We start from the raw sequence: 57,671 nt of genomic DNA, 5'->3' as shown, positions 1-57,671 counted from the left end.
GACCCACGTTTGTGCGAAAGGTAGAAGCTAGGCCGATTGGATACTTCGACCGTTCGGGCTTCACTCAGGGCATCAAGTATCTTCCGATGATTCAGGACGCGGCTTACCTGCTTCCTGAAAAGAAAATCAGGTCCATTTTTGATCGCAACGCGGATAGCGATTTCAGAGTAGGAACCATGCTGAAAGAGGACATCACGGTTGGGTTGCCGTGGAAGCGGCTCTTTAACAGCCATATCGGCATCTTCGGAAATACCGGAAGCGGTAAGTCTAATACTCTGGCAAAGCTATACAGTGTTCTTTTCGATCAAAAGATTCCTCTCATTAGAGGTAAGAGCCGCTTCATCATCTTGGATTTCAATGGTGAGTACGGAGGCGAGCAGCTCGCGGCGGCGGCTCACAAAGTCGTCTACCAATTGTCTACGATGACCGCTCCAGACCTGAACGATCCCGCTTCCCGATTTCCGCTCGCAAAGCATGAGTTCTGGCAGCTCGAGACTATGTCGCTGCTCTTCCAGGCCACGCCCAATACGCAAAGGCCTTTCCTCAATCGTGTTATTTCAGGTTGGGAGCGCCATGGAGGAATCCAAGGTTCACTTGCGACGTATGCGAAGCGAATGTTCCAGAAATCGTTCTGCGCCGGTGAGGTTAAGCCAGCGACGCTGGATTTGATGAGGACCGTTGCGCGGCGCATGGATAACCAGCAAGTCCAGGACATGCTGGCAGACATAACTTGGCACCGGACTGGCGGCCGCTTTATTTACAACGGGCATTTCATCGGCACCGATGGTGAGCGATATGCTGCGCATATCGCTCCAATCGTAGATACGCTGGACGCCGATGGTCTAGATGATTTTGACCAGCTTGTACTACGGGTCAATCTGCAGCTTCTATCAGATTTGAACGCTGGATATGTTCAGTTCGAGCATATCCAGCCACTTCTGAAGCGCGTCGAATCCTCACTCTCCCCCCTACGTAAAGTGCTGTTGGTTTCGGATTCGCCGCAGGATGAACGCCTGCTTACGGTCATTTCGATGCGTCGCTGCAACAACGAGACCAAAAAGGTACTGCCACTGTTGTTCGCCAAGCATTACTACAACAGCCATAAGGCCACAGTTGCTAATCCTCCTGACCGCACGATCCATCTCATCGTTGACGAGGCGCACAATATCCTGTCCGACCAATCTGCGAGAGAAAGCGAAACCTGGAAGGATTATCGGCTTGAACAGTTCGAAGAAATCATCAAGGAAGGGCGAAAATTCGGCATGTTCATTACCATCGCCAGCCAGCGTCCGGCTGACATTTCGCCCACAATCGTCTCGCAGCTCCACAATTTCTTCATTCACCGCTTGGTAAATGATCGTGATCTATACTTGATCGATAATACGATCTCAACGTTGGATTCTTTGTCTCGCAGCCTTATCCCGGGGCTATCCCAAGGTTGTTGTGTGGTTACTGGTACCGCGTTTGAGCTGCCAATGGTGATCCAAGTGGATCGGCTACTAGATGGTAAGCAGCCGGCCAGCGACGACGTTGATCTGGAGAGACTTTGGAGTGATGCTCAGGCAATCGGGGCCGAGGAATAGAGTCAGTCGCAGCACCAAGGGGCTGCACTATCTTCTGTTACAGGCTGACGCTCAACTAAGGATAGATGTTGGGCGACTGTCGCTAGCCGATAGTGCCCGTGGGCATCGTCCGCATGCTGCCAGCGGTTACTGACTGCCTATGCTTACTAGGCAGATTCACCTGTATGAAAGGTGGGGTTGAACCTCTGAGCGTTTAGTACCGCAGTTCAGTGGCGAGATTTGCGGCTATATGCTTGTATAAAAATGCAGTTCCGTATTGAGGCATTCTGCTGCGAATGCCTGCGTAGCAGAGCTGGTCATCACGCGGCACAGTTCAATATGCACATTGAGGAACCATGATGATCACCTTCCGCGCCTGCCTATCGGTGTCCTGCGTTGCGCTCGCCCTACATGCACCAACTTCATCAGCCGACATCCTTGCGACAGCTTCGGCTGGCACGTCGGTTTCTGGTGTAATCGATCAGCTGAAGAGCGCAGCAGAGAAAATCATGCATGACCTTGACAACACGGTGAACGTGAATGCTTTCCGTATCCGACAAGATATGCAAATCGTTATCAGCGACCTGAATTATGCGGCTCAGGAGCTTGAAGGAAAGGTCGTCAAAGACCTCAATGACTCACAGCGCCTTTTTTTCTCCCAGTCTGAGTCTTTGATCCACGTTGCTGCCAGCGCAGCTAACGCCTCCATCGAAAATCTGGAAGATGTTCAAATTCGTTTAAGTGACTCTATTCGTGATTTACCGTTTGCCCGAAGAACAGCGCGAGTCTTACAGGTTGATCCGACCTATGTCGAGTCAACCTTCGCAGGAAAGATCGACAATACCACGACTGATCTCAACATCTTGTCGATGGGCGATACACTGTCGTTGAGAGAAAAGTTGAAGCTAGAGGAAAAACAGATAAGCGACCCGCCTATTCTGGATGAGCGCCAGCAATCTATGCTGGAAGCGCTCGCGGCCTCTGAGCTTAAATCCCAATTTGACGAAATGAGTGTTAAGACTCTTAGCAATTCGATAGATCTCTCAGAAGAATTAAAAAACTTAGCCCAGAATGCACCCCTCGGGACTTACAGGGCTTATAAACCAGAGATCTTGAGCAAATCAAAAGAGCCGTCGCACGCGGTTAGAAACTTCCTCAGAAAGGAGGCCGTCGAGGCGCTTAAGCTTGATAAGCCAAATATGTTTGGTCAGTTCAAAGATGTCTCCATAATCATCAAAGGGTCTGACTTAAATTACGGGCCGGCGTCCTTGTCATTCGGTGATACTTCATGCATTTCAGTCGAGCAACTCGACTCTAAACTCACTTTTAAATGCCCTGGATTAGCCTTCATTTCCAACTCAGTGATTGAAGGCCGTAACGGGGAGCTGGTCGTTATGGACTATCAGCCGTGGTATACCCGCTTTTGGAATTGGATTACCAGCACCCCAGCCGCTACTCGAATGTTCAAAACCTATGTGACTGTGGTTCCACAGAAAGCGGGTGACTACAGCGTTACCGCGGTGGTTCAGACGCCAAAGCCTATCGAAGAGGCTGTTAGCGAAGCCGTTGCTGTAGGTAACTCACATTGTGCTGGTGAGAGGTCCTATGTCGTCCGTGTGAATCGTCGAGGGGACGCTTCTTGGATAATTGACTACAAGACTGTAAGCGTCGTTGAGAACAGCGGGAACCAGGGTAGGTCAGTAGATGGGCCGCTTGAGACAAGCCCAGGGGGGTTCATTATGAGTATTAAGCTTAAAAATGGTGGATCTTGCGGTCCTAACCGGCCATTTAGCGGGGACAAACTTTGGTATGACGCGCGAGCGTGGTTCAATGGAACTGTTAGCTGGAAGGAAAAAAAGGTCCTTCAGGAGTTGGTGCCAACGCAAATTCGCGCGGGGGAGATGTTCTGGGGAAAAGATATCGATCTCAAGCTCCCAGAAGGAACCCAGAGCTTCAAAGTGACTGTTAACCAGATCAATCAGATGACTCAGACAGTACTCGGTGCAGATACTAAGCCGTGGTTTAGAGTTCAAAGCGATGGGACAAAAACCTTTTTGGTCATCTCGCCCGCAAAGCTGACAGACGCTTTGCGATAGTCACTGCGGTCTGCCCCGGAATGAATGGGCACTTGCTCAGAATCTACATGCTGCCGCAAGGAGCGCTCAAGACTCAGGCCAGACGACGTTTCCCGAATGCTTCAACCGCGAACCCTAAACCGGGTGCTTGCAGGAGCGCCGCTTCGTCATGTAAGTCGAACACACCGCATTGCTGAAAACATGCTGAGCAATCCGCGGAGTATCGTCTGAGTACCTCATGATATAGCGCTTTGGCATGAGAGAGTTCGGGGCTGGCTTTTTGTTGTGGGATTTCGACAATGGAGCTTAAGGGCATCTAAGACTGATGAAGCCGAATTTTGGGATAGCAGTAGACATGGTGAAACCTCAAAAGCCGCGCTATCTCAAAGGATGGGGCCAAGTGTTGATCAAAAAGTGCGCAGTTCTAGCGGCCGCGAGGGCAATTTTCCAGCATTGAGATGGCTACAAGTGCCTGGCGCCACCGTCAACTATTTGCTGCTATTGGAGCTTCAAGGATGCAGCTAAGGAGCTTGCCAATGAAGATGCCGACTCGGTCTGAACAGGAGGTTTTTTCTGATCTTGCTGAGCTGTGTCAGAAGCCTGGTTATGTGCACGCTCTTGCCTACCTATGCTTTCGTGACAATGTGATCCTCTATAAAGGGCACGTGCAGCAATCTGACCTAGAGAAAATGTTCTCTCCGTCTAGGTTGATCCGTACAGAGATAACTACTCTGATGGGGCTGATGGTCAAGGGGGCGATTGACTGGTCGCTTCCGTCTCCTCGAACTCTGCAGGCCTACTCTGACAAGACCGAAAGTCTTTTGGAGGAGTTGCATCATTGTCTTTCTGGAGAGTTTTTCCATGATATTACTAAGGAAGCGTTAGAAAATGGCTCATTTGACCCATTCAATAGGGGCGCAGCATTAAGGGAGCCGATTTTTTACGGTGGTGAAGCGGCATACGGCTTTCAGTACCTAGACTTGGCAATTTTAAAGTATGCAGCGGATGCTCCGTGGCTTGAGGCGAACAAAGGCTTCAACATTGAACATGCTGTACTCGTAGCTAAGACTATTGAGTCTTTGCACGTCGATCACTTTGCCTCTCATAGGGTGCGTACAAGAAGTATGCACCCTGATGAGTGGACTATGCTGCCTATCTTTTCCTTTAGCGTGGACGAGGTGGTCGTAGGAACTGGGCTTTCCAGGGAGCTGGTAGTGCGAGTTCTTGAAGCATTCGAGCTTCCCGGTGGAGAGCAAAATAATGGATTTGAAGCATTGAATGATTTCAATGCTATAACCGCTACGCCTTTGTTGCGTATGCCGTGCGGCGATGTTTTTTCACTGCAAGGATACTCCTTGGCAGAAGCTATTTATGAAGCCCCTTTTTATTGGATGGCAAAAGATAAGAGATATCTTCCAACTCTTACAAAAAATCGAGGAGATTTTACCGAGTGTTTTGCAGGTGCACGTCTCGCTGCCGTATTTGGCAAGCAACATGTTCATATGAATGTTGATGTTGTTGAGAGCAAGGCTACAAGAACATCGGAGATAGATGTTCTTGTTGTATGGGGTGATCGCGTCATCATTGTGCAAGCTAAGTCGAAGCGTTTGACATTGGAGGCGAGGAAGGGGAACGATCAGGTAATCCGAGATGATTTTAAGAAGGCTGTTCAGGCTGCTTATAGTCAGGCCGTCGAGTGTGCCAAGAGTCTCCTTAACAAAGATTACAAGCAGATTGTCTCAAACGGTACCGCAGTGGAGTTGCCGGAGGTTATAAAGGAGGTATACCTATTTTGTGTTGTAAGTGACCACTATCCTGCGTTGAGTTTTCAGGCTCGTCAGTTCTTGCAACCTGAGGTAGTTGACCGGGTACAGGCGCCTTTGGTGATGGATGTCTTTGCTCTGGATGCGATGACTGAAATGCTCGAATCGCCTTTGCGGTTTCTCAGCTATGTAAATCGCCGGGCGAATTTTGCTGAGCAGGTTATGGCGTCGCAAGAGTTGACGATTCTTGGTTATCACTTGTCAAAGAATCTTTGGGTAGAGCAAGATATTAACCTGATGCATCTTGCTGATGATTTCTCGTCTGGTCTAGATATTGCAATGATGGTTCGACGCACTGGGCTAGAGGGAGCGGCTACACCAGATGGGGTTCTAGCACGTCTCTCTAAAACATTGATTGGGCGGATAATCAAAGACATTGAGTCGCATCCGCTTTCGGCAACTATAGAACTCGGTTTTCAACTGCTGGCTCTTAGTGAAAAGGCAGTTGTTAGTATAAGTCGAGCAGTTGATCGGTTGGCGGGGCGATCAAGGTCTGACGGCAAATTGCATGATGCCACGTTTGTGTTGGAAGATGGACCGGGGATTACATTTCACTGCACCAATGAGCCCGCGTCTATCGCAGGCCCTCGCCTAGAGTCTTACTGCTCCCTGCGTAAATACAAGCAGAAGGCTACTCAATGGTTTGGTCTTTGCCTAAGTCCTATTGGTCCAAGAGTAAGGTTTGGGGTGACGCTGACTTCTCCTTGGATACAGAACGACCAAATGGATGTAGCGGCCCAAGATCTGCGAGAGCCCATGCAGGTTGAGCAAGCACTATCTAGCTTGATGCAAGGGCGCTGTCGGGTGCAGAAGGTTGGTAGAAATGATCAATGCCCTTGCGGCAGCGGCCGAAAGTACAAGAAGTGTTGCTTGAGCTAGCTCAGACAATTCAGTACCTGAGTGAGGGGGAAGGGTGCGCGAAATGTGCCACCGCCTCTCGGTATACATTTCCTCGCCTAGGGGCAACCCAAGCTCACGAACCCGACTGTTGGCGTTTTGCTCATCGACTTAGAACCTCGAAAACCGCGCATGAAAAAGGCGCGCGAGTATACAGAGCTGAGCATTTTTTAGCCATGCCGAACGTGCCGTTCAGCGGGACGTTGCAGCGACGCCGGCAGTCTGTGGGGGTGGCTGCGGCAGATAGCGCTTGAGCCTGAGCGCCGGCGCTTCGATCAGATGCCAGCACAGCACGGCGGCGGCCAGGCTGGTGATGAAACTCAAGGCCATGAACGGCAGCAGCGGTAGCCGGCCATCGCTCCAGTGCATGATCAGCTGCTGGATCGGAAAGGCGAAGATGTACAGGCCGTAGGAGAAGTCGCCGGCCTTGCCGAACCCGGCCAGGCGCGGGATGCGTAGCTGGGCGAGGTAGAGCGTGAGGTAGGGGAGCGTCAGCACATGGACGAACTCCCACTGGTCGTTGCGCGCGAAGATCAGGTTGGCGACCACCATCAGCGTGGCGAGCTTCCAGCTCCACAGGATTCGCTGGCGATACAGGTAGAAGGCCACTCCGGCATAGAAGAACGCTCCCAGTCGGGTGGCCTTGTACAGCAGGTCGCTCTGCACCTCGTAGAGTGGGATCAGCCAGAAATGCGTGACGACCATCAGCAGCAGGCTGATCAGCGCCATGTTGCGACCGAATGCCTTGAGCAGGCCAAGCGTTACCACGGTGGCATACATCAGCACCTCGTAGGGCAGCGTCCACAGCGAGCCGTTGACCGTGTCCGGGAAGGGATTGCTGGCGAACACGCCGGGCAGGCGGAACTCGGTGATCAGCGCGGCGTTGCTCAGGTAGGCGAAGGTGCCGGGTGCCCTGAAGTACTCGCCCAGCGGCAGGCGCGTGGCCAGCGGCCCGATCACGAGCACGACGAACAGCACCGAAACGATCAGCGCCGGCATGATGCGCAGCGCCCGCTTGGCGGCGAAGTCCAGCACGCTGCGGCTGTTCAGCCAGGAGGCGGCGATCAGGAAGCCGCTCATGACGAAGAACACGTGCACGGCGATGTCCGCCGAGTCGTAGCTGCCACTGAACAGGCGCAACGGCTCCTGGTGCGCCTGCCCGGCGAGGCCGTAGCTGTGACCGAACACCACCATCGCGGCGGCGAAAAAACGCAGGAAATCGAAGTTGTTGTCTCGGTTCGCCGGGGTGGGCGTGGGCATCGGAACCTCCTTGTGTGTGTGGTCAGCGCAGTGGGAATGTCCGGCTCATCCCCAGCGTGCGGCTTTCGCCGTCACGGATCGCCTGTTCGATCAGCCGCAGTCGTTCCGGCACCTGCTGGCGCCGCGCGACATGACGCAGCAGGCCGAGGAAGATCAGACGGTTCAGGCGGTACAGCCACGGCGAGGCCGCCCACACATGGGTGTCGAACCAGGCCTGGTTGCGGGCGGTGTAGTAGGCGCGGAAGTCCGAATCGCCGAGCAGGAAGGCCTCGTAGATGTTGCGGGTGTGCGCCTTGATGTTCCACGACAGCTCCAGCTCGTCGATCAGCGCATCGGTGACCAGCCGCAGACGGCCGCCCATGGCGGTGATGCGGCGGGTGTACTCGGTGTCGTCGGCGTAGAGCACGAGTTCGCGCAACGGCAGACCGATCGCCTGGTACAGGCTGCGATGCGCGAGCATGCCGCCGTAGGGGGCGAACGGCAGGTCGATGGCGCGTGGCGGCGTTCCTTTGGGCCGGCCCCAGGGCAGGCGCCGCCAGAGCTTGTAGGGCAGCTGCGCGACATGGAAGCCGAAATAGCTGGAGCGCGGCTGAATGGCGAAGCGTCGCGGCACGCCGCGAGCGATATCCTCCTGCTGGCTGGGGCGGAAGCCCAGCACTGCGGCATTCTGCAAGCCCACCTCATCGCCCAGCCGCGCCAGTTCCTCGTGCAACAGGCGCACGGCGGACGCGGTGGGCGCGTTATCGTCATCCATCATCCACAGGTATTCGGCGCCTTCTTCGAGTGCGGCCTGCAGGCCTACCGCATAGCCGTTGGCCGAGCCGGTGTTCTGCTCCAGCGGGATGATGCGGACCTGGCCGGGCCAGCGGCTGGTGAGCTGTTCGAGCGGTGCGCGGGAGGCGTTGCTGACCACCACCACGCGGGTGATCTGCTCGAAGGCAAAGGCCTGTTCGATCAGGCGACGCAGGTAGATGAGGCGATCGCCATAGGTGACCGTGACGATGGTCGTCTGGCGCCTGATCGGCATGTCGCAGGCCATGTCGGCCACAGCCGGCGTCTGTTGGCGGCACGGTTGAATGCGAGCCTGGTTGTGCATGGTGTCGGTCCTCAGCTCTGTTCCGGTGTGGCGAGCGGCGTGTGGTACGCCTCCACCTCGGGCTCGGGTGTTTCTTCCTGCGGGCTGAAGAAGGCGTGGAAGATACGGATGAAGCCGGACGGGCTGTCCGGCACGGGAATGAGTTCGGTGTAGGAGTAGCCATCGGCCAGAATCAGCGGAGATCTGGCGGTTCCTTCTGTGCTCATGCTGAGGCTCCTGAGTGGCCGGGCGCTGCGACGCCCGTGGTCAGAATGAATAACGTCTGCTGTCCGTCGGGGCATACCAGAACGAGCCGGAGGCTGGCTCGACGACGCGATGGCCCGGATGGCCAGGCGACTGACTGGTGCCCTGGCTGCCACCGGTGGTGGCGCAGGGCAGCGCTGAATCGTTGGATGACTCGCTGTAGGCGATCGGGCTCGGGCTGCCCGCGCTGTCGCAGGACGACGAGGTGCTGCCCTGCACGTCCGGCAGGTCCGCATCGGCCCTCAGCGGCTCGGCGATCACCATGGCACTGGCCGGCTCGACCACCAGCACAAGTGCGAAACCGAGGGCGCGGGTCGCCCTCATCCATTGCTTTACCGTGTTCATCCTTGAAACCTCGTAAATGCGTACATGAATGGCTGGGTAGGTCGTTCAGGCTTGCTTGATCGGCACCACTGCGGCTGGGTAGAGCGGGGTGCTGGGCTGCGCTGCCGAGCCGAGGTCCTGGCCTTCGAAGCGGGCCTCGCGCACGCGGGCCTCGACGAAAGCGCGGATTTCCTGCTCGAAGCGCTCGCCGGAGAAACGTTCCGAGTTGCTGCGGCAGTTGGCAGGGGTGATGCGTGCGCGATTCGCTTCGAATTCCGCGATGGCGGCAATGATCGAGTCGGTCGTCTGCTCCGGGTAAAACACGCCGGTCGGCTCCGGCTGGTCGAGCCCGCGCACGGTTTCCAGCACCCCGCCGCGGCCATAGGCGATCACCGGCGTGCCGCAGGCCTGAGCCTCGATCGGGGCGATACCGAAGTCTTCCTCGGCGGCGAAGACAAAGCCCTTGGCGCGCTGCATGTGGTGCAGCAGTACCTCGAAGCTCTGATAGCCGAGCAAGGTCACGTTGGGCCCTGCTACTTCGCGAGCCTTGTCCATCTCCGGCCCGGTGCCGATGACGATCAGGCGCTTGTCCGGCATCGCCGCGAAGGCCTCGATGATCAGCGGAATCTTCTTGTACGGCACCATGCGCGAGGCGGTCAGATAGAAGTCCTCCTTGGCCTCGTGGAGCGTGAACTGGCGCGTGTCTACCGGTGGGTAGATCACCGTGGACTGGCGCCGGTAGCTCTTGTTGATGCGCCGGCCGATGAAGTGCGAGTTGGCGATGAACTCGTCGACGCCGCTGGCGGTGCGCTGGTCCCACATGCGCATGTAGTGCAGCAGCATGCGCGCGAGCTTGGCCTTGATGCCACGCTCCAGGCTGGCCTCGTGCAGGTACTGGTGCTGCAGGTCCCAGGCATAGCGGATCGGCGAATGCACATAGCTGATATGCAACTGGTTGGGGCCGGTCAGTACGCCCTTGGCCACCGCGTGGCTGCTGGAAATGATCAGGTCGTAGGAGGACATGTCCAGCTGCTCGATGGCCAGCGGCATCAGCGGCAGATACTTCTGGTAGTGCGTCCGCGCCTTCGGCAGCTGCTGGATAAAGGTCGTGGTAGCGCGCTTGCCGCCCAGATGGGCGCGGTCTTCATCGGAGAGGAAGTCGATGACGGCGAACAGGTCGGCCTCCGGCCAGACCGCGCACAAACCGGCCAGCACGCGCTCGGCGCCGGCGTAGGTCACCAGCCAATCGTGAACGATGGCAACTTTCATGGGATGACATCCTTGGTCGAAACGAATGAGCGGCCAGGCCGCGATACGGAAAGCGTTGGTCAGCGGCTGTGCAGGCGGCCCAGGGGCAGTACGCCGCGCTGTCCGGTGAGCCGATTGCCGGCGCGCGTCAGCGGGTGCTCGAGCAGGCGGCGGCAGAGCAGGGCGGATGTGATGGCCAGCGCCAGGCCAAATACCGCGCTGGCACTGGCCGCCAGCGGACCGTTCAGGCCCAGCGTCTGCGTCAGCAGCTGGCCCAGGCGCTGCATCGCCGGCAGCAGCAGGTAGAGCGAGCAACTGAGGCTGCCGAACCAGATGAGCAATGGCGCCCGCAGGCGCAGGCGACCGGTGAACAGCAGGAACAGGGCGACGGCCACGGCGTAGCCGAGCAACTGTCCCGGCCAGGCGGCCTGCTGTGCCGAGCCGTCCCGCGCCCAGCCGGCAACGAAAATCACCGGCAGCACCAGCAGGTAAACCCGCAGCGTGTAGCGCGCATATTCACGGGCGCGCCGGCGGGCGTAGCTGCTGGCCTCGTGCTGCACCTCGTAGCGCAACGAGGCGAAGAACATCAGCGACAACACCAGCGGCAGGGTTACCGGCAGCGTCCTGTCGATCAGCTGCTGGGTCAGGGCCAGCAGCAGTGCGGCCGCGAGCAGCACCAGGGCGCAGCCGGCCCGCAGGCTCACGCTGTGAAGCAGGCCGAGCGCATGCAGCAGCAGGCACAGCCCGTAGAACAGCAGAAGGGGCGGCAGGGCGCCGTAGGCGCTCACGGCCTCGAATGCCATGCCTGGGTAGCGGCTCGTCACGCCGGGCAGCCAGGCCGGCAAGCTTGGTAGCAGCACCGCAGTCAGGAGGACCGCCAGCAGATACACCGGCAGCAGGCGCAGCAGGCGCCGGATGGCGAAGCCGCGTCCGTCATTGCCACCTGCATGCAAGGCGGCCGGTACCAGAAAGCCGCAGCCGAACAGCAGCCACAGCGTGGCCACCAGCCAGAGGTCGATGGCCGGCGAGGAACCGGGCTCTGTCAGCAGCGGCAGCGCTACGACATGAACAATCAGAAGGATGGATGCGCCGCCTCGCAGCGCGTCGATGTGCACCAACCGTTCCATGGTCTGCCTCGTTTGACGGATGGAAATGTACGGGCCGGGCATAGGCTCGGCGCTGCTAGGGGCGGTCCGACGACCAGGCGATGAAGGTCGGCGGCTTGCTTCTGCCCATCAGCGTCTCGTCGATCAGCTGGGAAACCGTCTGCGCGGAGCGCTTCCAGGAGTAGCGCTCGACGTTGGCCAGCCCGAGGGTGCGCAGGTCTTCGCGCAGGCCGGCGTCCTGCAGCACGTGGCGCATGCAGCGGGCGATGTCCTCGATGTTCAGTGGCTCGAAATACAGGACGCTTTCGCCGAGCACTTCGGGAATCGACGCGGCCCGCGCCGCGATCACCGGGCAGCCACAGGCCTGCGCCTCCAGCGGCGGTATGCCGAAGCCTTCGTAGAGCGACGGAAAGACGAACGCGGTGGCGCCCTGGTATTCGCGCACCAGCTGCTCGTCGTCGAGGCGGCCAAGCACGCGTACGCGAGGATTGCCTTCCAGCCGGTAGTCGCTGCCGGAGAACACCGAGTGGGAGTCGCCGACGATGTGCAATTCCACCTCGTCGAAGCCTTCCAGGCTGAGGAAGGCGGCCACCATGCGAGCGAAGTTCTTGTGCGCATTGGGCGACGACACGGCCAGCAGGTAGGGCCTGCCAGCCGGCGGCTGGCTTTCCGCGGCGGGTGGGCGGAACTTCGCCGACACGGCGTTGGGCACCACACAGATGTTCTCTCTCGGGTAGCCGTAGTAGCGGGCGATTTCCTTGCGGGAAAAGTCGCTGACCGTGATCAGAGCCTTGATGCGCTTGAGCAGCAGCGGCGTCAGGCTCTTGTAGGCACCGCGGAAGGTGCGCGAGTAGCTTTCCGGATGGCGCACGTAGGTGATGTCATGGTGGGTGGCGATCTGGTTGCGGTAGATCAGCGGGGCGGTGTTGCACAGCGATACCAGCGGCGGCCGACCATTGCGCGCCAGCCACAACGGCAGGTCCAGTTGTTCCCACAGGTGCCCGCGGTTGCGTCCGATACGGCGTACCTGCAAGCGTTCGGCACTGCCATGCACGGGCGTGTCCTGAGGCGCGACAAAGGTGAGGTCCTTGCGCATGGCGCCTAACTCCAGGCAGACCTGTTCGGCGAAACGTTGCACGCCGCGGGTTTCCTGGGTCAGGAAGCGAGCGTTGATGACAATCATGGGTCTCTCCTTGCAAAGGGCGATCGCGCGGGCCGGCAGCGCTCGCGCGATGACTGTGACGCAGCGGGTGCGTTGCGTTGTGATTGGCAGCGGGCCAGTGGACCTGGCCCGGTTCTATCGGCCGGTGGCCGAGCGCAGGGCCGGCGCGGCGGCCGGTTGCGCGCAAAGCGGTAGGGCGCTAGTCCTGCACGGCGCGCAGGCTGACGATCTTGGGAAAGCCATCGAGCTTGAGCGTTGTGCGGCAACGACCGCCCCTGCCCGTGCATTCCCAGCGGGCGTTGCTGGTGACACGGCCGTGCTGTGGTTGCGCCGTATCGATCAACGCCACCCGGCCGGGTTGCGGGTCGAGCGCTTCGAGCTCCAGGTTGCGCGGCTTGCCGGCGCTCCAGGCCACCAGCAGTTCGTCTTCACCACGGGCGAAACGCAGCGCCACCACGTCACCGTCGCTGTTCTCGTCGCGGCCGATGAAGCGGTAGTTGGCGACGATATCGCTGACGGCGGTGAGCACGCGGTAGGCCGGCTTCGGCGTGAAGTCCTGGCGGACCAGGCCGAAGTTGTGCTCGCGCTCGGTTCTGTCGGTACCGTCGTTGCGGAAGTCGTACCACCACATGCCGCGGATGCTCGGCAACGTCCTGGCGAGGAAGAACGCCCGTGCCAGGTAGGCCGCCTGCAGGTTCTCGTCGATGCCGCAGGCACCCTGATGCGACGGCCAGGCCATCTCGGTGAGGTAGAGCGGCACGGGCCGTCCCGCGGCGCGGGTCAGCTCCTTGTCCACCTCGGCCATCCAGTCGATCCAGGCTTCCGGGGTGTTGCGTCGCCAGCCGCGGCAATGCACGTAGGGATGCAATGACAGGCCGTCCACCGATTGCATCAGCCCGTTCTCCAGCAGACGCAGGGCGAATCCCGACTCGATGCCCTGGGTGGTCACCGCGCCGGCCAGCACCTTGGCGGCGGGGTCGCGCTGGCGAACGATACCGGCCGCATCGGCGATCAGGCGGGCGTAGTCCTGGGTGAACCTGGGGTCGCGCGGGTCCTCCACGTCCCATTCGTTCCAGATCTCGTAATAGGCCACCTGACCCTTGAAAGCCTCGCTGAGGTGATTGACGTAGCGGTTGAACGCCGCCCGGACCGGCTCGGTGCGGGGTTTTTCGCCGCCGCCGTGGTGCTGGTTGCCATAGCCGAGGATGAACTGGGTGCTCAGGCCGTGACGGGCGGTTTCCTTGAGGTAGCGGTGCCAGGACGGCTCGATCTTCAGCTGGTTCGGCTGGCGCTCGACATAGGCCCAGTGGGCATCGGTGCGCACGGAGGTGATGCCGGCATCGCGCATCATGGCGTAGGCGCGGCCGCTGGGATCACCGCGGTGCAGCTCGTGGGCGCAGACACCGACGACGAAGGGTTCCTCGGTGGTCTGTGCGGCGCTCTGTAGGGATGCACCGAGCAGCCCCCCGAGCAGCAAAGCGTGGAGCAGGGTAGAGCGAATCGTCATGTGGATCATCCGTGATGGTTGATGCTCAGGTCAGGTGTCGCAGTTCCGGCAGCCGTTGCGGGGCGAGGCCGCGTGCTGACGCCCGGGCTGGCGTCAGCACGTGGGAAATGGCCAGGCCTAGGAACAGCGTGGCGGTGGTCACCTCCAGTACGTCCGTGGCCCAGGCCACCAGGCACAGGCAGAAGACGATCGGCAGCAGTGCGTCGCGCAGCCTTGGCCCGCGCTCGTGCAGGCGCAGCATCAGAGGAAAGCAGAGCAGGTAGAGCAACACGCCGAACACGCCGAGCATCCCCCACAGGTACAGCGCGGTGTTATCGGCGATGACCAGCAGCTCCAGGCCTGGCACCGGATAGGCGTGACCGGCGCTGCCCACAGCACCGAAGCCCGCGCCCCACCAGCCCCAGCCCTCGCGGAGCATGACGCCGATGAAGTTCGGCCAGCTGTTAATCAGCCGGTCGGCGAACGAGGCGAGCAGCGTGCCGTTGTTGGCCGCATTCGGGTCCAGGCTCAGCACCAGGCTGATTGCCGGCAGCATCAGGCCGACCAGCACGGCGATGAGGAACGCCGCGGCGCTGGCGAAGCGATAGGCCGTGAAGATCAGCATCAGCAGCGTCAGTACATAGGCCGCCGCGGTGGACTTGTTGGTGGTCAGCACGATGCCGATCAGGGCCGCGACGTAAAGCAGCAGCCGCAGCAGCCGCGAGCGGATGAATGCGGCGATGAACAGGCTGTAGACCGCGATCATCACCGACAACGCGGTGGACATGCGGGCGAAGCCGCCGATGCGGTCGATGTCGTCGAATGCCCAGGAGCGGTTGGCGCTCAGTTCCACCTCGCCGACCATGTAGCTGTAGCCCTTCCACGGCACGCTGGTCGTCAGGTCGAGGGCGATGCCGACGAACGAGGCGATCAGGCAGAAGCCGATGACTCGTCGCAACAGCCCGAGCCGCAGCTCCAGATGCCGGCCGCAGATCAGGCCGAACAGCAGCGGAATGTAGATGAACAGGCTGAAACCGATGTTATGCAGCTCCGCCCCGTGCATCAGCGCCAGCTGGCTGGATGTCACCAGCCCCAGCATCACCAGCCAGAACAGCGGCCAGCCGCGGTAGCGCAGCAGCTCCAGGCTCAGCGCTGCCAGGCAGGCGACCTTCGGCAGGTACAGCAGCCAGGAGATCCCGGCCATGTCGAAGTAGTAGCGCAGGGCACCGGAGAAGGTTTCAGTCAGCAGCAGCGAGGCGACGACCAGCGTCAACAATGTCGGCTTGTCGAAGGCCAACGGGTTCGAGTCGCGTCGCCGTGGGGTGATCAGCAGGCTCTGGTTCATGGTGAATTCTCGTTCCCTGAAGTGTCTCGTGCAGGATGGACTGGTACTGGTCCAGCATGCGTTCCATATCCAGCAGCGACAGCACGCTGGCTCGTGCCTGGCCGGCGAGGCGCTGGCGCAACCCGCCGTCGATGTAGAGCCAGAGCATGGCGATGCCGAGCGAATCAGGATCGTCGGGCGAGCAGAGCAGGCCGTTGTACTCGTCGCGGATGATCTCCGGCAGGCCGCCCATGTTGCTGGCGATCACCGGCAGGTTGTTGGCGCAGCCTTCGACGGCCACCAGGCCGAACGGCTCGGCCCACAGCGACGGCACCACCAGTACATCAATGCTCTGCATGAACTCGTCGCTGTCGCAGTAGCCGAGGAAGCTGACCTTGCTCGGGTCGGCCATGGCCTTGAGCTTGCTCTCGTAGTCCAGCTTGCCGCGCCCGGCGATATCCAGCCGTGCATCGATCTCCAATCGCTGGAACTGCTCGATCAGCCAGCCCACGCCCTTGTTCTCCGAAAGCGTGCCGATATAGCCGAAGCGCAGCGGATGGCTGTTGCGCAGCTTGGGCTTGCTGTTCTGCCCGGTAGTGACGGGCGTGCGGTTGTGCACCACGTGCTGGCGCGCGCGGCTGAAGTAGCCCTGGGCGGTGATGCGCTCGAGCACGAAGCGGCTGACTCCGATCACCGTCGCCACCTGCGCCGAGGCGCGGGCATGGCCGAGGCGGAATACCGAGCACAGGCCGCATTGGCGCTGGCAGCTCTTGCCGTGGTTGAACATGGTGTCCTTGGGGCAGAGCAGGTAGAGGTCGTGCAGTACCTGGACGATCGGCAGGCCCGCGGCGGTGATTTCGTCCCAGGCGGAAATCGACCAGCCGGTGAGGTTGTTGCTGACGACGATATCGGGCTGCTCGCGCTGGATCACTTCGCGTACGTGCTGGCGCATGTCGGCGTTGTAGCGGTCGCGGTAGTGCCAGCCGAGGCGGGCGAGGCGACCGGGGCGTTGCTGGGTGTAGTGCCAGTAGTGATTTGCCAGGCCGGCACGGTAGACCCGCACGCTGTCCTGAATCTGCATGTTCAGGCCGCCATCCGGGCCGGTCGCCAGCACCGCTACCTCGCAACCGCGGCGCAGCAGCCCTTCGGCCAGATGGCGAAGGACGACTTCCGCACCTCCGCCGATGTGTGGCGCATAGAACGCATTGAGAAATAGGATCTTCATCGTTGGCTCGCTGTTTGAACCTGTCAGGTCTTCGGGCGATGCGCCTTGCCTGGATCAGGAGTGGCACTGGAGATAGCGGGTCGGCACCCGTACCTTCTGTTCCCGCTGCAGCAGGTTGAGGAGGATGACGGAGCGCTCCTCGCCATCGCTGCTGACGAAGATGGCTTCGATCTCGCTGAAGCTGCCGCCACTGACCTGCACCCTTTCGCCGGGCTTGAAGCTGGCCACAGGGGCGCGCTCGTCCTGGGCCAGGCGCTGGCGCAGCTGCTCGATCAGCTCGTCACGCACGGGTGTCGGCTGGCCGCCGAAGGACACCACGCGGTTCACGCCGCGGGTGGAGCGAATCGGGTACCAGTTGTCGTGGGTGCTATCGAGGCGAATGAACAGGTAGCCGGGAAACAGCGGCTCGCCAGCCTTGGCGCCCTGTCCGCTGCGCGTCGCCGCCGACGCCTTGAGCGGGCGATAGCACTCGAAGTGCTGGCGCAGCAGGTGCTCCTCGGCGCGGGCCTCCTGGCGCGGCTTGGTCTGGATCAGATACCAGCGTGCGGTCTTGTTCGTTGTCATGAGGATGTCCTTTCCTGATTGACCTGCTCGGTTCCGGATGGCCGGTACCCATCATGCCGTCGCCAGTGCTGCGCGCTTTTCGTGGCCCTCGACCACGCTGAAGCGCAGCAGCAGATCCTTGAGTTGTTCGCGACTGTTGAACATCAGCACGTCGATGATCGACAGCGAGGGCACGAACGGGTGCTTGAACTGCGGATAGGTGAGGTCATCCATGCGCAGGAAGCGAAGCAGCAGCCCGTCGGCCCGGAAGCGAGCAGGGCAGTACAGTTCGATGCCGCCTATCGGGTTCAGGTATAGCTCACCGTCCATGCGATGCACGATCTGGATGACGCGGTCCTGCATGTCCATCTTCGCCGGCAGGCCCAGGCTGGAGCCGCGGTAGATCGGTGTGCGAATGTCCATGTAGGCGCAGATCCTGCGCAGGGCGTTCTCGGTGAACAGCGCCAGGTTGCGCTCCGGATACGCGAGGATGCTGCGGATCAGCGGCAACACGGTGTCGCGCTGCGGAGCCTTGGCATAGCAGCGCTCGAGCATTTTCATCAGCGCCTCGGCTTCGCGGTCGAAGTCGTCGCAGAGCCAGCGCTCCCTGATTTGCTCGGTCTGGTGACCTTTGCGCAGCGGAAAGGTGATCAGCTTGGGCTGGCCGTTGACCAGCACGCGGTTGCGGTTCATCCACGAGCCCTTCACATACTGCAGGTCATCGCCCAGGACGAACACATCGCTGAGGGCGATCAGCTGGAAATAGCCCAGGTACGGAAAGAGATAGGGCTGCATCATCGAGACGGTTCTGAGCACGGCGCACCTCCTTGTCTGGCGTTCAGGCTTGCTGGGTATAGGTGTAGTAACCGTAGGCGCCGCTGTCATAGGGCGACGTGGACGCCTTGCGTTTCACGGCATTGAGGATCACGCCCTTGAGCAGCACGCCGTTCTGCGCGAGGCGGCGCTTGGAGGCGTCGATCTGCGAGCTGGTGCTGAGGCCGAAGCGGGCCACGAGCAGATTGGTGCCGGCCTGCTGCGCGACCAGCACCGCGTCGGTGACGGCCAGTACCGGGGGCGTATCGATGACGATGAAGTCGTACAGCCGCTCGGCCTCCCTCAGCAGGCGCGAGAAGTTTTCATGCATCAGCAGCTCGGACGGGTTCGGCGCGGAGAAACCGGCGGAGATGAAGTGCAGGTTCTTCACCTCGGTGCGGTTGGTGATCTCCGCCAGGCTCAGGCCACTGGCCAGGGCGTCCGACAGACCATTGCGCGGCGCCATGCCGAACAGCGTGTGCAGGTAGCCGCGGCGCATGTCCGCGTCGATCAGCAGCACGCGCTGGCCGGTCTGCGCGATCACCGCGGCGAGGTTGCTGGAGACGAACGACTTGCCCACCGCAGGCGTCGGGCTGGTGATCATCAGCACCTTGTTGCGTGCTTCGAGCATGGCGAACTTGAGGCTGGTGCGCAGGCTGCGCAGTGATTCGACGGCCAGGTCGGTCGGCTCGGTCAGGCTGAGCAGGCGAGTCTTGCCGTCGCGTGCCTTGCGGCGGCGGTTCAGTTGTTCCTGCGACGGGCTGTATGGCAGGCCGGCATAGACCGGTACACCGAGCTTCTCGATCACGTCCGGGCTTTCAACGCCGCGATAGAAGGCCTGGCGCAGCAGGATCACGGCGGCCGAGACCAGCAGCCCGACGAAGATGGCCAGCGCCACCACCAGCGGCCGAACCGGCTTGGATGGCTTCTCGGTCATCGAATAGGCGTTGTCGATGATGCGAACGTTGCCGATGGTGCCGGCGCGCAGCACATCCTGCTCCTGGGCCTGATTCATCAGCAGGGTGTAGGTCTGGGTGGTGACTTCCATGTCACGCTTGAGGCGCAGCAGCTCCTGCTGCGTCATGGGCAGGGCATCGACCTTCTTCAGCAGCTGTGCCTTCTGCGCCTGCAGCTCGTTCATCTGCGACATCAGGGTGCGGTAGGTCGGGTGCTCGCGGGTATAGAGACGGTCGTAGTCGACCCGCTTGAGCGTCAGCTCCGACAGCTGGGTTTCCAGCTGGACGATCTGGTCCAGCACGCCCTTGGTCTCGATGCTGATGTCTACCGACTTGGAGCTGGTCTGGTAGTCGTGCAGCGCGGCTTCGGCCTTCTCCAGCTCCTTGCGCACCTGCGGCAGTTGCGAACGGAGGAAATCCAGGCGCTGGGCCGCCTCGGCGGAGCTGCGTTGGATGTTCTGGCTGACGTACAGACGGCTGATTTCGTCCAGCACGCGGCTGGCCAGCTGCGGGTCGGGATCTTCCAGCGACATGTAGATGATCCCCGAGTCCTTGCCGGCCTCGCCGACCTTCAGGCGATCCTGGTAGTCCAGCGCGGTGGTCTGCGGGCGATTTCTGACCAGCCTGAACTCGGTGCCCGGACGAGCCTCCAGTTCGGCGATCTGCACCTTGAAGCCCTGGGTTTCCACGGCCTGGTTGACCTGGCCCCGGAGGATCAGCTGCTCCTCGTCGTCATACAGGCTGTAGTTACCGGCCGTGCCGGCTACCAGGGTGAGGTCCATGCCCAGATAGGCCTCGGGTACGTCGAGCTGGAAGACGTCGAGCTTCTCGCCGCCCCAGGCAAAGGCGGTCAGCCCGAACAGGGGCTTGGCCAGCGCGCCGTCGGTTGCCGGGTCATGCTGTCGGGCCATGTAGCCGCCGATCAGCGGAAACTGGCGTGGCTTGGCGACGATGTAGAGCTTGAGTTCCTCGACAGCCTTGCCGAGCACTGCGCGGGATTTCAGCAGGGAAATTTCGGTGACCGCCTGGGAAACCGAGTCCGGGCGGGGGGATATTTCCGGTATGCCGGTAATGGCGGCCTTCTTCGGCTCGATCTGGATCATCGCGGTGGCCTGGTAGATCGGCGTGGCGATGAGGGCGTAGAGCACGCCGAGCACGGTGAACAACCCGGTGATGGCGATGATCAACGCCTTGTGGTCGTAGGCCGTGCGCATGATGCCGGCCAGGTCGATGCGATTGTCCGCATCGTATTCCAGTGAAGAGCGGGTCAGGGCAGTCATTGGGAGTCCTTCCTCATGGTGCGTGTATGCAAGATGGCGGTTGGGCTGATCAGCTCCTGGCCAGCCGTGGAGTCAGCCTGCGCAGCAGGTTGAGCGAGATGTTCTGGGCGATGGTCGAGAGTGCCTGGAGCTTGCTGAATGGCGAGACCAGCGAGAGGCACTCGCCGAACACCTGGACCAGGAAATACTCGTAGAGCGCGTTGTTGCCGATGCGGTGGTAGTAGCGCGCCAGGCAGTAGTGCGCGTGCATGGCCATATGAATGCGCTGCTTGCTCGAGCGCATGGAGAAGATTCCGCCTTCGTGCACGCGGTACGCGGCCGGGCTGATCTCGGCCATGAACTTGCCCTTGCCGTAGGCGCCGAGCAGCGACCACCAGCAGATATCCAGCACTTCCACGCCCAGCAGCTCAGGCGGCAGTTCCTGGATCAGGTTGCGGAAGCACACCGTGAGCGTGGAGATCGGGCGGCCCTGCATCAGTTCGAGGGCGGTGGCGTCCTTGCGCAGCTTTCCGGTGAGCTGCGGGCTCTGGATGATGCCCTTGCTGTTGAACATGAAAGCGTCGTGGTAGGTGATGACGTAGTCACGATGCCGTTCGAGGAAATCCACCTGCTGTTGCAGCTTGCTGGGGTCGGTCCAGTAGTCGTCGCCCTCGCAATAGGCGATGTACTTGCCGGCCGCACGGGCGAACAGCCGCGTGCTGAACGGCACACCGAGGCTGAACTGGTTCTGCGTCTGGTAGATCGGTTTGATGATGCTGGGATAGCGCGCCGCGTAATCGGCGACGATCGCGGCGGTGGTGTCGGTCGAGGCGTCGTCGTGGACGATCACCTCGAAGGGGAAATCCGTTTCCTGCTGGAGAAAGCTCTCCAGCGTCTTCCGAATGAAGGACGCATGATTGTAGGTGAGGCAGACGATGCTCAGCAGCGGTTCGGTCTTGCCGCCCCAGCGCTCAATCAAGGCTTGCTCGCTCTTCAATTCCATTTTTGGATGCTCGCTTGGTGATGAGTAGATAAAGCTTGTTGACCAGTGACTTCGAGCTGGCGGCCACCAGCAGCAGGCAGACCGCCCCGCTCGTGGCCAGCGCCAGCAGGATGTCGAAGCGGTTGTCGCTGACGATTGCCTCGAACAGGGGCGCGCCGATGAGCAACCCGAGAACGGTCATGGCGGTGATGCGCAGCATCTCGCCCATCCAGACGCCGTTGAGCCTGGGGGCGAAGCGTCGATGCACCACGGGCGGCCAGATCAGGAACGTCGCCAGCCGCAGGAAGAACCACGCCAGTGCCGCGCCGTAGGCGCCGTGCACCAGCGCTGCGTAGATAACGATCGGCATGCTGATCGCCGTCGAAATGACGCTGTACCAGATGTGCAGACGTAGCTGGCCGTAGGCGTACTGCAGGTAGAACTGGAACGCGCCCACCGCCATCAGCGCACTGCCTGGCACGTACCAGAACAGCAGGCGCTCGCTCCACTGGGCGGCGGCCTGGTCGCCGGTCCAGGCGAATATCAGTGCCTGTCCGTGCCAGGCGATCACTGCAGCCAGGGGAAACAGCACGCTGCAGACGAAGCGGCTGGCGTTCAGGTAGAGCCGCTCCATGTCGGCGATTCGCCCTTCGGCCACCAGCATGGTCATGCGCGGCAGAATGGTCTGCACCAGCGGGTTGGTCAGCGTCATGATTCCGGTGGTAATCAGCGCCACCAGCGAGAAATAGCCGTACTCCTTGAGCAGGAGCACCTTGGAAAGCAGCACCTTGTCCAGCTGGGTCAGGGCGATCCACAGCAACGAGGTGAAGCACATGCCGCCGGCGAACGGCAGCACCGGCCGCACGACCTTCCAGTCGATCCCGGCCAGCAGCCCGGGGCCGGAGAGCTGTACATAGGCCTTGCTGGCGAAGGCGAAGGTTTCCACCAGCGCGACCGCGGTCTGGAACAGGAAGAAGTCCAGTGGCTCCTTCGACACGTAGGCGACCAGGAACAGCCCGCCGAAGTAGCGCAGCGTGGCGATCAGCATGTTCGCCGCATTCAGCCAGCCATGCAGTTCCATGCCCTGCAGGCCGCTCTTGTACAGCGTCGCGTAAAGACGCAGGCCGATCATCAGCCCCATCAGGCTGATGCAGTTCATGATGGTCCCGGTGCTCAGCTCGCGTGCCTGCAACCAGGTCTCGGCGATCCAGCCGCTGGCCAGGTAGATGGTCAGACAGGCGAGCAGGGCGATCGGCAGCAACAGCAGCTCGAACGAGCGCAGCAGGCGACCGGCAGGGCCGCGGCCTGCGGCGAGGTCGCCCTGCCCACGGTAGTGTGCGACTTGCCGCACCAGCGCCGGAGACATCCCTGCATCGAGCAATTGCAGCCAGGCCTGCAGCACGGCGAAAAAGCCGATCAGCCCGTACGCCTCCGCGCCCAGGTGGCCCAGGTAGAACGGCAGAATCAGGATGCCGATCAGCAGGGCATAGGCCTGACCGAGGTAATTCAGGCTGGTGTTGCGGATCACCGATAACCGCTTGGGATCAGACATGAGCTGTGGTCGCCCTCGAACTTCAGGAGATGTGCTTGTACTCGGCAGTAGCCATCTGGTCTGCGCCGAGCAGTCCGAAGGCATCGGCGAAGGGCTGGAACAGGGTCCGGCTAGATTCGGTGCTGTGGATCGATTCCTGGATCAGCGTCTGCACGACCTTCTCCTGCACCTTGCGCGGCAGGCCGGGATAGATCGGCAGGCACAGCACCTTGCGGCTCAGCGCCCGTGATCGGGTCTGCGGAACCTGCGGCTGCAGGTGCTCCAGCGTGTCCAGGGACGGATAGAAGTAGCGCCGTGGATTGATGCCATTCGCATTGAGCTGGCCGCGGCAGCGCAGCAGCTGGGACTCGTCGGCCAGCGCAACGGGGAAATAGCTGTAGTTGCACCTCGAATCCGGCTGCGGCCGCTGCAGCTCGAAATGCTCGCCCAGGCGCCGTTCGTAGCGCTGGCCGATCTCCGCTCGGCATTCGAGGATCATCTCGATGTCATCGAGCACGCACATGCCCATGGCGGCGGAAAACTCGTTGAGCTTGGCGTTGATGCCGATGCCGTCGATCTGATCGGTATCGACGATGCCGAAGTTGCAGAGCAGGCGAACCCGCGCGGCCAGTTCGTCATCGTTGGTGACGATGGCACCGCCTTCGATAGTGTGGAACAGCTTCGTGGCGTGAAAACTCAGGGTGCTGATATCGCCCCAATTGTAGACCGACCGGCCCTTGTGCAAGACGCCGAAGGCATGGGCGCCGTCATAGACGACCTTCAGGTTGTGCTTGCGCGCGATCTGTTCGATGCGCTCCACATCGCAGGGGTTGCCGAATACATGGGTCGCGACGATGGCCGAGGTGTCCCGCTGGATGTGTCGTTCGATCTGCTCCGGGTCGAGGTTCCAGGTGTTCGTATCGATATCGGCGAAGATCGGCCGGATGCCTTCCCATTGCAGCGAACTGGTGGTGGCGACGAAGCTGAACGGGGTAGTGATGGCACTGCCGGTGATGCCCAGTGCGCGATAGGCGATCTGCAGGGCAATGGTGCCGTTGTTGGTGAGAATGATGTTGCGAACGCCGAGGTAGTCCTTGAGGCGTTGTTCCAGGGCCGTCACCAGGGGGCCGTTGTTGGTGAGCCAGCCGGTGTTGTAGATGCGGTCGACATATGCCTTGAACTTGTTCTTGCTGCCCAGGTAGGACTTGGTCACGTTGATCATGGGGATTTCCTTATCGAATGGCTCGCCAGCCGGAACGGCCCGGCAAGCGAGCGGATGGGCCGAAGGTGCGCTCGCTCAGACGGGCTGTTGCTCACCCACTTCGCTGGCGCGTCTTGCTCTGCGCTGGTTGTTTCGAAGGATCAGGCGGGTCAGCAGACTCCCGGCATGCGGGTCGCCGTAATGGAAGATGGCGGTGGCGCGCAGCTTCGCCGGGTCACAGGGTTCGTTGGCGTGCAGCGAGCGATAGCCCCAGAACAGGTAGAGGTTGCCGGGGACCAATTGCAGCCGCTGCGGCCTGAGCAATCCGATGCCGATCGCACAGGTGATCAGCTTTCGGCTCAGGCGGTTTTGCAACAGCGCCTTTTCCAGCACGTTGAACAGCACGAAGTGGCGGATGGGGCGAAGGTTGGGAAACATCAGCAGATCGCCTCGTTCGTTGCCGTCCTGGGGGATTTCCACGGGCAGCAGGGCGGTGACCAGCGAGGCGTCGAAGTGGTAACAGTTCGACTCCTTGCGCCCCGTCTGCCCTTGCACGCAGCGCATCACCATGTAAATGCGATTGCTGTGTGCGGCTCGCCCGGCGCAGGCCCGGTAGACATCGGCCAGCAACTTCTGGAATTCCGGCGCGGCCCCCAGCACGGATAGCAACGAGTCTGCTACTTCCTCGCCGCCGTGGTAGGCGAAGTACTCGCCTTTATGTCGTCGAGCCTGTTCCTGTACTTGCTCGCGTAGTTGATGCAACTGAATGCTATTCAGGAAGTCGTGCAGGCAGGCAAAGCCTTGTTTGTTTATTTGCGAAGCGATGTAAGCCTGATCCTGATCTTTCAAATTATAAAAGATGGATGACACGGTCGTTCTCCCTGCGCAAAGGCTAGGTGAGGCAATGCTGATTTGAATGGAGCGGCGCCTGGGCGTCGTTCAGCTTGGGCTGTAGCGGGACTGCAACTAATACGGACGGCAGGTAAACGAGGGCACGCTTAATGCGGAGGCTTTAAATTAAAGAGACAAAGCTACCGCCATCAGCCTATATAAGCTGTTGAAAAGTTTTCTTGTCATATATATATGCCTGGCCTGCGGGCTTGAACTGTCTGTCACCCAGATTTCATGGGGTCTGGAGCCATTCGGGCAAAGCTACCGCACCCGGAACAGTTTTCCAGAAGCCATTTGAAAACGAGTGACAACAAGAGCCCTCGCGCTTCTACTAAAAAAGAAACGCTTAGTTCAGGCAGGGGATTAAATCTTTCATCACAAAACTTGACCTGTCCTGTTGGTCTTAAACTGCTCTGTGACGTATTGCTCCCTGGTGCGAATAGATATCCGTCATAATGTGAAACAAGTCAAGCGGGCAAGCCAAAAATTTGTTATGGCGGCTGCGTGGGTGGCGCTCAGCGAGTCTAACTTATTGATCGGAAAAGGTTTGCGTCCCGCAAGAGCGAAAAGAAGCGCTATCAGCTAACGTTATATAAAAAAGCGATAATTAGATGCACGCTGAATAGTCAACCCGGGGTGGCTGATGCAGTTGTATAAAGATACAGGGTGTTATTCCGAGTGCATCAAGCAACTATTTGCCTGAAGGTTTAATTCCGTGCATCGATTCGGAGAAGGAGGTCCGTGGCGAAGAAAGGAGCGGATAGAATCGAGCTTGATAGGCAAAACGAAAAAGGGGCCACTCTTTCGAGTGGCCCCTTTTTCTGAGGTGGTTGCGGGAGCCGGATTTGAACCGACGACCTTCGGGTTATGAGCCCGACGAGCTACCAGACTGCTCCATCCCGCGTCTGTGGGGGCGCATTCTACAGCCCGGAGAGGCGATGTCAATCACCTGGGCTGAAAAAAGCTTTTTCCTTCAAATGCTTAGCCGTGCCATGGCTTGCGGTGTGCAATCTGGAACAGCGCCATAACAAAAAAGGCCACTCATTTGAGTGGCCTTTCGAATTGGTTGCGGGAGCCGGATTTGAACCGACGACCTTCGGGTTATGAGCCCGACGAGCTACCAGACTGCTCCATCCCGCGAGGCGCATTCTACAGCTTTGAACGCTGCTGTCACGGGTTTATTTCAAATCGTCGGGAAACCAGGCTGGCCTGCCAGGAGCGAAGGGGCAATGGGGCAGGGGAGTCAGGCGAAGCAGCGGGCCGGAGGGGGCGGGGCGTCTGCTGTGGCTGGTGCCGCCGGGCGATCCGCAACATGCCCCAGAACATGGCGAGCGCGACCGAGATCCAGCCCAGTACCATCATCGCAACTATGAGCGCAGGTTCCATCCGGTGCTTCCTCTGTGTAATCGATCATCGTCCTTGAGGTTGTGACCCCGGTGGCGAAAAGCGGTTCCGGAGCGCCATCGGTCGCCAGCCATCGCACTCAAGGCGAGGGCTGCTGCCAAACGTTCAGGCGGACGAATGCGGAGGTACCGGTTATGCGTGTTCCAACGACGTTGCTGCTCGCGCTACTCGCTTCCACGGCGGGCGCACAGAGCCTGGAGCTGCCTTTCGCTGGGGTGCCCGTGGCGCAGAACACTGGCGCGCCGGATCGCGGTGCAGCCGGTAACGGTTCGATGGGCATCGGCAGCGGCGTAGAGCATCTCGACGAAGCCGAGCGCACCGATCAGGGCGGTTCCAGGCAGCCATCTGGCGAGCAGCTGGATGATTCGGCCGAGCCCGGTCATGGTGGCAATGAAACCGATATGGAACATCGCCGTCGGCCGAAGCTGGAGAGGCGCAGCGATTAGCGGCTCTCAACCATCAGGAGGTTTCCATGAAATCGATAATTGCCTCAGTGGCAGCACTGGTTCTGCTCAGCTCAGTTGGTGCGTTCGCGGAGTCGTCGGATAAGCAGCACGGCGACGCTCGAGCTTCCGGAGCCGCGGAGGACGCGGTGGATACCATGCCTGCGTCCCCGGAAGAACGCGGCGGCTCCGATGGCGAAAAGGATTCCAGCGGCCAGCGCGACAGCGATCTGGGCACCATGGGCACCGGCAATACCGGAACGACGGGTGGCATGGGTGCGACTACCGGGACCGACACCATTGGCGGAACCATAGAGGAATAGGTCGGCCAGCTAGCGCTGATTCATAAAGGCGCGACGCATCCGTACAATGCCGGCCTTTTCATCATGTAGTGACCGGTATGCAGATTGCTTTGGCACCCATGGAGGGGCTGGTCGACGAAATCCTCCGGGACGTCCTTACCCGAATGGGCGGCGTCGACTGGTGCGTGACCGAATTCATCCGCGTGTCTGATCGCCTATTGCCGCAGAGCAGCTTCGGCAAGCTCGCCCCGGAGTTGAAGAACGGTGCGCTCACTCGCGCGGGCACACCGGTGCGCGTTCAGTTGCTGGGTTCCGACCCGATCTGCTTGGCGGACAATGCCGCCTTTGCCTGCACGCTCGGGGCACCGGCCATTGACCTCAACTTCGGCTGCCCGGCCAAGACCGTCAACAAATCCCGTGGCGGTGCGGTGCTGCTGAAGGAGCCGGACCTGCTGCATGCGATTCTCTGTGAAGTACGCAGTGCCGTGCCGGCGCATATCCCGGTAACCGCCAAGATGCGCCTCGGCTTCGACAGCCCGGACGGCGCACTCGATTGCGCCCGCGCGCTGGTGGCCGGCGGGGCAGAGCAGTTGGTGGTGCACGCACGAACGAAGGTCGAAGGCTACAAGCCGCCTGCGCATTGGGAGTGGGTCGCGCGGGTGCAGGAGGTAGTGCCGGTGCCCGTCTATGCCAATGGCGATATCTGGTCGCTGGAGGACTGGCGCCGCTGCCGTGAGGTCAGCGGGGCAGAGGACATCATGCTGGGGCGCGGGCTGGTTTCACGTCCGGACCTGGCCCGGCAGATCGCTGCGGCTAAAGCCGGCCAGCAGATCGCGCCGATGAGCTGGGAGGAATTCCGCCCCGTGCTGCTGGATTTCTGGCAGCAAGCGCGAGGAAAGATCGCGCCGCGTTATGCGCCGGGTCGGCTCAAGCAGTGGCTGGCCCTCCTGACTCGCAATTATCCGGAGGCGGTGGCGCTGTTCGCCGAGCTGCGCCGGGAAAACGATTGCGCGCGGATCGATGCGATGCTCGGCGTCGATACGCGCGAATTGCGTGCCGCCGCATTGGCCTGAGCCGAATCAACGCCCACCGGCTACATCCAGTAGCGCTCCGCTGGTATAGCTGGCCTGTTCGCTGGCGAGCCAGAGGATGGCTTCGGCGATTTCCTCGGCTTGCCCGCCGCGCCCCATCGGCACACTTGCCTTGACCCGCTCGACACGATCCGGCTCACCCCCGGCGGCGTGGATATCGGTATGGATCACGCCCGGGCGCACTGCATTGACCCTGATGCCTTCGCTGGCGACCTCTTTGGCCAGGCCCAGGGTCATGCTGTCGATGGCGCCCTTGGCGGCCGCGTAGTCGATGTATTCGCCTGGTGCGCCGAGGCGGGCGGCCACCGAAGACAGGTTGACGATGGCGCCGCCCCTGCCGCCATGGCGCGTCGACATCCGCTTGATCGCCTCGCGTGCGCACAGGAAGCTGCCGATCACGTTGGCGCCCAGTACGCGGGTCCAGCGCGCCGCATCCATCTGTTCCAGGCGCATCTGCTGCTCGAGCATGCCGGCGTCGTTGACCAGCACGTCCAGCCGGCCGAACTCCCGGTCGATGGCTTCGAACATGTGCAGCACCTGGGTCTCGTCAGCGACGTCGGCCTGTACGGCGATCGCCGTCACGCCCAGGCCGCGGGCCTGCTCGAGCACCGCGTTCGCGGCATCCGCGCGCTGGTGATAGTTCAGGCACAAGGCATAGCCCCGGTGCGCCGCCAGTCGTGCAGTGGCGGCGCCGATGCCGCGGCTGGCGCCTGTGATCAGCATGACTCTGGACATGTGCTACCTCTCGTCGCCTGGCTCGTTTGCAGCCTCTTGAAATCCGTTATGCGGTTCCTATCTAGGGCTCAGCGGGATGCCGAAGTCGGGTCCCGCCCGTTTCAACTCGCTGATTTCAGGAGGTTTATCATGAGTTCATTCCCCATGGCCCCTCTGTTCCGGCAATCCGTGGGCTTCGATCGCTTCAACGACCTGTTCGAGTCGGCCCTGCGTAACGACACCGGCAGCTCGTACCCGCCCTACAACATCGAGAAGCACGGCGACGATCAGTATCGCATCGTGGTGGCTGCCGCCGGTTTCCAGGAATCCGACCTCGATCTGCAGGTAGAGCGTAGCGTACTCACCATCACTGGCGGCCGCCGCGAGAACGAGGCGGAGAACGTCACCTATCTGCACCAGGGCATCGCCCAGCGGGCGTTCAAGCTGTCGTTCCGTCTGGCCGATCACATCGAAGTGAAGGGCGCAGCGCTTAATAGCGGCCTGCTCCACATCGATCTGGTTCGGGTCGTGCCGGAAGAGGCCAAGCCCAAGCGCATTCCGATCAATGCCGACCAACGACCCGCGCTGGAGGGTTGATCCGCTGACAGGAGAAGGGCGCCGAATGGCGCCCTTTTTCATTCTAGCCAGTCAGTCGCGTTCGGCATCCAGCAGCGCCATGAAGGCCCTGGCCGCATTGGACAGGGTGCGTTCCCTGTGCAGGATGTAGCCGAGCTGTCGTGTCAGCTGGACACCCGGCAAGGGCAGGCTGACCACCTGTTCGTCCAGCATGCGACGTGGCAGCACGCTCCAGGCAATGCCGATGGAGACCATCATCTTGATCGTCTCCATGTAATTGGTGCTCATGGTGATGTTGGGTGTCAGTCCCTCGCGCTCGAACAGGCGCTGGGCGATGTGGTGGGTAAATGTGTTGCCGCCCGGGAATACCGCCGGGTGGCCGGCGACGTCCGCCAGGGTGATATCCGCCTTGCTGGCCAACGGATGCTCAGGCGCGACGACGAAATCCAGTGGATCGTCCCAGACCTTCACCGCCAGCACCGGTTCGGCGGTCTGTGGCGCCAGGGTGATCACCGCCAGCTCGGCACGGCCGTGCAGTACCTCGTCATAGGCCACTTCCGAATCGAGAAAACGGATATCCAGGCTGACCTGCGGGTGCGCGCGGGTAAATGCGCGCAACAGAGGCGGCAGCCGATGCAGGCCGATGTGATGGCTGGTCGCCAGGCTCAGCCGTCCGCCAATATCGCCGTTGAGGTTGGTCAAGGCACGGCGGGTGTCGTCCAGTACATTCAGGATCTGGTAGGCGCGGGGGAGCAGGGCGCGGCCAGCTTCGGTGAGACTGACGTCGCGGCCCAGCCGATCGAACAGGCGCACATCCAGCTGTGCTTCCAGCGCGGCGATGCGCTTGCTCACCGCCGGCTGGGTCAGATGGAGGCGTTCGGCGGCCAGGGAAAAGCTGCGGGTTTCCGCGACTGCGATAAAGGCGTTGAGGTTGGCGAGATCCATGGAAGACTTCCGGATGGTTGTGAATTCCAGTCAGGAATGCATCGGATGAAAAATATGAATTTGAGTAATTCAATGCAAGCCCCTAGCATCGACCCCATAAGCGCAAGGGCTATTCGCCCCGCATAGAAAGCAGATGAGGAAAAGTCCGATGGCCGGCAAGACGCTCTACGACAAGCTCTGGGAAATGCACGAGGTGAAACGTCGCGATGATGGTTCGTCGCTGATCTACATCGACCGTCACATCCTCCACGAAGTGACGTCGCCGCAGGCCTTCGAAGGGCTGCGCCTGGCCAATCGCAAGCCGTGGCGCATCGACGCCAACATCGCCACCCCGGACCACAACGTGCCGACGACCAAGGGCGAGCGCCAGGGTGGTCTGGAGGCCATTGCCGACGAGGTTTCGCGCATTCAGGTGCAGACGCTGGACGAGAACTGCGACGATTTCGGCATCCTCGAATTCAAGATGAACGACGTGCGTCAGGGCATCGTCCACGTGATCGGCCCGGAGCAGGGCGCGACATTGCCGGGCATGACCGTGGTTTGCGGTGACTCGCACACTTCCACCCACGGCGCCTTCGGAGCACTGGCCCACGGTATCGGCACCTCCGAGGTCGAGCATGTGCTCGCCACCCAGTGCCTGGTGGCCAAGAAGATGAAGAACATGCAGGTGCGCGTCGAAGGCAAACTGCCGTTCGGCGTCACCGCCAAGGACATCGTGCTCGCCGTGATCGGCAAGATCGGTACCGCCGGTGGCAATGGCCATGCACTGGAATTTGCCGGCAGCGCGATTCGCGACCTGTCCATGGAGGGCCGCATGACCATCTGCAACATGGCCATCGAGGCGGGCGCCCGCGTGGGCATGGTCGCCGTGGACGAGAAGACCATCGCCTACGTCGAAGGGCGGCCTTACGCCCCGAAGGGTGCCGATTGGGACAAGGCCGTGAAGCTGTGGCAGGACCTGGTTTCCGACGACGACGCGGTGTTCGATACCATCATTGAACTCAAGGCCGAGGACATCAAGCCGCAGGTCAGCTGGGGCACCTCGCCGGAAATGGTACTGGCTGTCGATCAGAACGTGCCGGACCCGGCCGTAGAGGCCGACCCGGTGAAGAAGGATTCCATCACCCGCGCGCTGAAGTACATGGGCCTGCAGGCCAATCAGGCCATTACCGACATTCGTCTGGATCGCGTGTTCATCGGTTCGTGCACCAACTCGCGGATCGAGGATCTGCGCGCCGCAGCCGAAGTCGCCAAGGGGCGGAAGGTCGCCGCGAACGTCAAGCAGGCGCTGGTGGTGCCGGGTTCCGGCCTGGTCAAGCAGCAGGCCGAGGCCGAAGGGCTGGACAAGATATTCATCGAGGCCGGCTTCGAATGGCGCGAGCCGGGCTGCTCCATGTGCCTGGCGATGAACCCGGACAAGCTTGGCAGCGGCGAGCATTGCGCCTCGACCTCCAACCGCAACTTCGAAGGCCGCCAGGGCGCGGGCGGGCGTACCCACCTGGTCAGTCCCGCGATGGCTGCTGCCGCAGCGGTTACCGGCCACTTCATCGACGTACGCGAATTGATCCAGGCCTGAGGAGACAAGACATGAAAGCCTTTACCCAACACACCGGCCTGGTCTGCCCACTCGATCGCGCCAATGTCGACACCGACCAGATCATTCCGAAGCAATTCTTGAAGTCGATCAAGCGCACCGGCTTCGGTCCCAACCTGTTCGACGAGTGGCGCTATTTGGATGTCGGTCAGCCGAACCAGGATTGCTCGCAGCGTCCGCTGAACAAGGACTTCGTGCTGAACTTCCCGCGTTATCAGGGCGCCAGCGTATTGCTGGCCCGCGAGAACTTCGGCTGTGGCTCCTCCCGTGAGCATGCGCCGTGGGCGCTGGACGAATATGGCTTCCGCGCCATCATCGCGCCGAGCTTCGCCGACATCTTCTACAACAACAGCTTCAAGAACGGCCTGTTGCCGATCGTGCTGGAAGAAGAGGAGGTGGACGAGCTGTTCCAGCAGGCCGAGGCGACCGAAGGCTACCAGCTGACCGTCGATCTGGCTGCGCAGACCGTTACCCGTCCGGACGGCAAGCAATACGGCTTCGAGGTCGATGCCTTCCGCAAGCACTGCCTGCTCAATGGTCTGGACGATATCGGCCTGACCCTGCAGGACGCCGAGGCCATCAAGGCCTTCGAAGTTCGCCACCAGCAGAGCCAGCCTTGGTTGTTCGGCGCGATCAAGTAGTCTGTACGACAAGCAGGGTGAGGTTCGGTCTCATCCTGCGAAAAGATCCTCGCAATGGCGCCCTGACTGCTCGGCGCCATCTGGCAACGCAAAAAAGCCGAGGCTGGTGCCGAACGAAAAACCAGGTGGGCTCAGCCCATCGGTACGCCCTGCCTCGATGTGACCTCTTATAAGGAATAGGAAATGTCCAAACAGATTCTGGTTCTCCCCGGCGATGGCATCGGCCCGGAAATCATGGCCGAGGCGGTCAAGGTGCTGCAGCTGGCCAGTGACAAGTTCGATCTGGGCTTCGAGCTGAGCTATGACGAGCTGGGTGGTGCGGCCGTAGACAAGTACGGTGTGCCGCTGGCCGACGAGACGCTGGAGCGCGCCCGCGCCGCTGACGCCATTCTGCTGGGCGCGGTCGGCGGGCCCAAGTGGGACACCATCGATCCGGCCATCCGTCCGGAGCGTGGTCTGCTGAAGATTCGTTCCCAGTTGGGCCTGTTCGGCAACCTGCGTCCGGCGCTGCTCTATCCGCAGTTGGCCGATGCCTCGTCGCTCAAGCCCGAAATCGTCGCCGGTCTGGATATCCTGATCGTGCGCGAGCTGACCGGTGGCATCTACTTCGGCCAGCCGCGCGAGAGCAAGGTGCTGGAGAACGGCGAGCGCATGGCGTACGACACGCTGCCGTACAGCGAGAGCGAGATCCGCCGCATCGCCAAGGTCGGTTTCGACATGGCCATGGTGCGCAACAAGAAGCTCTGCTCGGTGGACAAGGCGAACGTGCTGGCTTCCAGTCAGCTGTGGCGCGCGGTTGTCGAGGAAGTCGCCAAGGACTACCCGGAAGTCGAACTCAGCCATATGTATGTCGATAACGCGGCCATGCAGCTGGTGCGCGCGCCGAAGCAGTTCGACGTAATCGTCACCGACAACATGTTCGGCGACATCCTGTCGGACGAGGCCTCCATGCTCACCGGCTCGATCGGCATGCTGCCGTCCGCCTCGCTGGACGCTGGCAACAAAGGCATGTACGAGCCGTGCCATGGCTCGGCACCGGACATCGCCGGCAAAGGTATCGCCAACCCGTTGGCGACCATTCTTTCCGTTTCGATGATGCTGCGTTACAGCTTCAACCAGGTGGCGGCGGCCGATGCCATCGAACAGGCGGTAAGCGATGTGCTCGATCAGGGCCTGCGTACTGGCGACATCTGGTCCGAAGGTTGTAACAAAGTCGGTACTCAGGCGATGGGTGATGCAGTAGTCGCGGCCCTCGCGAAGTTGTAATCTTTCGGCCCGCCTTAATCTGCGCGGGCCACTTTTTCTATAGGTGTAGTTGCGATGAAACGTGTAGGTCTGATCGGTTGGCGCGGTATGGTCGGTTCCGTGCTCATGCAGCGGATGCTGGAAGAGCGGGACTTCGACCTGATCGAGCCTGTGTTCTTCACCACCTCCAACGTTGGCGGCCAGGGCCCCGATATTGGCAAGGAAACCGCTGCGCTGAAGGACGCCTACAGCATCGACGAGCTGAAAGGTCTCGATGTGATCCTGACCTGCCAGGGCGGCGACTACACCAACGAAGTCTTCCCCAAGCTGCGCGAAGCCGGCTGGCAGGGCTACTGGATCGACGCCGCCTCGGCGCTGCGCATGCAGGACGACGCGGTGATCGTGCTTGACCCGGTGAACCGCCGCGTGATCGACCAGCAGCTGGATGCCGGGACCAAGAACTATATCGGCGGCAACTGCACTGTCAGCCTGGCGCTGATGGGGCTGGGTGGCCTGTTCGAGGCCGGCCTGGTGGAGTGGATGAGTGCCATGACTTATCAGGCGGCGTCCGGTGCCGGCGCGCAGAACATGCGCGAGCTGATCAAGCAGATGGGTGCCATCAATGCGGCGGTGGCCGACGACCTGCTCAATCCCGCCAGCGCCATTCTCGACATCGACCGCAAGGTGGCCGAAACCCAGCGTAGCGAGGCCTTCCCGGTCGACAATTTCGGCGTGCCGCTGGCCGGCAGCCTGATCCCCTACATCGACAAGGAGCTGCCGAACGGGCAGAGCCGCGAGGAGTGGAAGGCACAGGCCGAAACCAACAAGATCCTTGGTCGCTTCAAGAACCCGATTCCGGTCGATGGTATCTGCGTACGTGTCGGGGCCATGCGTTGCCACAGTCAGGCGCTGACCATCAAGCTGAACAAGGATGTGCCGATCTCCGACATCGAGGGGCTGATCAGCCAGCACAACCCCTGGGTCAAGCTGGTGCCCAATCATCGCGACGCCAGCATGCAGGAGCTGAGCCCGGCGGCAGTGACCGGCACGCTGAGCGTTCCGGTCGGGCGCCTGCGCAAGCTGAACATGGGCTCGCATTATCTGGGCGCGTTCACCGTCGGCGATCAGCTTCTGTGGGGTGCCGCCGAGCCTTTGCGCCGCATGTTGCGTATCCTGCTGGAACGTTGATGAGCATTGCTTGAAGTGCCGAAACGCCGCGATTCGTCGCGGCGTTTTCGTCTGCGCAGCGCGCCGCTCGGCGGCGCTGCTTGCAGCGATCAGCCATTTCGCTACAGTGCCCGTCCTGATGCATGGAGAAGATGATGCCCTCGCTTGTCGGAGTTGCGGTTGTAGGAGCGGTCAGCCTGGTAGGTGAGGCCCTGGTCGAAGTGCTCGAAGAGCGTGGATTTCCACTTTCCGAGCTGCACTTGCTGGATAGCGGCGAGGGTATCGGCCACAGCGTGCCGTTCAAGGGACGTAACCTGCGCACCGGCGATGCGGATCGGTTCGATTTCACTCGCGTGCAATTGGTGTTTCTCGTCGGTGCGAGCGATATGGCCGCTCGATGCCGAGTCAGCGCGAAGGCCGCTGGATGCAGAGTCATCGATCTGTCCGCTACGGTCGCGGTCGAGCAGCAGCCTTGTCTGGTGCCGGAGGTCAATGGTGGCCGAGTCGAGGCGATCTCCGATTGCCGCTGCTTCAGCAGCCCGCTGCCGGAGTCGGTCGCGCTCGCGATTGCGTTGGCACCTATCCAGCAGCAGTTGGATCTGCAGCGCGTTACGGTTACGGCTTGCCTGCCGGTCTCCAGTCGCGGTAGTGCGGGTGTCAAGGAGCTTGCGCGGCAGACCAGCGAGCTGCTGAACGCGAGGCCGCTCGAACCTCGGGTATTTGGTCGGCAAATGGCTTTCAATATGCTCGCCCAGGTCGAGGAGCTTGACGGCGCCGGGCATGCCGATCAGGAGCGACGTGTGGCAGCAGAGCTTCGGCAGCTGCTGGGTCTTCCGAAATTGCAGGTTGCCGCAACCTTCATCCAGGTGCCGGTTTTCTTTGGCGAGAGTCTGGTGGTTTCTCTGCTGGGTGGCGCCGAAGCCGACATGCAATCGTTGACGGCAGCACTGGACGCGGCGCCCGGCATCGAACTGGTCGAGGCTGGTGACTATCCGACCGCGGTCGAGGATGCCGTGGGGCAGGACGTCATTCATGTCGGCCGGGTCCGCCAAGGCACCAGCGACCCGCGTGAAGTCAATTTGTGGATTGTGTCTGATAACGTGCGAAAAGGCGCGGCACTGAATGCTGTGCAGTCCGGTGAGTTGTTGATAAAAGACTATCTGTAAAAGATACTTACTGGAAATTCAAAGAATATTTCTAGCCGATGCGCTGAACGGCTTATCGCTGAAGGGGAGCCACCGTAAGGTGGCGCGGGCAGTGAAATAAGACCCTCTCGTAGTTCGAGAAAAAGATAAACAAGGGATTAAATAATGGTTCGGGTTCGCAATCTGGTGCTGGCAATCGCGGCTGCTACCGCGCTGACTACAGAAATGGCCCATGCGCTTGGGTTGGGAGAGGTCACGCTTCAGTCGTCTTTGAATCAACCGCTGATCGCCGAAATCGAGCTGCTCGATGCCAAAAACCTGGCACCGGGAGAGGTGATTCCGGTTCTCGCCTCGCTTGAGGAATTCAATCGTGCCGGTATTGATCGCCAGTACTTTCTGACCGACCTGAAGTTCACGCCCGTACTGCGTCCAAACGGAAAAAGTGTCATCCAGGTCTCGTCGAGCAAGCCGGTACGCGAGCCATATCTCAATTTTCTCGTAGAGGTCCTCTGGCCTAACGGTCGCCTGCTGCGCGAGTACACGCTGCTGCTGGACCCTCCGCTTTATTCGCCTGAAACTGCTGCCGCTGCTGCGCCGCAGTTGCCTATTTCTGCCCCTGCTCGCGCCGTCGAGCCCGTTCGCACCGCACCGCCTCGTCCGGCAGCCGCACCTGCGGCGCCTGCTACTGGCGTTTCCGTGGCAGCGCCAGCGCAGTCCGGTAGCGAATACAAGGTATCGGCTCGCGATACGCTGTGGGATATCGCGGAGCGTAATCGTCGTAACGGCACGGTCCATCAGACCATGCTGGCGATCCAGGATCTGAACCCTGATGCCTTCATCGGCGGCAATATCAATCGAATGAAGAGCGGGCAAGTGCTTCGTCTGCCTGATGCAGAGCAGATATCCCGCCGTTCGCAAGCTGAAGCGATCACCCAGGTCGCCGAGCAGAACGCTGCCTGGCGTCAGAGCCGAGGAGGCGCTGTAGCAGGTGCTCGTCAACTGGATGCGACCCGTCGCACCGAGGCCGGTGCTGCGCCCTCCCGTAGCGACTCCGGAGACAACCTCCGTCTTGTGGCTGCTGATGCCGGGAAGTCGACGGCGGGATCCGAAACCGGCTCTGCCGATGGTGGTAAGGCGCTTCGTGACAAGCTTGCGGTAACTCAGGAAAGCCTCGATTCCAGCCGGCGTGAGAATGACGAGCTGAAAGATCGGTTGAATGATCTGCAAGGGCAGCTGGAAAAACTGCAGCGGCTCATGCAGCTTAAAGATGATCAGCTGGCCAAACTGCAGGCGCAGCTCGGTGTGGAAGGGCAGGTTCCGGCCGCGTCCGGTGCCGAGAATGCCGGTCAGGCTGAGCCGTCTGCTGGCGCGCCGTCTGAAGGCGGTGCCGCTAACGAAAGCGCTGCACCTGATGAGCCGTCGGCTGGCTCGGGCACAGGTCAGCAAGACTCTGCGCCAGTCGCCGCGCCTGCCCCCGCTGAGCGTCCTGCGGCGGCGCAGCCGGCTGCCAAGCCCGCCGCGCCGGCCAGACCGGTCGCCCCCGCGGTAGAGCCTGAGCCTCGCGGGCTGATCGACGACCTGCTTTCGAACACCCTGCTGCTCGGCGTGGTCGGCGGTAGCGCACTGTTACTGCTGCTGTTGGGGCTCATGGCCTTGTCACGTCGTAACGCGATGAAGGAAGCCGAACTGCAGGAAAGCCTGTTGGCTGAAGAGGCTGTCGAAGACCTGCGCGTCGGAACGCCTGCTTTCGTCGATATCGGACAGGAGCATCCAGAGCCCGCCCCCTTTTCCGGCTCCGCCAGCACTGCGTCGGACGAGCTGACGTCTACCACTGGGGATGCCTTGGCCGAGGCTGACATCTATATCGCATATGGCCGCTTCAATCAGGCTGCCGAACTCTTGCAGAACGCGCTCAATGACGAGCCGCACCGACGCGACCTGCGCCTGAAGCTCATGGAGGTCTACGCAGAGCTTGGCAATCGCGATGGTTTCGCTCGTGAAGAAAGCGAACTGCGCGAAATCGGCGGGGCTGCCGGCGAAGTCGAGCAGCTCAAGCAGAAGTACCCGGCCATGGCCGCTGCGCTGGCAGGTTCGGCAGTTGCGGTTGCGGCTGCGGCTGCGGCTGCTCATAAGAATGTGGATAGCCTCAGTCTTGATGACCTGCAGCTTGACGAGCCTGTTGCGCCGGCTGCAGGGCAGGATCTGGATGATGCCTTCGACCTCAGCCTGGATGATCTGGATATCGATCTGAATAACGAGCGTCCTACGGCGGTACCGGCTGACGACTCGCTGAACTTCGATGACCTGATGCTGGATGAGACTCCTGTCGAGCGGAACGAGTCGCCAGCTACAAGTGACTTCTCTTTCGAACTCGATCAGGGCGAAAGCCTGCAGGAAACTTCGCAGGAGAATATCTCCGACTTCTCCTTCGATCTCGAGGCTGAGAAAAGCACGCCGGCCGATAGCGGGTTTTCGCTGACGCTCGACGACGAGCCGACCGAAGCACCCACGGCTTTCGATGCTGACGATCTCGATTTCGAACTGGCCGAGCCGGTCAACACGAACACGCCTGAGCAGTTGCCAGAAGATTTCGATATTTCCCTGGACGAGCCTGAGGTGGAAGCTCAACCCCAGAGTTTTGCCGAGCAGTTGAATGTGGTCGAAGCTGAGCTGGATGATCTGTCCAATGATCTGAGCGAACCAACTCCGGTGCCGGCTGCGACGAGCGCTGCAGACGGTGCGGACGATGACTTCGACTTCTTCTCCGATACCGATGAGACCACCACCAAGCTGGATCTTGCCCGCGCTTACATCGACATGGGGGATGCCGAAGGTGCTCGCGATATTCTGGACGAAGTGATTTCCGAGGGTAGCGACGTGCAACAGCAAGAGGCGCGCGAGATGCTCGCCAAACTAGCCTGATCATGAACCAAGCAGTACCCGAAACGGCAGCCGAAATGGCTGCCGTCGGCGTTTCCAGAATAGCTCTCGGTGTCGAATACAAAGGATCCCGTTATCGCGGGTTCCAACGCCAGCGCGCCGGTGTGCCTTCCATTCAGGAGTCGCTCGAGAATGCCTTGACCAGAGTCGCCGGTGGGCATCCCGTTACGCTCAGTTGCGCCGGCAGAACCGATGCGCTGGTGCATGCCAGCGGCCAGGTGGTGCATTTCGACACCCCGGTAGAACGGAGCATGCACGCCTGGGTAATGGGGGCGAACATGAACCTGCCGCCCGATATCAGCGTGACCTGGGCCAAGAAGATGCCCCCGCATTTTGATGCGCGTTTCAGTGCAATGGCCCGTCGTTACCGCTATGTGATCTATAACGATCAGATTCGGCCGGCGCATATGGCGGAAGAGGTCACCTGGAACCATCGCCCGCTGGATATCGAGCGGATGCGTGCCGCCGCGGCAGCGTTGGTTGGCACGCACGATTTCAGTGCGTTTCGTGCGCGGCAATGTCAGGCCAAGTCGCCGATCAAGACCATTCATCATCTCGAGTTGCTCCAGTTCGGACGGCTCATCGTGATCGACGTACGCGCGAACGCATTCCTTCATCACATGGTGCGTAATTTTGCCGGTGTGCTGATGACCATCGGGGCAGGCGAAAGGCCGGTGGAGTGGGCTGCGCAAGTGCTGGAGTCGCGAGTGCGACGCACAGGCGGCGTAACTGCTCATCCCTACGGCCTTTATCTGGTCGAGGTCGATTATCCGGCAGAGTTCGAACTACCTGAGCGCTACCTCGGTCCGCATTTTCTTTCCGGCTTGCCAGATGTGCGGCGCTGATGGGAGAGGCTCCGCAGCATTCGCTTGCAGCCGGCAGGTCTTTTGTTACCATCCGGTTTCCCTGTAGATAGGTAAGCTCCTTTGCCAGTCGTTCGCAGCAAGATTTGCGGCATAACCCGGATTGAAGATGCGCTGATCGCGGCCAAAGCCGGCGCCGATGCCATCGGGCTGGTTTTCTATGGCAAAAGCCCGCGTGCGGTCAGCCTGCAGCGGGCGCGCGAGATCGTTGCCGCGTTGCCCCCATTCGTCACGACGGTAGGTCTGTTCGTGAACGCCAGTCGCTGTGAAATCAACGAGATTCTCGACGCCGTTCCGCTGGATATGCTGCAGTTCCATGGCGATGAATCGCCGGCACAGTGCGAAGGGTTTCACCGGCCGTGGTACAAGGCGTTGAGAGTAGGCGGCGGAGAGGATATAGCCGCGCAGGTGGCGCTCTATGCCAACGCCAGTGGCATTCTCCTCGATACCTTTGTCGTCGGTGTTCCTGGGGGCACGGGAGAGTGCTTCGATTGGTCGTTGATTCCGCCAAACTTGTCCAAGCCGCTGATTCTGGCAGGAGGGTTGACGGCGGATAACGTCGAACAGGCCATTGCCCAGGTTCGACCGTACGCGGTGGATGTCAGCGGTGGGGTGGAGGCGAGCAAGGGCATCAAGGATGCCGTCAAGGTTGAAACCTTTGTCAGGCGTGTGCGCTCGGTCATGTGACGCCTGACCAGCCGGGGCCGTCCAGTAACGAGTCGCCGGTGGACCGGCACCGTTTCGCTGATTCATCTCCCCCACGGGCGGTAATCAGGTTTTTGCGGCTGCGCCTCCAGGCGCGTCCGATGAGCGATCAGGAGAGCAGCAAGCCTCCGATCGCAAAACGATCAATCTGCCTGCAGCGCGTGTGCGCTCGGGACTGAAGCTTTGGAGAACAAGAGCATGAGCAACTGGCTGGTAGACAAACTGATCCCTTCGATCATGCGCTCGGAGACGCAGAAGAGTTCGGTACCCGAAGGCCTCTGGCACAAATGCCCCTCCTGCGAGGCGGTACTGTACCGCCCCGAGCTGGAGAAGACCCTCGATGTATGCCCCAAGTGCCAGCATCACATGCGCATCGATGCGCGTACCCGACTCGACATCTTCCTCGATGCCGACGGCCGCGAAGAGATCGCTGCGGAGCTTGAGCCGGTCGACCGTCTGAAGTTCCGCGACAGCAAGAAGTATAAGGATCGTCTGTCTGCAGCGCAGAAGCAGACGGGGGAGAAGGACGCTCTGATCGCCATGAGCGGCAAGGTCCTCAACGTTCCGGTAGTGGCTTGCGCATTCGAGTTTTCCTTTATGGGCGGCTCCATGGGTGCAATCGTGGGCGAGCGCTTCGTGCGTGCCGCTAACGTCGCTCTGGAAAAGCGCTGCCCGCTGGTGTGCTTCTCCGCCTCGGGCGGCGCACGCATGCAGGAGGCGCTGATCTCGCTGATGCAGATGGCCAAGACCTCCGCGGTCCTGGCACGCATGCGCGAGGAAGGCTTGCCGTTCATTTCCGTGCTGACCGATCCGGTCTACGGCGGCGTTTCCGCCAGCCTGGCGATGCTTGGTGACGTGATCGTAGCGGAGCCTAAGGCCCTGATCGGCTTCGCGGGTCCGCGAGTAATCGAGCAGACTGTGCGCGAGAAACTGCCGGAAGGCTTCCAGCGCAGCGAGTTTCTGCTTGAACACGGTGCGATCGATCTGATCATTCCCCGTGCCGAGTTGCGTAGCCGCCTCGCTCGCCTCTTGGCCCAGATGCAGAAACTGCCGACGCCGGTAGAGACATCTCAGGTAACGGCCAAGGCATGACCAGCCGGAGCCTGGCCGACTGGCTCGCCTACCTGGAACAGTTGCACCCGACCGCCATCGACATGGGCCTCGATAGGGTGCGCGCGGTGGCGGCCAGGATGGCCATGACACGGCCGGCCCCTCTGGTGGTCACGGTCACTGGCACTAACGGCAAGGGCTCCACCTGTGCCTTCATCGCCTCGTTGCTGAATGCTCAGGGGCTGAAAGTTGGCAGCTACAGCTCCCCCCACCTGTTGCGCTACAACGAGCGTGTCCTGCTGAGTGGTCGTGAAGCGAGCGACGCAGAGCTTTGCGAAGCGTTTGCCGTGGTCGAAGCGGCTCGTGGCGAGATTTCCCTTACCTATTTCGAAATGGGCACGCTGGCGGCGTTCTGGCTGTTCGAGCGTGCCGGGCTGGATGCCGTAGTGTTGGAGGTGGGGCTCGGCGGGCGGCTGGATGCCGTCAATATCGTCGATGCCGATCTGGCCGTGATCACCAACATCGGCCTGGATCATGCCGACTGGCTGGGCAATAGCCGCGAGAGCGTCGCGTACGAGAAGGCCGGTATCCTCCGCGAGGGCAAGCCCGCGCTCTGTGGTGACCTGGATCCACCACAGCCATTGCTGGACCACGCCAATTCACTGAGTGCCCCCCTGCTGCTGCGCGGGCGAGATTTCGATCTGGCGATGGGGGCAGGGGATTGGCATTGGCGGGGTGTCGACGCCGCTGGAGCGCCGCTGGAACTACACGGCTTGCCGCTGCTCACCTTGCCAATGGAGAACGCGGCGTTAGCGTTGCAGGCCTACGCAATGCTCGGTCTGCCGTGGGACCCGGCAAGGCTGGCCCGCGCGCTTCTGCAGACACGGGTCGTGGGGCGTCTCGATAGCCGACAGGTCGTCTGGAATGGTCGGCGGATTGCGCTGTTGCTGGACGTTGGCCATAACCCGCATGCAGCAGCTTTTCTCGCGCAACGTCTCGAACAACGGCCTGTCGCTGGGACAAGACTGGCGGTCTTCGGGTTGCTGGCAGACAAAGACCTGGCGGGCGTGCTCGATGCCCTGGTGCCATCGATTTCGGATTGGGCGGTGGCCCCGTTGCCTACGCCGCGGACGCAATCGGCTACACAGTTGGCTGCCGCGCTGCTTGAGCGCGGTGCATCGGTCAGCGAGTATGCAACTATCGAGCAAGCACTCGAGGCTCAGTGCGCCAGGGCGGAATCGGTCGACGAGATACTGGTTTTCGGTTCGTTCTACTGCGTGGCCGCGGCACTTGAGTGGCTGGAACAACAGGTAGGGGATGGTGGACATGGCACTGCTGGATAAAGGATTGCTGCAACGCATGGTCGGCGCGCTGGTGCTTATTGCGATCGCGGTCATATTCGTGCCGATGCTGTTCAATCGGCAGGACGACCTGCGGCATGTCACCGTTGATGCGCCCAGCATTCCAGCTGCACCAGTGGTGGCGGAGATCGAAATGGAGCCGGTCGACGTTCCGGAACCGCAGTCCGTACCCGAAGGCTTCGAGATCATCGAAGAAGGCGCCGAGCCGGACGCCGCGCCGCCTGCCGTCGCATCGGCTCCAGCACCCATCGAGCCCGTCGCGCCTGTCGCGCCTGTCGCGCCGACAGCCTCCGCGCCAGCGACGCCCGAGCAGCCAGCACCAGCGAAGACCGAGCCACCGGTTGCGGAGCCGCGGCTCGACAACAATAACCTGCCTGTCAGCTGGTCGATTCAGCTGGCCAGCCTGTCGAATCGGGCCAGCGCGGAGAGTCTGCAGCAGACGTTGCGCTCCCAGGGCTACAACGCCTACATCCGCACGGCGGACGGCATGAATCGTGTGTTTGTCGGGCCGCTCGTGGAGCGCAGCGAAGCGAACAGGCTTCGCGATGTGTTGCAGCGCCAGCAGAAGCTGGACGGTTTCGTGGTGCGCTTCAAACCTGAAGGAAGCTGACTCGCTGAGCGGCTGGTCAGGCAGCGGATGGCCAGCCGCAGTTGTCCTCTCATCGCCGGGTCACTGGCGCGTACCCCTGGCGCTTGCGCTCTGCTAAAATGCGCCGCCTTTTCCTCCTTGCAGAAAACATCGTGGCATTCACCTGGGTCGATTGGGCCATCATCGCCGTCATTGCCGTTTCCAGCCTGATCAGCCTGAAGCGCGGCTTCGTCAAGGAGGCGCTTTCGCTGCTGACCTGGATCATCGCTGGCGTGGTTGCCTGGATGTTTGGTGGTGCGTTGTCCCACCACCTCGCTGAGTACATCAGCACACCGTCGGCCCAGGTGATCGCGGCCTGCGCGCTGTTGTTCGTGGCGACCCTGCTGGTCGGAGCGCTGGTGAATTTTCTGATCGGCGAGCTGATCAGGGTGACCGGTCTGTCGGGGACCGATCGGTTCCTCGGCATGGTATTCGGTGCTGCGCGAGGTGGCCTCTTGATCGTGGTGCTCGCCGGCTTGCTGAGCCTCGGACCGGTGGAGCAGGACCTGTGGTGGCGCGAATCGGCATTATTGCCACACTTTCTCCTGATCGCCGATTGGTCGAAGAACCTGATTCTCGGATTCAGCGGGCAATGGTTCGCTGGTTCGCTCAACCCGCCGGGTTGAGGTCTTTCGTTTACGGATGCTCGGCCTGCCGCGGTATCCGGTCTGCCTGTAATAACTGAGAGGTTCCTTGCATGTGTGGCATTGTCGGCATCGTCGGTAAGTCGAACGTCAATCAGGCGCTGTATGACGCGCTTACCGTACTGCAGCACCGCGGCCAGGACGCAGCCGGTATCGTGACCAGCCACGATGGGCGGCTGTTTCTGCGCAAGGACAACGGCCTGGTGCGCGATGTGTTCCAGCAACGCCACATGCAGCGCCTGGTCGGCAACATGGGCATCGGTCATATCCGCTATCCCACGGCTGGTAGTTCGAGCTCGGCCGAAGCGCAGCCGTTCTATGTGAACTCGCCGTACGGCATCACGCTTGCGCATAACGGCAACCTGACCAACGTCGACCAGCTGACCAAGGAAATCTACGAGTCGGACCTGCGCCACGTGAACACCAGCTCCGACTCGGAGGTGCTGCTCAACGTGTTCGCCCACGAACTGGCCGTGCGCGGCAAGCTGCAGCCGACCGAAGAGGACGTTTTCGCCGCCGTCAGCAAGGTCCACGAGCGTTGCCGCGGTGGCTACGCCGTGGTGGCGATGGTGACCGGTTATGGCATCGTCGGGTTCCGCGACCCGAATGCAATTCGCCCGATCGTTTTCGGCCAGCGCCACACCGACGAAGGCGTCGAGTACATGATCGCTTCGGAAAGCGTGTCGCTCGATGTGCTCGGCTTCACCCTGATTCGCGACCTGGCGCCTGGCGAGGCGGTGTACATCACAACCGACGGCAAGTTGTTCACCCGTCAGTGCGCCGATGCACCGAAGCTTGCGCCCTGCATCTTCGAGTACGTCTACCTGGCGCGTTCCGACTCCCTGATGGACGGGGTTTCGGTGTACAAGGCTCGTCTGCGCATGGGCGAGAAGCTGGCCGACAAGATTCTGCGCGAGCGCCCGGACCACGGCATCGACGTGGTCATCCCGATTCCGGATACCAGCCGCACCGCGGCGCTGGAGCTGGCCAATCGGCTCGGTGTGAAATTCCGCGAAGGCTTCGTCAAGAATCGCTACATCGGCCGCACTTTCATCATGCCCGGACAGGCGGCGCGCAAGAAGTCGGTGCGCCAGAAGCTCAATGCCATCGATCTGGAGTTTCGTGGCAAGAACGTCATGCTGGTGGATGACTCCATCGTGCGCGGCACCACCTGCAAGCAGATCATCCAGATGGCTCGCGAAGCCGGCGCGAAGAACGTCTACTTCTGTTCGGCGGCGCCGGCGGTGCGTTACCCCAACGTCTATGGCATCGACATGCCCAGCGCCCACGAGCTGATCGCCCACAACCGAACCACCGAGGAGGTGGCCGAGCTGATCGGGGCCGACTGGTTGGTCTATCAGGATCTCGAGGATCTGATCGATGCGGTGGGTGGCGGCAAGGTGAAGATCGAGAACTTCGATTGCGCGGTGTTCGACGGTAACTACATCACCGGCGACATCGACGAGGCCTATCTGCACAAGATCGAACAGGCGCGCAATGACCTGAGCAAGGCCAAGACCAATGCCGTCAGCGCGATCATCGATCTGTACAACAACTGATTCATGCCGGCACGCCAAGCGGTGCCGGCTGAGGTAAGACTATGACCATCGAATGGGAAGCCGGACGGCTGGATAGCGAGCTCGACGGGGTCGGCCTCGACACCCTGGCCGTGCGCGCTGGTCAGCGCCGTACGCCGGAAGCCGAGCATGGCGAGCCGCTGTTCTTCACGTCCAGCTACGTGTTCCGCAGCGCCGCCGATGCGGCCGCGCGTTTTGCCGGTGATGTACCGGGCAATGTCTATTCGCGCTATACCAACCCGACAGTGCGGGCCTTCGAAGAGCGTATCGCTGCGCTGGAAGGTGCCGAGCAGGCGGTCGCCACTGCCTCAGGAATGGCAGCGATCCTCGCCACGGTGATGAGCCTGTGTTCGGCGGGCGACCATGTGCTGGTATCGCGCAGCGTGTTCGGGGCCACCGTCTCGCTGTTCGAGAAGTACTTCAAGCGCTTCGGGGTGCAGGTCGATTACGTCCCGCTCACCGACTTCGCCGCATGGGAATCGGCGTTCAAGGAAAACACCAAGCTGGTATTCGTCGAATCGCCGTCCAATCCGCTGGCTGAGCTGGTGGACATCGCCGCGCTGGCGCACCTCTGCCACGGCAAGGGCGCCATGCTGGCGGTGGACAACTGTTTCTGCACGCCGGTGCTGCAGCAGCCGCTGAAACTGGGGGCCGATATCGTCATCCACTCGGCGACCAAGTACATCGACGGTCAGGGCCGCTGCCTTGGCGGTGTGGTTGCCGGGCGCAGCGAGCAGATGAAGGAAATCGTCGGCTTCCTGCGTACCGCCGGGCCGACGCTCAGCCCGTTCAATGCCTGGGTGTTTCTCAAGGGGCTGGAAACCCTGCGCCTGCGCATGCAAGCTCATTGTGCCAGCGCTCAGATACTGGCCGAATGGCTGGAACAGCAGCCGGGCGTCGAGCGGGTGTTCTACGCTGGCCTGCCGAGCCATCCGCAGCACGAGCTGGCCAAGCGGCAGCAGAAGGGCTTCGGCGCGGTGCTGAGTTTCGAGGTGGTCGGAGGGAAGGAGGGCGCCTGGCGTTTCATCGACGCCACCCGGCTGATTTCGATCACCGCCAACCTGGGCGACAGCAAGACCACCATCACCCATCCCGGCTCGACCACCCATGGTCGACTTTCGGCCGAGGATCGCGCGACGGCGGGCATCCGCGATAGCCTGATCCGCGTCGCGGTTGGGCTGGAAGATGTCGACGATCTCAAGGCCGATCTGGCCCGCGGATTGGCCGCGCTCTGAGCCAATGATTTTCTCAGCGGCAGCCGTTGGGCTTCCGCTGAGGGTTGTCTCATCTCCCGCAGGAGCGTTCAACGTTACCAGGCATCGTCGTTACTGACGTAGATCGATGGCCGGCGCGGGCTCGCCTCGACCATCGAACAGCTGGGTGGGGTTGGCCGGAAGGATGGTCGGACTGGCCGAATCGGTCTCGATCACCCGGATGTCGCTGTACTTCTTCCCCGAAAGCGCGGCAAGGCCGGCGCGATCGCGAATAACCGTGGGCCGCAGGAACACCATCAGGTTGCGCTTGATGTGGGTTTCCTGGGTCGAGCGGAACAGCCCTCCAAGCAGTGGGATGTCCCCAAGCAGCGGTACCTTGGAATTGGTACGGGTGACATCGTCCTGAATCAGGCCGCCAAGCACGATCACCTGACCATCCTCGGCGAGGATGGTGCTTTTGATTGCGCGCTTGTTGGTCACCAGGTCGACCGCCTGGGCGGTCAGGCTGGCGCTGGGGGCGATGGAGGAAATCTCCTGCTCGATCTGCAGGCGCAGGGTCGCGCCTTCGTTGATGTGTGGCGTGACCTTCAGCGTGACGCCGATATCCTGGCGCTCGATGGTGGTGAAGGGGTTGTTAGCGCCCGCCGCGTCGGTGGTGTACGAGCCGGTCTGGAACGGGACGTTCTGGCCGACTAGGATTTCCGCTTCCTGGTTGTCCAGGGTTAGCAGGCTCGGCGTCGAGAGCAGGTTGCTCTTGCTGTTGGACGACAGTGCAGTGATCAGCGCGCCGAAGCTGCGCGTGCCGACGCCGATGATGGCGCCGTCGGGCAGGTTGTTGGGAATTTCATTTTCGTTGATCGCATTGAGCACGCTGCCGACGGAAATGCCGGTGTTGCCGAAATTGACCCCGCCCGCGCCACCCGTGCTGCCGCGCGCATCGATGGCCCACTGCACGCCCAGGGCATCGGTAATGTCACCGGACACCTCGACGATTGCCGCCTCGACCATGACCTGGGCGCGTGGAATGTCCAGCTGTCGGACGATGCTTTCCATGGTGCCGATCAGCTCCGGGTCGGCGAGCAGTACCAGTGCGTTCAGGCTCTCATCGGCACGGATGAGGATGTTCTGTGGGCGGCTGGTGGTGGCTTCGCCGCCTTCGGGGCTCTTCAGACCTTCCGATATGTCGCCCAGGGTCTCGGCCAGGGACTTGGCGTCGTTGTGGCGCAGCCGGATGACGCGCGTGTTGGCCGAGCGTGTGGTGGGCGTGTCGAGGGTCTGCGCGAGCGCCGCGAGCTTGCTGCGCGCCTCGCTGGGGCCGATGAAGATCAGGCGGTTGGTGCGTGAGTCGGCGATGATCTGCACGCCGGCAGTGGACTTCGCTTCGCCGCGTACCAGTGAGTTGCGCAGGACCTCGGCTATGTCCACCGCCCAGCCGTGCTGCAGGTTCAGCACGCCGTAATCGTTGCTTTCGGCTCGGTCGAGCTGGCGCACCAGATCCTGGATACGAGCGATGTTGGCGCTGCGGTCGCTGATGATCAGTGCGTTTGCCGAAGATACGGCCGCGAGGTGACCGTACTGCGGCACCAGGGGGCGGATCAGCGGAATGAGTTCCGCAGCTGAGGTGTGCTGCACCTGGATAACCCGTGTTTCCAGCTGATCGCCACCGCTCGGGCCGCTGCCGGCCTCGGCCTTGGCTTCGGCATTGGGCACTACCCGTGCGACATCACCCTGGGTGAGCACGCTGAATCCATGGGTGGCCATGACGGAGAGGAAGAGCTGATACACCTCGCTCAGCGACAGCGTGGCGTTGGACACCACGCTGACCTGGCCCTTCACGCGCGGATCGACGATGAACGTCTGGCCGCTGAGCTGGCTGATCTGATCGATGAAGGCGCGTATGTCGGCGTCCTTGAGATTGATCGTCCAGCCATCTTGGCGAGTATTGCTGGGCTCGATGCCGGGTTCGGCGGCCAGCAGGGGCAGGGGGGCGGCCAGCAGGCTGGTGGCGATTAGGGCAAGCAACGGGCGCGAAAAAGGCTTCGACATCGGTCAATCGTCTTCCATGGGCTGGTCGTTGGAGGGTGCGGCATCCGGCTGGTTCACGGCTTCTTCCAGCTGCTGGCGCAGGGCGTCCATCTGTTGCTGCATCTGCTGTGTCTCCTCGTCCTGCGGTTCGGCATAGGGGACCTCATCCTGATAGGACACGTCGGCCGGCTCGTCCGGAATGTAGCTTGGCGAGCGCACCTGTGGGAAATGGAGCACCTCGACGGTACCGTTGCGCAGCAATTCGACGCGATCAGGGAACACCCGATGCAGGCTGACGCCGCTGCTGAGTTCCTCGCCTTGCCAGTACAGCCGCGGTGGCTGGCCATCGACCTGGACGATGGCGCTGGAGCGCTGCGGCTCGGCATGGACGAAACTGCCGCGTAGTGTGAATCCGCTCGCCGCTGCGGTTGGCGTATAGGTTTCGGAGGCGGCGGTGGTGCCAAAGAGGATTTCAAGTCGCTGCATGTCGGGCCTGCCCAGGCTGGCGGCCTGATCTTCATAAAGGTCGGCAGGTGCCGGGGCACGGGTCAACTGGACCCATTGCTCGATCTGGGTCGCCAGATAGAAAGCGAACAGGCAGAGAAGCACGGCGCTGAAAAACAAAGGGACGTAGCGGCGGTAACTGTGAAGTTTTCCCGGCAGTGGCAAGCGAAATACTCCGTGGCGCTTTTGTTGTTCGGTTCCCTGTACGCAGGTTGCCTCTGTCAGGCGTTACAGCATTTCTAGAACACTTTCGGCACTGGCGCAGCGAATTTGCCGGCACGTGCGACGACTCGATGATGGGCCGCCAAGATTACAAAGCGAGGTGGCAGCTCCTGTTGACCACGGTTCAGTAAAAAAAATTCAATGCTGTTGTTGACTTAGCTTAGGGGGGTGAGTAAATTGCGCGCCTCGCAAGGCGATCGGCTGATTAGCTCAGCTGGGAGAGCACCTGCATCACACGCAGGGGGTCGGCGGTTCGATCCCGTCATCAGCCACCAACCTTTGTGAGATTACGGACGAAAGTCCGGCCGACGCGCAGCGGTAGTTCAGTCGGTTAGAATACCGGCCTGTCACGCCGGGGGTCGCGGGTTCGAGTCCCGTCCGCTGCGCCATACATCGCCACCTTTCGACTGAAGGTGGAACAAGGAAAGCTGCCAAGGGCAGTTTTTTTTGTGCCCGCTGCTTGGCCCTTGGAAGTCAACACGAATGCCGCTTCGTAGGAGGCGGCTGCAACGTCGTCGCCCTTCATTCCTGTTCCAGCATTTCATCCGATAGCCACCGCCGCGGCCCCGTACCGCTATTACCGGCCGAGTCGTTCGGATTGGCGAGCTTGCAATGCTGCAGCGAGAGACAACCACAACCGATGCAGTGGTCCAAATCCATGTCGAGTCGTTGCAGTTCATTGATGCGCTGCGCGACCTGCTGCTTCCAGCCGCGAGAAAGCGCCTGCCAATCATCGTTGGTTGGCAGTTTGTCGGTGGGAAGGCGCGCAAGCTGCTTGCCGATCTCATCGAGCGAATAGCCTATCTTCTGCGCGAAGATGATGAAGGCCACTCGGCGTAGCGTCGAGCGTGGGAAGAATCGCCGGCTGCTGCCTTGACGCGAAGAGCTGATCAATCCGAGCGATTCGTAATAGCGAAGTGCAGACGCCGCCACGCCGCTGCGTTTGGTGATTTCACCGATCGGTAGCAAAGGATCCTTCTTGAACGCTTGTCCAGGCATCCGTTGGTCTCCCTGATTCGACAGACGAAGGTACGTTTGGGCTGGGGAAGAGCAGGGCATCGCCAAGATCGAGAGCCCGTGTCGGGCTATTTACGGAAAACTGGCAATGCGTGTCATGGCGGCAAATCATCCAAACAGAAGCGGGTACAGCGACAGCACCAGCATTATCGCCATCGATACGTTGAATACCCGAAGGTGTCGCAGGTCGGTCAACCAACGGCGTAGGGCCGTGCCGAACGTAACCCAGACCGTCACGCTAGGGGCGTTCACCAGCGCGAACAGCAGGGCGAGCACCACGACCGCCTGCATGCCGCCCCCGGTGGGCAAATACGCCGTGATGGCCCCGATTGCCATGATCCATGCCTTCGGATTGACCCATTGAAAGCCTGCTGCTTTCCAGAACCCGAACGGCCGGCCATTGGGTGAAGCGTCCTGCATCGGCGCGGCCGTCGCGATCTGCCAGGCCAGGTACAGCAGGTAAGCGCCGCCCACGATGCGCAACGCGGCGTACAGCGAGGGATAGTCCTCGAAAAGGCGCCCCAGCCCCGCGCCCACTCCCACCACCATCACACCGAAGCCGATACTGATCCCTAGGACATGGGGCAGGCTGCGTACGAACCCGTAGTTCACCCCGGAGGCCAGCAGCATGGTGTTGTTCGGGCCCGGGGTGATGGAGGTCACGAAGGCGTAGGTGATGAAGGCAAGCAGGGTCTCTGGCGGCATGGGTCCTCCGGTGCTGTCGACTGGCAGCGGTGTGCTTTCGGCTGGCAGGCATGAGCCAGGAAGTTTCTGCCATCGGGTAACCGTGATCCATGTACAGCCGTCATCGAATCGACCCGGTCAGTGGTCCCGCGGCCCTTGTGATTGCGGGTGACGGTGGGGCTCAAGGTTCAAGCTCTCCGTTGCTCCCGGTCGGGGCTGTGCCACGTCATGTCGATATGGGTTTTCCCGCCTTGCGACGTGATGAACCCGAGGCGCTCGTAGAAGCGCCTTGCCGCCACGTTCGTCCTGAAGACGCTGAGCTCGATGGGCATATCACGCGCGGCCGCCTTCGCCTGGAGCTGGACCAAGAGGCGAGTACCGACCCCGCGGCCTTGAAGCACAGGCAGTAGAGCAATGTTGCGCAGGTAGATCCGCTCTGCTTGATCCTGTACCTGCAGGTAGCCCGTGAGCTCGTTGTCCACTTGCAGCACCCAGGTGCTGGCTGTGGCCATCTCTTCGAGGAAGTTGGCGCGTTGCCAGCGCTCGTCCCATCCCCAGATCCGGGCGATGTGGGGCAGGAACACGGCCCGGTGGATCTCGAACAGCTCGAGCAGATCACTGCAGGCGGCTCGACGAAGTCCCACCCGACTCATTTGTGGCAACGAACAGCTGTGCAATGGGCCATGCGTGTCTGCTTCACTCTGGTCGATCGTGGTGCCCGGCCTTCCTGGGCCCTGCCCAGCGCCAGCGGAGTCGGTATGGCGGTGGTCTGTGTAGCCGACCGGTTTGCCTGCATCCAACGAGAGCTCATTGAAAAGGCACATGGGCTTCTGGTCCTGTTCTGCGCGGAGTTGAAGGTGTCGTCATGAGCGAGCGACAGACGCAACGAACTCTAGAAGTTCAAGCGAACTTGAGGTCAATAGAGGGAGCGATGTTTTTCGGGTACTGGGTCTATGAGACCGAGTGCCATCGCTTCGCGGCGGAGGTGGCAATGGCTCGCAATGGAATTCCGTCCATGGCTCAATGCAGGCATGGTGAGCATCGCCCCAAGCTCTGATGCGCGGCAGCTGACGGTCAATGCGCCGCGCGCCTGCCGAGAAGGCCGAGGTCATCTCGACGTGACGCTGATCGGCATGCCATTGATCCATGCCCGAGGGCGCGTGAGTTAGTCGGTGCTTTCCGGCACGTAGATCATGCGTCCATCGTTCAGTTGGTAAGTGACGCCGGCCTTGGAGCCTTGCCCCTCGCCGATCTCGCCGCTGGAGTGGTACTGCTTCAGTTCCTTTCCGTCCTTGATCAGCATGCGCATGTTCGCTTCGCCCGGATTCTCGACGACCACGACCTTGTCTTGGCTGAACGGGTTGAGGGGGTTCTGCACGATGACGATGAGCAGGATCCCGATCACCACCAGAAAGAGGTCGATGAGGTTGACGACCGAAAGCAGTGGGTCGTCTTCATCGTCATGGTCGAGAAAACGCATCAGTTCTGCTCTCCCATGCGCTCGATGGCACGCAGCTCCTGAAGCAGCCAGCGGCGGCGCACGGTGAGCACGAAGAACGCGATGCTCGATGCGATCAATGCCAGGATCACGGCCGAAAAGGCGATCACCAGATTTTCACCGATGCCCTTGGCGTCGCTCTCCGTCAGCGCCAGCAGGGCAGGACCCATGGGGATCATGGTGGCCACGAGCCCCAGCATCGGAGCGCTGCGCGATGTCACCCGCAGCCATTCCAGGCGCTGCATGATCCACAGCTCGAGATCGTCACTGGTGCCGCCATGGACGCGCTGATGTGCGGCCAGCGCCGAGCGGTAGCGGCCGGCGCGGCGCTGCCAGGCCTCCATGACAAAACTGCCCAGCGCGAGAAACGCATAGGCCAGTGCCGCCAGGATGAGCAGCAGAACGGGTGCGAGAAATACTCGGGTAAGTTCGTACAGACTGGACTCAAGGATGTTCATCAGATTCTTTTCGTTCGTTTTAGGGAAGGACGGTGATACGGCGATTGGCCCGTTGCTGGTGCCCTGCACCGAGCAGCAGCAGAAGAAGCAAGGCGCTGGCGCCCAGCAGTAGCGGCAAGCGATCGTGTTCGCCGGTCGGCTCGGACAACGGCTGCATCACCTGTCCGCGTACCGTCTCGCCAGCTTCAGGCGCGCCGGATGAGGCCGACTCGGTAGGCGATTGCGCCGGTGTCGGTGCCAGACCGAAGCCGGACGCCAGTTGCTGGATGAACTCGCGAGTTACCGGCTCGCCGGCGTCGGCGCCTCGCTCGGTGGTCAAGGCTTGCCAGCGTTCGGCCAGCTCGCGCCGCGTCTGCGCCGGGGCATCCCAGTAGCCTTTGCGGATCGCCTCGACCATGCGCTCGATCAGCTGGGTCTGAGCCGTGGGATTGTGTGTCTCGAACCACTCATTTACGCCAAGCGCTCGCTGGTCCTTCACGAAGGTGTCGTGCAGCGCCTGCCATTGGTCTGCGCGCACCATGCTCCGGTCGGCCGCCTGCCAGCCCCACAGGTTGTTGGCCACGTTCAGGACTTCCAGCGTGCCGGCGTACCCTTCCTGCTGCATGGCGGCGATCCATTGCGGGTTCAGGTAACGACTGCGCAACTCGCTGGCGAGGTAACCTGCCGCCCCTGTGGTGCGCGGTTCCCGCTTGCGCAGATCGGAGATGTAGAGCGACGGGCTCGTGCCATCAAGATGGCGGACAGCCAAGGAAAGCCCCCCGAGGAACTCAAATGGATGATCGGTGGCGAGCACGCCGTTGAGCTCGCTGGAGCGTGCCATGACCGCCGCCTGAACACCTTTCAGCTGTTCGGCGAAGAGATTCTGGCCGTCGACTTTTTCGCCCCAACTGCCGGTGCCGTAGGCGTACTGCAGGCGGGACAGGAACTGCTGCGCCAGCTCCGATTCCTCTTTCCAGCTCGTCGAGTCCAGCGTCAGCTGCGAGACGCCGGTGCCGTAATCACCTGGCTCGTTGCCGAACAGCCGTAGCTGCGAGAGGCGCTCTGCCTCGGCGGCTCCCAAACCCTGATCGCGCAGGCGGGTTGCCAGCGAGCGGCTGTTGCTGGCCAGGACGTTACCTGGTTCGTCCAGGCGGGAGAGCCGTTGAACCACCTCTGCGAGCAGGCGCATGAAGCCGTCAAACTGATCGCGGTAGACACTGGTGACCTGTACCACGACGTCGATGCGCGGCCGGCCGAGCTCTGCTGCCGGGATTATCTCCAGCGCCTGCACGCGCCCACCTGCGTCCCAGACGGGACGTACGCCCAGTGCGTGTAGAACCTGGCTTTCGAGGATGCCCAGATGGCGCATCGCCTCGGACGACCACAGGCTGAAGGCGAGCTTTTCTGGCGACTTGCCTTCATGATCCTGGCGGTAGCTTTCGAGCAGCTGCTCGAATGCCTCGGCGCCTGCCTCGTAAGCTGCCCGAGTCGGCAGCTTGTCCGCCTCGAACGCATAGAGGTTGCGACCACTGGGTACGCCCGGGTTGCGTACCGGATCGCCGCCCGGGCCAGGCGCGACGAAGCCGCCGGCAAGTCCTGCGAGCAACGCTTGGAGCTCACCCGTCTCGGCCAGTTGCGCGTCCAGCTCGAGCGCTCGTTCGAGCTGCTCGCGCAGCCGAGCATCGTCGATCGTCTCGAGGCGTTCGCCGTCGCGCAAGAAGCGCTGCAGGGTGCGGTAGGGGAGACTCGCCTGCAGCCCGGCGAAGTCCTCGGCTATTGGCTCGTCTTCGGCGAGGCCCAGCGCAAGAAGAAAGGGCTGCCCCAATTGCTGCATCACCGTTGCGAGGCGATGTTCGGGCTGCGCGGGCTCTCCGAAGGTATGCAGCCCCAGGGGCACGTTCGCTTGTGCCATCTCGTGCAAATGATCATGCAGCGCTTGCATGAACCTCTGAGGCTCGGCGCGCATGCGGGCATCGTCCCAGCCCAGGTCCGCCAGCATCTTCGCGTCCACGGCCTTCTGGCGGATCTGCTCGGCAGTCGCTTGTTGCACCGCGCCCTTATCGAGCTGCTGGTATTCGTGGATCAGCGAGTGGAGATCGCGCAGCTCGTCGTAGAGCCCGGCGGGCGCAAATGGGGGCGTCTGATGGCTGATGATCACGGCACGACCCCGCCGGCGTGCCTGGATGGCCTCGCCGATGTTGTCCTGGATATAGGGGTAGAACACCGGCAGGTCACCGAGTGCGAGGAAGGGGTAGTCGCCGACGGCGAGCCCCCGATCCTTGCCTGGCAGCCATTCCTGAGTCCCATGGGTGCCGAAGTGGATCAGCGCATCGGCTCCGAACTCCTCTCTCAACGCCTGGTAGGCGGCGAGATAGAGGTGATCGGGCGGCACCTTGCTGTCGTGGTATGCCTCGCCAGGACGACCCGCACGTGGCGGTTGCGGCAGCAGCAATACGCTGCCCAGACGGATTGCGGGTATGACGAAGTGGGGCTGTCCTTCGATCTGCCGCAGCGCCCAGTGTGCGGCAGGATCACCCCAGCGCTCGACCAGGGGTCGCCGGCTTGGCTCCGGCAGCTCCGTGAGCCAGCCCAGGTAGTTGTCCAAGGGCAGCGAGATGGCGAGCTTGTCGGCGAGCAGAGTATCGAGCGTCTCCGGGCGGTAGTAGCCGCCCAGCAGGCGTTGTGCGGTTTCGATCAGCTCGGTCTCGCCGCGTTCGGGCACGGCATAACCCGCTTCCCGCAGCGCAGACGTCAGCTTCGCGAGGCTGCGCGGTACATTGAGGTTGGAGGCGGCAACGTTCTTTTCCCCATCGGGATGGTTCCAGAACATCAGCGCCAGACGCTTTTCGGGAGCGGGAAGATGACGCAGTCGGGCCAGACGATCGACCTTGTCTAGCAGGGTGTCTAGCTGCTCGGGAAGCGGTGCAGGCTCGCCATTCTCGATGGCGGCGATTACCAGCGGATCGGTCATTCCCCAGCTTTCCGGGACGGTCAGCATGGTCGCTGCGGTCCTCGGCGTGATCCCGCTGGCCGAGACACGCCAGTGCGCTCGGTCACCTTCGCGCCAGGTGAGGGCTGTCAGCACCGGGATGCCCAGCGCCAGAAACTCCGCCTGCCGTGCCGGCCCATTCTGCATGTGCTGCAGGTTGACGAGCACATCGCTGCGGGCGGGGCCCAGTGCATTCGTCAATGCCTCTGGGTCTCTGTCGTCCATCCAGAAGGCCATGGGCGCCTGGCCACGTGCCTCGCTGCGTGCAACCAGTGCGTCGATCAGCCGGAGCTGGTCGTCGACCAGCGCACCGCGATGAATAGCGAAGGCCACACGCGGCGCGCTCGGTGCCCAGCGGTCGGCACCCCAGGCCAGATAATCCTCCACTCGCTCGAAGGGGTTCGGTGCTGCAGGGTGGTAGTAGCCGGTTTCGGCCAACTCGGTTGGAGGCGCGATCGAGTCGGTAGGCTTGCCGTCATGCCAGGCGCGCAGATAAGCGAAGAGGTGCCTGAGATTCTGCTGGCCGCCATTGGCGTAATAGCCGATCAGCCGCCTGGCCACCGGCTCGGGCAGGTTGCCGAACGCGGGCGGACCACCGCCTACGCGAATCCAGGGTGCGCGCCTGTCGGACGGTGTCTCGCCTAGGGCACGCTGCACCGCGGAAAGGTCGGCTGGCCGAGGCGTGTCGAGGATGAGCAGGTCGGGGGGATCGGCCTCCAAGTCCGGCATGCTCAGGGCGGCACGGCTCAGCACGACATGGGAATCCGCTGCCAGCTCCTTGAGCTTGTCGATCTTGCCCTGCAATACGAAGTCGGTCGCGACGACCCGTACAGTGAGGGGCTCGCGCGGCAACTGGGCGAAGGCAGGCAGGCTCGCGCCCGCCATCAGGATGGTGAGCCCGATGTGGATCAATCCGCGCATTTCAGAAGCTCAAGCTCACACCGACGTGATAGGTCCGCCCGGGCTCGGTAAAGGCGTAGTTGTCCGCAGCGTCGCTGAAATCTCTGTCCGTCAGGTTCTCGACCCCACCACGGATACT

The 57,671-nt window shown here is 61.5% G+C and carries 49 protein-coding genes and 4 tRNA genes (2 of these 53 cut by a window edge); 23 read left to right on the top strand and 30 right to left on the bottom strand.

Annotated features, from left to right (window positions below; all coding sequences use genetic code 11):
* The 3 genes from ACVRRC_RS17520 to ACVRRC_RS17510 all read left to right on the top strand — a co-directional run.
* Positions 1-1,583, top strand: the 3' portion of a protein-coding gene (locus ACVRRC_RS17520) for an ATP-binding protein (protein WP_472997298.1). 220 nt of this gene lie to the left of the window's left edge; only the last 1,583 of its 1,803 coding nucleotides appear in the window; its start codon lies off the left edge, out of view; its stop codon occupies positions 1,581-1,583.
* Between the two features lie 335 nt (positions 1,584-1,918).
* Positions 1,919-3,658 carry a hypothetical protein gene (locus ACVRRC_RS17515; protein WP_472997297.1) on the top strand — a complete coding sequence of 580 codons (1,740 nt, stop codon included), beginning with the start codon at positions 1,919-1,921 and terminating at the stop codon, positions 3,656-3,658.
* Positions 3,659-4,173: 515 nt separating this feature from the next.
* Entirely contained in the window at positions 4,174-6,339 is a 2,166-nt protein-coding gene (locus ACVRRC_RS17510) for an SEC-C metal-binding domain-containing protein (protein WP_472997296.1), read from the top strand.
* Positions 6,340-6,549: 210 nt separating this feature from the next.
* On the opposite strand, the gene ACVRRC_RS17505 is transcribed toward ACVRRC_RS17510, so the two are convergent.
* The 19 genes from ACVRRC_RS17505 to ACVRRC_RS17415 all read right to left on the bottom strand — a co-directional run bounded on the left by ACVRRC_RS17505 (position 6,550) and on the right by ACVRRC_RS17415 (position 26,147).
* Complete coding sequence (locus ACVRRC_RS17505) at positions 6,550-7,617, bottom strand: acyltransferase family protein (RefSeq protein ID WP_200631674.1); 1,068 nt, start codon at positions 7,615-7,617, stop codon at positions 6,550-6,552.
* Positions 7,618-7,639: 22 nt separating this feature from the next.
* On the bottom strand, positions 7,640-8,713 hold the full coding sequence (locus ACVRRC_RS17500; protein WP_011912904.1) for a glycosyltransferase: 1,074 nt from the start codon (positions 8,711-8,713) through the stop codon (positions 7,640-7,642).
* An 11-nt stretch (positions 8,714-8,724) separates the two neighbouring features.
* Positions 8,725-8,919 carry a hypothetical protein gene (locus ACVRRC_RS17495; RefSeq protein ID WP_013982496.1) on the bottom strand — a complete coding sequence of 65 codons (195 nt, stop codon included), beginning with the start codon at positions 8,917-8,919 and terminating at the stop codon, positions 8,725-8,727.
* Positions 8,920-8,959: 40 nt separating this feature from the next.
* Positions 8,960-9,301 carry a hypothetical protein gene (locus ACVRRC_RS17490; RefSeq protein WP_125882210.1) on the bottom strand — a complete coding sequence of 114 codons (342 nt, stop codon included), beginning with the start codon at positions 9,299-9,301 and terminating at the stop codon, positions 8,960-8,962.
* Positions 9,302-9,346: 45 nt separating this feature from the next.
* Positions 9,347-10,549: a glycosyltransferase family 4 protein gene (locus ACVRRC_RS17485; RefSeq protein WP_011912906.1), complete on the bottom strand. Its 1,203-nt coding sequence runs from the start codon at positions 10,547-10,549 to the stop codon at positions 9,347-9,349.
* A 59-nt stretch (positions 10,550-10,608) separates the two neighbouring features.
* Positions 10,609-11,655: a hypothetical protein gene (locus tag ACVRRC_RS17480; protein WP_013982498.1), complete on the bottom strand. Its 1,047-nt coding sequence runs from the start codon at positions 11,653-11,655 to the stop codon at positions 10,609-10,611.
* A 55-nt stretch (positions 11,656-11,710) separates the two neighbouring features.
* Positions 11,711-12,817 (bottom strand): glycosyltransferase family 4 protein, encoded by a 1,107-nt coding sequence (locus ACVRRC_RS17475; protein ID WP_019405767.1) that lies wholly within the window; start codon positions 12,815-12,817, stop codon positions 11,711-11,713.
* Positions 12,818-12,995: 178 nt separating this feature from the next.
* Entirely contained in the window at positions 12,996-14,303 is a 1,308-nt protein-coding gene (locus tag ACVRRC_RS17470; RefSeq protein ID WP_172883657.1) for a hypothetical protein, read from the bottom strand.
* A gap of 25 nt (positions 14,304-14,328) precedes the next feature.
* Positions 14,329-15,627, bottom strand: a complete 1,299-nt coding sequence (locus tag ACVRRC_RS17465; RefSeq protein WP_019405769.1) for a membrane protein — start codon at positions 15,625-15,627, stop codon at positions 14,329-14,331.
* Positions 15,521-16,831, bottom strand: a complete 1,311-nt coding sequence (locus tag ACVRRC_RS17460; RefSeq protein ID WP_472997295.1) for a glycosyltransferase family 4 protein — start codon at positions 16,829-16,831, stop codon at positions 15,521-15,523. The genes ACVRRC_RS17465 and ACVRRC_RS17460 overlap by 107 nt, the downstream gene beginning before the upstream one ends.
* Before the next feature lie 54 nt (positions 16,832-16,885).
* The gene (gene rfaH / locus ACVRRC_RS17455) at positions 16,886-17,395 is read right to left on the bottom strand and encodes a transcription/translation regulatory transformer protein RfaH (RefSeq protein ID WP_045157810.1); all 510 of its coding nucleotides are present in this window, start codon (positions 17,393-17,395) and stop codon (positions 16,886-16,888) included.
* A gap of 51 nt (positions 17,396-17,446) precedes the next feature.
* The gene (locus ACVRRC_RS17450; RefSeq protein WP_017245287.1) at positions 17,447-18,190 is read right to left on the bottom strand and encodes a WbqC family protein; all 744 of its coding nucleotides are present in this window, start codon (positions 18,188-18,190) and stop codon (positions 17,447-17,449) included.
* Positions 18,191-18,212: 22 nt separating this feature from the next.
* Complete coding sequence (locus ACVRRC_RS17445) at positions 18,213-20,423, bottom strand: polysaccharide biosynthesis tyrosine autokinase (RefSeq protein WP_472997294.1); 2,211 nt, start codon at positions 20,421-20,423, stop codon at positions 18,213-18,215.
* 49 nt (positions 20,424-20,472) lie between these two features.
* Positions 20,473-21,405: a glycosyltransferase family 2 protein gene (locus ACVRRC_RS17440; protein ID WP_019405774.1), complete on the bottom strand. Its 933-nt coding sequence runs from the start codon at positions 21,403-21,405 to the stop codon at positions 20,473-20,475.
* Positions 21,374-22,936, bottom strand: a complete 1,563-nt coding sequence (locus tag ACVRRC_RS17435) for a lipopolysaccharide biosynthesis protein (protein ID WP_472997293.1) — start codon at positions 22,934-22,936, stop codon at positions 21,374-21,376. Before ACVRRC_RS17435 ends, ACVRRC_RS17440 begins: the two co-directional genes overlap by 32 nt.
* A 22-nt stretch (positions 22,937-22,958) precedes the next feature.
* On the bottom strand, positions 22,959-24,137 hold the full coding sequence (locus ACVRRC_RS17430) for a DegT/DnrJ/EryC1/StrS family aminotransferase (protein ID WP_061373467.1): 1,179 nt from the start codon (positions 24,135-24,137) through the stop codon (positions 22,959-22,961).
* 75 nt (positions 24,138-24,212) lie between these two features.
* A complete protein-coding gene (locus ACVRRC_RS17425; RefSeq protein WP_014596440.1) occupies positions 24,213-24,986 on the bottom strand; it encodes a hypothetical protein in 774 nt (257 codons plus the stop codon).
* 848 nt (positions 24,987-25,834) lie between these two features.
* Positions 25,835-25,911: transfer RNA gene (locus ACVRRC_RS17420), tRNA-Met, on the bottom strand.
* 159 nt (positions 25,912-26,070) lie between these two features.
* Positions 26,071-26,147 (bottom strand) — tRNA-Met (locus tag ACVRRC_RS17415).
* 398 nt (positions 26,148-26,545) lie between these two features.
* On the opposite strand from ACVRRC_RS17415, the gene ACVRRC_RS17410 reads away from it, so the two are divergent.
* The 3 genes from ACVRRC_RS17410 (at position 26,546) to ACVRRC_RS17400 (ending at position 28,229) form a co-directional block, all read left to right on the top strand.
* Positions 26,546-26,857: a hypothetical protein gene (locus ACVRRC_RS17410; protein ID WP_472997292.1), complete on the top strand. Its 312-nt coding sequence runs from the start codon at positions 26,546-26,548 to the stop codon at positions 26,855-26,857.
* A gap of 26 nt (positions 26,858-26,883) precedes the next feature.
* On the top strand, positions 26,884-27,177 hold the full coding sequence (locus tag ACVRRC_RS17405) for a hypothetical protein (RefSeq protein ID WP_125856516.1): 294 nt from the start codon (positions 26,884-26,886) through the stop codon (positions 27,175-27,177).
* A 77-nt stretch (positions 27,178-27,254) separates the two neighbouring features.
* Positions 27,255-28,229: a tRNA dihydrouridine synthase gene (locus ACVRRC_RS17400; protein WP_020306116.1), complete on the top strand. Its 975-nt coding sequence runs from the start codon at positions 27,255-27,257 to the stop codon at positions 28,227-28,229.
* A gap of 6 nt (positions 28,230-28,235) precedes the next feature.
* Here ACVRRC_RS17400 and ACVRRC_RS17395 read toward each other — a convergent pair whose 3' ends face one another.
* Complete coding sequence (locus tag ACVRRC_RS17395; RefSeq protein WP_472997291.1) at positions 28,236-28,982, bottom strand: SDR family oxidoreductase; 747 nt, start codon at positions 28,980-28,982, stop codon at positions 28,236-28,238.
* Between the two features lie 129 nt (positions 28,983-29,111).
* Here ACVRRC_RS17395 and ACVRRC_RS17390 point away from each other — a divergent pair, with 129 nt between their 5' ends.
* The gene (locus tag ACVRRC_RS17390) at positions 29,112-29,558 is read left to right on the top strand and encodes an Hsp20 family protein (protein ID WP_011912923.1); all 447 of its coding nucleotides are present in this window, start codon (positions 29,112-29,114) and stop codon (positions 29,556-29,558) included.
* Positions 29,559-29,609: 51 nt separating this feature from the next.
* Here ACVRRC_RS17390 and ACVRRC_RS17385 read toward each other — a convergent pair whose 3' ends face one another.
* Positions 29,610-30,482 (bottom strand): LysR family transcriptional regulator, encoded by an 873-nt coding sequence (locus tag ACVRRC_RS17385; protein WP_011912924.1) that lies wholly within the window; start codon positions 30,480-30,482, stop codon positions 29,610-29,612.
* A 148-nt stretch (positions 30,483-30,630) separates the two neighbouring features.
* Between ACVRRC_RS17385 and leuC the strand changes: the two genes are divergently transcribed.
* The 14 genes from leuC (at position 30,631) to ACVRRC_RS17315 (ending at position 47,277) form a co-directional block, all read left to right on the top strand.
* Entirely contained in the window at positions 30,631-32,058 is a 1,428-nt protein-coding gene (leuC, locus tag ACVRRC_RS17380) for a 3-isopropylmalate dehydratase large subunit (RefSeq protein ID WP_125886443.1), read from the top strand.
* 11 nt (positions 32,059-32,069) lie between these two features.
* Entirely contained in the window at positions 32,070-32,717 is a 648-nt protein-coding gene (gene leuD, locus ACVRRC_RS17375; protein ID WP_472997290.1) for a 3-isopropylmalate dehydratase small subunit, read from the top strand.
* A gap of 183 nt (positions 32,718-32,900) precedes the next feature.
* A complete protein-coding gene (leuB, locus tag ACVRRC_RS17370; RefSeq protein ID WP_013982518.1) occupies positions 32,901-33,983 on the top strand; it encodes a 3-isopropylmalate dehydrogenase in 1,083 nt (360 codons plus the stop codon).
* 54 nt (positions 33,984-34,037) lie between these two features.
* Entirely contained in the window at positions 34,038-35,150 is a 1,113-nt protein-coding gene (gene asd, locus ACVRRC_RS17365) for an aspartate-semialdehyde dehydrogenase (RefSeq protein ID WP_013982519.1), read from the top strand.
* Positions 35,151-35,284: 134 nt separating this feature from the next.
* Complete coding sequence (locus tag ACVRRC_RS17360) at positions 35,285-36,295, top strand: aspartate-semialdehyde dehydrogenase (RefSeq protein ID WP_049324431.1); 1,011 nt, start codon at positions 35,285-35,287, stop codon at positions 36,293-36,295.
* A 144-nt stretch (positions 36,296-36,439) separates the two neighbouring features.
* Positions 36,440-39,196 carry a motility hub landmark protein FimV gene (locus tag ACVRRC_RS17355; RefSeq protein ID WP_472997289.1) on the top strand — a complete coding sequence of 919 codons (2,757 nt, stop codon included), beginning with the start codon at positions 36,440-36,442 and terminating at the stop codon, positions 39,194-39,196.
* A gap of 2 nt (positions 39,197-39,198) precedes the next feature.
* A complete protein-coding gene (gene truA / locus ACVRRC_RS17350; RefSeq protein WP_011912931.1) occupies positions 39,199-40,059 on the top strand; it encodes a tRNA pseudouridine(38-40) synthase TruA in 861 nt (286 codons plus the stop codon).
* 81 nt (positions 40,060-40,140) lie between these two features.
* Positions 40,141-40,764 (top strand): phosphoribosylanthranilate isomerase, encoded by a 624-nt coding sequence (locus ACVRRC_RS17345; protein ID WP_472997288.1) that lies wholly within the window; start codon positions 40,141-40,143, stop codon positions 40,762-40,764.
* 216 nt (positions 40,765-40,980) lie between these two features.
* The gene (gene accD, locus ACVRRC_RS17340; RefSeq protein ID WP_017245300.1) at positions 40,981-41,874 is read left to right on the top strand and encodes an acetyl-CoA carboxylase, carboxyltransferase subunit beta; all 894 of its coding nucleotides are present in this window, start codon (positions 40,981-40,983) and stop codon (positions 41,872-41,874) included.
* Entirely contained in the window at positions 41,871-43,175 is a 1,305-nt protein-coding gene (folC, locus tag ACVRRC_RS17335) for a bifunctional tetrahydrofolate synthase/dihydrofolate synthase (RefSeq protein WP_041755454.1), read from the top strand. The genes accD and folC overlap by 4 nt, the downstream gene beginning before the upstream one ends.
* On the top strand, positions 43,150-43,803 hold the full coding sequence (locus tag ACVRRC_RS17330; RefSeq protein ID WP_079328727.1) for an SPOR domain-containing protein: 654 nt from the start codon (positions 43,150-43,152) through the stop codon (positions 43,801-43,803). The genes folC and ACVRRC_RS17330 overlap by 26 nt, the downstream gene beginning before the upstream one ends.
* Before the next feature lie 98 nt (positions 43,804-43,901).
* A complete protein-coding gene (locus ACVRRC_RS17325; protein WP_017245303.1) occupies positions 43,902-44,447 on the top strand; it encodes a CvpA family protein in 546 nt (181 codons plus the stop codon).
* Positions 44,448-44,518: 71 nt separating this feature from the next.
* Positions 44,519-46,024 carry an amidophosphoribosyltransferase gene (gene purF, locus ACVRRC_RS17320; protein ID WP_013982531.1) on the top strand — a complete coding sequence of 502 codons (1,506 nt, stop codon included), beginning with the start codon at positions 44,519-44,521 and terminating at the stop codon, positions 46,022-46,024.
* A gap of 41 nt (positions 46,025-46,065) precedes the next feature.
* Positions 46,066-47,277 (top strand): O-succinylhomoserine sulfhydrylase, encoded by a 1,212-nt coding sequence (locus ACVRRC_RS17315; protein WP_014596456.1) that lies wholly within the window; start codon positions 46,066-46,068, stop codon positions 47,275-47,277.
* A 90-nt stretch (positions 47,278-47,367) separates the two neighbouring features.
* On the opposite strand, the gene gspD is transcribed toward ACVRRC_RS17315, so the two are convergent.
* Positions 47,368-49,302 carry a type II secretion system secretin GspD gene (gspD, locus tag ACVRRC_RS17310; protein WP_011912939.1) on the bottom strand — a complete coding sequence of 645 codons (1,935 nt, stop codon included), beginning with the start codon at positions 49,300-49,302 and terminating at the stop codon, positions 47,368-47,370.
* Positions 49,303-49,305: 3 nt separating this feature from the next.
* Entirely contained in the window at positions 49,306-49,950 is a 645-nt protein-coding gene (locus ACVRRC_RS17305) for a type II secretion system protein N (RefSeq protein WP_011912940.1), read from the bottom strand.
* Positions 49,951-50,206: 256 nt separating this feature from the next.
* Between ACVRRC_RS17305 and ACVRRC_RS17300 the strand changes: the two genes are divergently transcribed.
* A tRNA-Val gene (locus ACVRRC_RS17300) sits at positions 50,207-50,282 on the top strand.
* Positions 50,283-50,319: 37 nt separating this feature from the next.
* Positions 50,320-50,396 (top strand) — tRNA-Asp (locus ACVRRC_RS17295).
* Positions 50,397-50,529: 133 nt separating this feature from the next.
* Here ACVRRC_RS17295 and soxR read toward each other — a convergent pair.
* From soxR to ACVRRC_RS17260, 7 genes are all read right to left on the bottom strand, one after another.
* Complete coding sequence (gene soxR, locus ACVRRC_RS17290; RefSeq protein ID WP_279646463.1) at positions 50,530-51,006, bottom strand: redox-sensitive transcriptional activator SoxR; 477 nt, start codon at positions 51,004-51,006, stop codon at positions 50,530-50,532.
* Positions 51,007-51,132: 126 nt separating this feature from the next.
* Positions 51,133-51,729, bottom strand: coding sequence for a LysE family translocator (locus ACVRRC_RS17285; protein ID WP_279646464.1), 597 nt, complete (start codon positions 51,727-51,729; stop codon positions 51,133-51,135).
* Between the two features lie 167 nt (positions 51,730-51,896).
* Positions 51,897-52,532, bottom strand: coding sequence for a GNAT family N-acetyltransferase (locus ACVRRC_RS17280; RefSeq protein WP_472997286.1), 636 nt, complete (start codon positions 52,530-52,532; stop codon positions 51,897-51,899).
* A gap of 341 nt (positions 52,533-52,873) precedes the next feature.
* On the bottom strand, positions 52,874-53,188 hold the full coding sequence (locus tag ACVRRC_RS17275; RefSeq protein ID WP_011912945.1) for a DUF2149 domain-containing protein: 315 nt from the start codon (positions 53,186-53,188) through the stop codon (positions 52,874-52,876).
* Positions 53,188-53,664 carry a MotA/TolQ/ExbB proton channel family protein gene (locus tag ACVRRC_RS17270; protein ID WP_014596463.1) on the bottom strand — a complete coding sequence of 159 codons (477 nt, stop codon included), beginning with the start codon at positions 53,662-53,664 and terminating at the stop codon, positions 53,188-53,190. The genes ACVRRC_RS17275 and ACVRRC_RS17270 overlap by 1 nt, the downstream gene beginning before the upstream one ends.
* Positions 53,665-53,683: 19 nt before the next feature.
* On the bottom strand, positions 53,684-57,553 hold the full coding sequence (gene cobN, locus ACVRRC_RS17265) for a cobaltochelatase subunit CobN (protein WP_472997285.1): 3,870 nt from the start codon (positions 57,551-57,553) through the stop codon (positions 53,684-53,686).
* Position 57,554: 1 nt separating this feature from the next.
* Positions 57,555-57,671, bottom strand: the 3' portion of a protein-coding gene (locus tag ACVRRC_RS17260) for a TonB-dependent receptor domain-containing protein (RefSeq protein ID WP_472997283.1). Its footprint extends 1,839 nt past the window's final position; the window shows 117 of its 1,956 coding nt (coding positions 1,840-1,956); the start codon falls outside the window, past its right edge; its stop codon occupies positions 57,555-57,557.

It is taken from the genome of Stutzerimonas sp. LR2, from assembly GCF_055755175.1.
Note: the sequence above shows the minus strand (reverse complement) of the source record. Positions and strands in the feature narration are given on the sequence as shown.

Bases quoted from the DNA above. Each gene is read 5' to 3' on its own strand.
- ACVRRC_RS17270 (WP_014596463.1), bottom strand. From the start codon at position 53,664: ATGAACATCCTTGAGTCCAGTCTGTACGAACTTACCCGAGTATTTCTC.
- ACVRRC_RS17390 (WP_011912923.1), top strand. From the start codon at position 29,112: ATGAGTTCATTCCCCATGGCCCCTCTGTTCCGGCAATCCGTGGGCTTC.
- asd (WP_013982519.1), top strand. From the start codon at position 34,038: ATGAAACGTGTAGGTCTGATCGGTTGGCGCGGTATGGTCGGTTCCGTG.
- ACVRRC_RS17275 (WP_011912945.1), bottom strand. From the start codon at position 53,188: ATGCGTTTTCTCGACCATGACGATGAAGACGACCCACTGCTTTCGGTC.
- rfaH (WP_045157810.1), bottom strand. From the start codon at position 17,395: ATGACAACGAACAAGACCGCACGCTGGTATCTGATCCAGACCAAGCCG.
- ACVRRC_RS17475 (WP_019405767.1), bottom strand. From the start codon at position 12,817: ATGATTGTCATCAACGCTCGCTTCCTGACCCAGGAAACCCGCGGCGTG.
- ACVRRC_RS17360 (WP_049324431.1), top strand. From the start codon at position 35,285: ATGCCCTCGCTTGTCGGAGTTGCGGTTGTAGGAGCGGTCAGCCTGGTA.
- ACVRRC_RS17505 (WP_200631674.1), bottom strand. From the start codon at position 7,617: ATGCCCACGCCCACCCCGGCGAACCGAGACAACAACTTCGATTTCCTG.
- ACVRRC_RS17470 (WP_172883657.1), bottom strand. From the start codon at position 14,303: ATGACGATTCGCTCTACCCTGCTCCACGCTTTGCTGCTCGGGGGGCTG.
- ACVRRC_RS17445 (WP_472997294.1), bottom strand. From the start codon at position 20,423: ATGACTGCCCTGACCCGCTCTTCACTGGAATACGATGCGGACAATCGC.
- ACVRRC_RS17510 (WP_472997296.1), top strand. From the start codon at position 4,174: ATGAAGATGCCGACTCGGTCTGAACAGGAGGTTTTTTCTGATCTTGCT.
- ACVRRC_RS17515 (WP_472997297.1), top strand. From the start codon at position 1,919: ATGATGATCACCTTCCGCGCCTGCCTATCGGTGTCCTGCGTTGCGCTC.
- truA (WP_011912931.1), top strand. From the start codon at position 39,199: ATGAACCAAGCAGTACCCGAAACGGCAGCCGAAATGGCTGCCGTCGGC.
- ACVRRC_RS17460 (WP_472997295.1), bottom strand. From the start codon at position 16,831: ATGAAGATCCTATTTCTCAATGCGTTCTATGCGCCACACATCGGCGGA.
- leuD (WP_472997290.1), top strand. From the start codon at position 32,070: ATGAAAGCCTTTACCCAACACACCGGCCTGGTCTGCCCACTCGATCGC.
- accD (WP_017245300.1), top strand. From the start codon at position 40,981: ATGAGCAACTGGCTGGTAGACAAACTGATCCCTTCGATCATGCGCTCG.
- ACVRRC_RS17355 (WP_472997289.1), top strand. From the start codon at position 36,440: ATGGTTCGGGTTCGCAATCTGGTGCTGGCAATCGCGGCTGCTACCGCG.
- leuB (WP_013982518.1), top strand. From the start codon at position 32,901: ATGTCCAAACAGATTCTGGTTCTCCCCGGCGATGGCATCGGCCCGGAA.
- purF (WP_013982531.1), top strand. From the start codon at position 44,519: ATGTGTGGCATTGTCGGCATCGTCGGTAAGTCGAACGTCAATCAGGCG.
- ACVRRC_RS17285 (WP_279646464.1), bottom strand. From the start codon at position 51,729: ATGCCGCCAGAGACCCTGCTTGCCTTCATCACCTACGCCTTCGTGACC.
- ACVRRC_RS17385 (WP_011912924.1), bottom strand. From the start codon at position 30,482: ATGGATCTCGCCAACCTCAACGCCTTTATCGCAGTCGCGGAAACCCGC.
- ACVRRC_RS17490 (WP_125882210.1), bottom strand. From the start codon at position 9,301: ATGAACACGGTAAAGCAATGGATGAGGGCGACCCGCGCCCTCGGTTTC.
- ACVRRC_RS17315 (WP_014596456.1), top strand. From the start codon at position 46,066: ATGACCATCGAATGGGAAGCCGGACGGCTGGATAGCGAGCTCGACGGG.
- ACVRRC_RS17410 (WP_472997292.1), top strand. From the start codon at position 26,546: ATGCGTGTTCCAACGACGTTGCTGCTCGCGCTACTCGCTTCCACGGCG.
- ACVRRC_RS17325 (WP_017245303.1), top strand. From the start codon at position 43,902: ATGCGCCGCCTTTTCCTCCTTGCAGAAAACATCGTGGCATTCACCTGG.
- ACVRRC_RS17400 (WP_020306116.1), top strand. From the start codon at position 27,255: ATGCAGATTGCTTTGGCACCCATGGAGGGGCTGGTCGACGAAATCCTC.
- ACVRRC_RS17495 (WP_013982496.1), bottom strand. From the start codon at position 8,919: ATGAGCACAGAAGGAACCGCCAGATCTCCGCTGATTCTGGCCGATGGC.
- ACVRRC_RS17440 (WP_019405774.1), bottom strand. From the start codon at position 21,405: ATGGAATTGAAGAGCGAGCAAGCCTTGATTGAGCGCTGGGGCGGCAAG.
- ACVRRC_RS17330 (WP_079328727.1), top strand. From the start codon at position 43,150: ATGGTGGACATGGCACTGCTGGATAAAGGATTGCTGCAACGCATGGTC.
- ACVRRC_RS17280 (WP_472997286.1), bottom strand. From the start codon at position 52,532: ATGTGCCTTTTCAATGAGCTCTCGTTGGATGCAGGCAAACCGGTCGGC.
- cobN (WP_472997285.1), bottom strand. From the start codon at position 57,553: ATGCGCGGATTGATCCACATCGGGCTCACCATCCTGATGGCGGGCGCG.
- soxR (WP_279646463.1), bottom strand. From the start codon at position 51,006: ATGCCTGGACAAGCGTTCAAGAAGGATCCTTTGCTACCGATCGGTGAA.
- gspD (WP_011912939.1), bottom strand. From the start codon at position 49,302: ATGTCGAAGCCTTTTTCGCGCCCGTTGCTTGCCCTAATCGCCACCAGC.
- ACVRRC_RS17435 (WP_472997293.1), bottom strand. From the start codon at position 22,936: ATGTCTGATCCCAAGCGGTTATCGGTGATCCGCAACACCAGCCTGAAT.
- ACVRRC_RS17480 (WP_013982498.1), bottom strand. From the start codon at position 11,655: ATGGAACGGTTGGTGCACATCGACGCGCTGCGAGGCGGCGCATCCATC.
- ACVRRC_RS17465 (WP_019405769.1), bottom strand. From the start codon at position 15,627: ATGAACCAGAGCCTGCTGATCACCCCACGGCGACGCGACTCGAACCCG.
- ACVRRC_RS17430 (WP_061373467.1), bottom strand. From the start codon at position 24,137: ATGATCAACGTGACCAAGTCCTACCTGGGCAGCAAGAACAAGTTCAAG.
- leuC (WP_125886443.1), top strand. From the start codon at position 30,631: ATGGCCGGCAAGACGCTCTACGACAAGCTCTGGGAAATGCACGAGGTG.
- ACVRRC_RS17395 (WP_472997291.1), bottom strand. From the start codon at position 28,982: ATGTCCAGAGTCATGCTGATCACAGGCGCCAGCCGCGGCATCGGCGCC.
- ACVRRC_RS17405 (WP_125856516.1), top strand. From the start codon at position 26,884: ATGAAATCGATAATTGCCTCAGTGGCAGCACTGGTTCTGCTCAGCTCA.
- ACVRRC_RS17485 (WP_011912906.1), bottom strand. From the start codon at position 10,549: ATGAAAGTTGCCATCGTTCACGATTGGCTGGTGACCTACGCCGGCGCC.
- folC (WP_041755454.1), top strand. From the start codon at position 41,871: ATGACCAGCCGGAGCCTGGCCGACTGGCTCGCCTACCTGGAACAGTTG.
- ACVRRC_RS17500 (WP_011912904.1), bottom strand. From the start codon at position 8,713: ATGCACAACCAGGCTCGCATTCAACCGTGCCGCCAACAGACGCCGGCT.